We start from the raw sequence: 57,671 nt of genomic DNA on the forward strand, positions 1-57,671 counted from the left end.
TTGGGAGCCGCATGACCCTGGCCATCTACATCCCTGCCTACAATGCCGAGCGATTTGTCGGCGAGGTTTTACGGCGAATTCCCGCAGACATCCTGGCACGCACTTCCGAGATCGTGCTGGTGGACAATGCCAGTAGCGACCGTACTTCCGAGGTGGCGCTTGAGGTTGCCAAATCACTCGGGCTATCCAACTTCACCCTGATCCGCAATCCGGTCAATGTCGGCTATGGCGGCAGCCAGAAGGTGGCGTACGCTCATTGCATCGCACGTGGTCACAGCGTCGTCGTGATGCTGCACGCCGACGCGCAGTATGCCCCGGAACTGCTCGAACGCATCATTGCGCCCGTCGAACGCGACGAAGCCGACCTCTGTTTCGGATCGCGACTGGCCGGCGATGCGCTGGCCGGGAACATGCCGCTGCATCGCTTCCTGGGTAACAAATTTCTTACCGGCATCGCCAACCTGGTGCTCGGCTGGCGCCTCAGCGAGTTCCATTCGGGCTATCGCGCCTACCGTTGCGACGCGCTCGCGCGGCTTCCGCTGGAGCGCAACGCCGGCTATTACCATTTCGACGTCGAAATCCTCATCCAGTGCCGGGTGTTCGGCCTGCGCGTCGTCGAGGTACCGATTCCAACGCACTACGGCGATGAGGACAACCACCTCAACGTCTGGCGTACAGGCTTCTCCATCCTCGCGATCCTCGGCGAGTACCTGCTACACCGCCTCGGTCTGCGGCGCTGTGCGAAATACATGGAGCGCCCGGCATGAAATCACCCGCTTCCGTAGCCCAGACTGCAGAGCACGCCGGTCAGAGCGACAGCGCAGGCCGTAGCGTGGCACTGCTACTGCTGGTGCTGGCGATCGTTCTGGTTCATGCCATGGGGCTGCGCCCCGGCCATGAGTGGTCTGACGACTATGCCATGTACGTGTCACACGCGTTCAACCTGATTTCTGGGCGAAGCTATGGCGACACAGGTTACATTCCCAACCCGTGGGGGGTGCCGGGTCCGGCGACCTACCCCCCGGTGTACCCGCTGCTGATCGTGCCCCTGGTCGCCACCTGGGGCGCCGACCTGCAGATGCTGAAGCTGTTCGGACTACTCATGCTCGCTGCCGCGCTGGTCACCGGCTACGCCTTGATGCGGCCACGCATCGGCACCACTGCCGCGCTGGCGGGCGTCGCGCTGTTCGGTCTGAACCCGTTTTTCCTGGACTTTCGTGACGAGATCCGCCCGGACACCAGCTTTCTTTTTTTCTTCCTGCTGACGCTGTGGATCGGCGAACGTTGGAGCGGCCAGCCACAGACCGTTGACCGTACGCGCATCGCGCAGGGCTTGCTGCTCGGGATTGTCGCCTATCTTGCCTACGGAACGCGCAGTGTCGGCATCGTCCTGCTTCCCGCCCTTGCTGTGGTGGAGTTATGGCGACTTCGGCGGCTTGGCCCGGTCCTGGTCACGGCCGCGTTGGTGTGGCTGTCACTGGCTGCCGCGCAGGCGCTGACGCTGCATTCGGATGCGAGCTACGCCAGGCTGCTGACGCTGGACCTGCATACGCTCACCTACAATGCCACCCACTACACCAGCAGTCTGGCCATGTTGTTCCTAAACGGGCTGCCGGCGAAACCGGCTTTCGCACTGCGCGCGCTGTTGTTTGTCTTGGCCTCGCTGCTGGCGCTGGCCGGTTACATCGCCTGTCTGCGCCGCGGATTGACCGTGCTCGAAATAGTGCCTTGGCTGTATATGCTGCCGCTGATCGTCTACTGGGTAGGCACGATGATCCAGCAACGCTACATGCTCCCGCTTTTCCCGCTTTATCTCTACTACGCCTGGGTCGGGCTGGGGGTGCTCAGGGAGCGCATGGCTCCAGTCTGGGGCGCCACCATGACCTGGGCTCTGGCCCTGGCTCTGGCCGTCAGCTATGTCACGGCCTGGGTTAAACAAGCGAAAACCGAGATTCAGCCCGGCGTCACCACCACGGCGGCAACTCAGGCATTCGACTGGGTACGCGAACATACGCCGGCTGATGCCGTGGTGCTCGTCGGTCGAACACGCGCCTTTGCACTGTACGGGAAACGCCGCAGCGTATCCCCTTATGGCTACCGCAGCGACGCCGAACTGTCGGAAATGATCACCCGTCATGGCGTTACGCATATCGTCGTCGGTCGTGGTGCGCTGGCAAAGGAAATGGACTACGAACACCCGGATGACCTGGCGCGCTTTGTCTCCGCCCATCCGCAGCGCCTGCAGACAGTGCTTCACAACGCTGAACTGGACATCTACGAGGTCTTGCCGGCACGACCCGGCGCCGAAGGCGAAGTGAAATGAGCATGGCCAGCCTGCTGTCAATACGCTTGTGGCGCGCGCTGAGCATGCAGGCGAGGCATCCGGCGATGCTGGTTTTCGCTGCCAACATGACACGCTCGGGGCTTGCTTTCCTGCTTGGCCTGGTGGTGGCGCGCGGGCTCGGCCCAGCCGATTTCGGTTTGTTCACCACTTTCATCGTTGCCACCATCCTGGCGCATAACCTGATCGGCGAAGGCTTCGACCCCGGCGTCGTGCGCTTCTACGCCAAATGTCGTGACAGCGATCCGGCGCGCGCGCCGATGATTCTGGGATCAGCCATTGCCATGCGCGGTCTGCTGGTGATACCGATGCTGCTGATCGTCCTTGGTATTGCGCATTGGCTGGCGCCCGCACTACGTGAAGTATTGCAGTTGGCGGCGCTTACGGCCATGGCGGCGAGCTTTGCCACGCTCTCCCTGGCCGTGCTGCAGGCACGTGAACGCTTCGTCGCCTACGCCTTGCTGACACCGCTGGTTAACTTGCTGCGCCTGCTCAGTGTGCCCATGTTGTGGCTGGCCGGAGTCTTCACGTTGTGGTCACTGATGTGGACACATGCGCTGTTTTTCGCCCTGGCTGCTGTGATCGGGATGCGCTTGTTGCGCGAAGACCTGCAACAAGCTCGCTTTGAGTCCACGGCAGTACGTCAGTTGTTTCGCTTTGGCAAGTGGACGGCGCTTGCCAACTTGAGCTTCCTGCTGCAAGTCAACCTGGCGGTGCCGGTGTTGACGCAGGCCAAGGGCGCGGCGCAAGCCGGGCTTTACTCGGCGGCGGCGACGCTTCTGCTCTTTATCGACCAGTTTACCGTGGCTTTGCTTACGGTCAATCTGCCGTCCACCTCGCGTATCGAGACACTGGCCGAATTGCGTGCCTACGTCAAGCGACTGGCGCCGCGTCTGGTCACGGTCAGCCTGGCGTTGTGCCTGCTCGTACCGTTATCGGACCCTGTCGTCGCGCTGGTGTTCGGACCGGCTTATGCCGGGAGTGCCGAGGTGATGCGCGTGTTGCTGCCGGGCTTCATCGCCACGCTGTTGAGTCACCCGCTATATCTCGTGTTGTTTTCGTTTGACCGGCCGCACTGGTATACCGCCTCCGGCCTTATTGCTCTTGCCATGTGGTGCGCACTCGCCTGGTGGCTGGTGCCGGCGCATGGCCTTGTCGGCGCCGCCTGGGCGACTACCGGCTCTCGCGTTTTGCAAGCACTCATGATTTTCGTGATGGTGCGCTACACCATTGCCCATCGGCCCATCCCACACGCGCCCGACACGGACTCCGATTCCCCAACCGAAACTTTACTCAAGCCGGCATCGGCGCAAACTGAGCAAGCCCCTAGACCATGACCCAGCGCCCACTTCGTGTCCTCTATTTCCGCAACGCGCGTGGCATCAGCGACGTCACCGGCGCCGAAAGCTACGTCTTCGCGCTGCTGCAGGCACTTGACTCACGCGAGGTGCAAGGGAGCCTGATCGCTGCCGTGCGACCAGGCATGACCCACACACCCTGGATCGTCGAGGCGCGCCGTCGCGGGTTGTCGCTGGAGCTGATCGAGGTCGACTCCAAGTTCGGCTTGCAGGACTACACCCGACTGCGCGAACGTATCCGCAGCGTCGGTGCCGACATCGTGCATACGCTGGATCACCGTGCCGACATTGTCGGCATGCTGGCGGCGCGGCGCGAGAACTGTGCGTTGGTCAACGCCTTCTTCGGCTGGACAAATTTCAGTGGACGCTTCTCACGCGGTGCCCTGTATACGTGGCTGGACCGCAAGGCTCAGGCCCGCGCCGATGCGGTGATTACCGATTCGGGTTACATGGCAAGCTTTGCCGGGTCGGGAGCCTTGCGCTCGCCGGTGGTCGTGGTGCACAACGGGGTAGATATCGCGCGCTTTCAACCCGAAGCGCCGCTGCCCGACTTGCGTCAGCGTTTCTTTGGCCGATCCGACGTCTTCGTCTTCGGGGTGGTCGGCCGGGTGCATCCGAACAAAGGGCAGGTGGACTTCCTGAAGGCGGCGCGGGTTCTGGCCGACCGTCATCCACAGGCGCGTTTTCTGATCATTGGCGATGCGCCGCCGGGGTGGGAGGCCTACAGGGCTGAAGTCGCAAAGAGTATCGTCGACCTCGGCCTGTCCGAATGTGCGCTGCTGACCAATGTGGCCTCGGTAGAGATACCTGCCGTACTCTCGAGCATCGACGTGCTGGTCTCCCCCTCCTATGTCGAGAGCTTCAGCTACTCGCTGCTCGAGGCGATGAGCATGCGACGGGCGATCATTGCCACTGACGTCGGCGGCAACCGCGAAATGATGGTTCATGGCGAAAGCGGGGTGATCATTCCGCCTGGGGATATCAACGCTCTCGTGCGCGAAGCGGAATCATTGCTTGGCGACCCGGTCGCCTGTGAACGCCTTGGCCGTGCCGCACGGCTGCGCGTCGAAGAGCGTTTTACCTTGCAACGCATGGCCGAGCGTACCAGCGCCATTTACCGCGAATTGCTTCGCGCCCGCGAGCAGGGTGTCGGGCGTCCTGAAATCCGCCGGCGCGTGCAGCAGCACAGCGCCGTGACCCGCAAAGTCACATCATGAGCCGTCGACTGCCTCCTTGTTATTCACGATGCTGCGTCTGCAGACCTGACGTGAGCCATTTCCCGATTGATGTGCGCCACCCCGCCCGGCGCTGACTGAGCGGCCACCTCTGCATTGACTGACCTATATGAAAACACACCATTCAAAGACACCCTTGACCATACGGCTCATGCCCACTGCATTAACCTGGTTCGCATCGTTGCGGTGCGCCATCGCTTTAACAGCGGCCTTTGTCGCATTAGCCTGTACATCATCGTTTGCCGCCGCGCAGGTCACCGGCAGCGCTCCTCTTCCTGAACCCTCACCGGCAGCATCAAGCGCCTTTCGTCTTGGTCCCGGCGACGTGCTGAGTGTGACGGTCTGGAAACAGCCTGCGCTGAGCATGCAGTTGCCAGTTACACCCGATGGTACACTGCGTTATCCGCTGGCCGGACACCTTGAAGTGAAGGGACGGACTCTGGCCGAGGTCGAAGCGGCCTTGACCGAAAAGTTGCGCGAACAACTGCGCGAGGCGGTCGTCACCGTCAGTCTGGTGCAGGCGCACAGTTACCGCATCTATGTCGTTGGCGAAGTACTGCGGCCAGGTGAATTCGTGTTGCGCGCCCCGGTCAGCGTGGTCCAGGCAATCGCCATGGCCAACAGCTTTACACCCTTTGCCAAGCGCGACCGCCTGCTCATCATACGCCGCAAGGGGGGCAGTGAAACACGGCAGGTTTTCGACTATAACGCCTACGTCCGCGGAGACGTCGGTCAGGACATCATTCTTGAACCCGACGACACGGTCATCGTGCAATGAGTTTTCGCAGCACCATGACCATGCTCCTGGCGAGTGTGCTGCACCTGACGTCAGGGCCGGTTTGCGCTGGCAGCGAGGAAGCCAGAGCCGTGTTGCAGGTGCCCCCGTTCGGCAACCTGAGCACGTGGTTCACTCGCGTGCCCGACGAACGTATGCCGATTGAATACAGGGCGCTGCGCGAGCCCGGCAATCATGCGCTGATACCGCCTCGTTCAAACCGCGACGGGCTGGAGCCTCGCCTGGCCGCCACCCTGGAATATAACGACAATCTGCTGCTCACCCCGAGCAAGATGCAGCAAGGTACCGCCTTGATTGTCGCACCGGGAATGAACTGGCTCGAGCACGGTGCGCGCCACAGCATCGAAATCGATGCCTCGGTAGAGGCCATCCAGGGCAGCGGAAATTACGAAAACATCGGCTACAAGACGCTGAATGCCGCCACTCTGCAAGTTATCGCGTCGGCACAACCGCTGGCCAGAGCTAGTGTCGATTACGCGGGTAACATGCTGTACTCGCAGGAGGCGCCCGGCGAGACGCTGTTGGCTCCCAGCCTGTCAAACCAGCTCTTCGCCGTTTACTATCAGCGCCATCAGATCGCTACCGGCTGGCGCGCCGATGCAACGACGGAGATCGGCGCACGCTGGATCGGAAGCTGGGCCAGTTCAGATAACCCCGAATTTGTACGCACCCGCGCGCAAGACCTTGAACTGTCTGCGCGTACACGGCCGAGTGCCAACCAGCGCTTCGGGCTGACCTTCAGGCAGCGCAGCGCCACATTCGCCGGACAGCCCGCGGTCCGCTTCGATTCGCCCTGGCTGGAATGGGAACAGCAATGGAGCTCGACGCTGCTGACCCAGGCGGCAATCGCACCTACGCGCGGCACCGGCGGCGAGCAACTGTTGCTGTGGCGCGCCTCGTTGACGCAAACGTTCAGCGATGGTCAATGGAACGCTGCCGCAGGGTACGATGTCAATCCTGCCGGCGGCAACGGCCTCATGTACGGTGTGCACAATGCAAGTCTGGGCGCCAGTTGGCGGCTGCTGGAGAATGCGCGTCTGGACATTGCGCTGCAGGCCTCGCGTTATGTCCCGCTCAGCGGGGGCGACACAATCAATACCCTGAACCCGCTCATCTCGTTCAGCCTGCCGCTCGAGGCCAGGTGGTGGCTGAACATTCGTTACCAGGGCATAGCTCAGGAAGTTCCCGCACAGGACTTCAAGGTCTTTGGCAATCGCCTGATGGCTACGCTGGTACGCAGCTTTTGATTGACCTGAATCGGGAGTGAACATGAAGACAGTGTTGTTGGCAGGCGGACGCGGAACGCGCATCTCGGAGGAAACCGAAGCGCGTCCCAAGCCGATGATCGAAATCGGCGGCAAACCGATTCTGTGGCATATCATGAAGGGCTATGCACACCATGGTTGCACCGACTTTGTTGTTGCCTGCGGCTACAAGGGCGAGCTGATCAAACACTATTTTCTGAACTTCAACCTGTTCCACAATGATTACCGTGTCAACCTGAGCGATGGCCGGCGCGAGCTGCTCAATGCCAGTGACATTGGCTGGGAGGTGTCGGTAATCGATACCGGGCTGGACACCCTGACCGGGGGACGCCTGCTCAGACTCAAACAATGGCTGCAGAACGGCACTTTCATGCTCACCTATGGCGACGGTCTGTCCGACGTGGACATCGAGGCACTGCTGGCGTTTCATCGCGCGCACGGAAAGATAGCTACGGTGACGGCGGTGCGTCCGCCGGCACGTTTCGGTGCCCTCGAAATCCACGAGGGCCGGGTTGATCACTTCGCTGAAAAGCCGGTCACAGAAAGCGGCTGGATCAACGGCGGATTCTTCGTTTTCGAGCCGGGCATCTTCAACTACCTCGAAGGCGACCACAGCACGCTGGAGCGCGAACCGCTCGAGAAACTGGTTGGCGACGGCCAACTGATGGCTTTCACTCACGAAGGATTCTGGCAGCCGATGGACACCTTGCGTGACAAGCTGTCGATGGAGGCCCTGTGGGCGAGTGGTCACGCACCGTGGAAGAAATGGTCATGAGCGATGTACGCGACCCGCAGCGGCTGCCATCGTCATCGGTGTGGGCAGGTCGGCGCGTCTTCATTACCGGCCACACCGGCTTCAAGGGATCCTGGCTCGCGTTGTGGCTGATCTCGATGGGTGCTGAAGTCTCCGGTTACGCGCTGGCGCCGCCAAGCGAACCGAACCTGTTTACCCTGGCCAATGTAGCGCATGGCCTGGCGCATGGCATCGGTGACGTTTGCGATCTCGCGGCGTTGCAGGAGAGTATGGCCAAGGCAAAACCCGAGGTGGTGCTGCATCTGGCGGCGCAGTCGCTGGTGCGCCGTTCATACCGGGAACCGGTAGAGACCTACGCCACCAACGTGATGGGTACGGTACACCTGCTTGAGGCCGTGCGTCGCGTCGGAGGAGTGCGCGCCGTCGTCGTCGTGACCAGCGACAAGTGCTACGAGAACCGCGAGTGGATCTGGGGTTACCGTGAAGGCGACGCCATGGGTGGATACGATCCATACAGCAACAGCAAGGGCTGCGCCGAACTGGTGACCAGCGCACTGCGGCGCTCGTTCTTCACCGACAGCGGCACGGCCATCGCCTCGGCACGCGCCGGCAACGTGATCGGCGGTGGCGACTGGGCCGAAGACCGCTTGTTGCCCGACGCCATGCGCGCCTTCTCGGCCGCTCGCGCACTGGAGGTGCGCTCACCCGGCGCGATCCGCCCCTGGCAGCATGTGTTCGAGCCTTTGCGCGGCTATCTTCTGCTCGCCGAGGCCCTGATCGAAGATCCGGCCGCTTTCAGCGAGGGGTGGAACTTCGGCCCCGAGGATGCCGATTGCCGTTCGGTGCGTGAGGTCGTGGACCTGGCTGTGTCGTGCTGGCCGGGTGCTCAAGTCGACTACAAGCCGCCAGTCGGGGCACCGCATGAGGCGCACTTTCTCAAGCTGGACTGCACCAAAGCGCACCACCGACTCCCCTGGCAGCCGCGCTGGCGGCTCGCCGAAGCGGTAGCCCGCACGGCGCAGTGGTACCGTGCCTGCGCTGAACAGCGTGACATGCGCGCCTTCAGCCTCGAGCAACTGGCGGCTTACGGATCGCTGGCATGAACGTGCAGACGATGCATTCCGTCATGGACCCGATCCGCGTACTGCTTGTCAGCCCTGCGCCGCGAGCTGGCACCGTACAGTACGCGCACAATCTGGCCTCGCATCTGGGCCGTCGCGGTCATCGCGTGAGCCTGCTCACGGGTGTCGGCTACGAGCTCGCGGCGTATGCCAGGGATTACACGCCGATCGAGGCGATCGACCGCTTCCGCCCGCGTCCCGTAAGGATGTGGCAACTGTGGCGACACCTGCGCGAACTACGACCGCAGATCATCCACTACCAGGGCGGCCAGCACCCCGACATGTTCCTGTTGCTCGATATGCTGCTGCGCAAACGCCGGGAAACGCTGGCGGTCTACACGCCGCAGGATTTGCACTCAAACAGCCGGCGTGCACACCACGACGCCGCCGCCAGGAGCCTGCTGGGGCGAATGAGCTACCTTTTCTTCAATTCGGAAGACAACCGCGCTTTCGTTCGCGACCATTGGCGACTGGACGTCTCCCAATCAAGCGTCAAACCGGTTCCCGACCTGATGGATTTCATGCGCCAGGATGTGTGCCCCGAACCGCCTGCCGTGCCGAATGAAAGGCGCCTGCTGCTGTGCTTTGGACTGATCGAACCGCGCAAGGGTATCGGCTCCCTGCTCGAAGCCTTCGCCTTGTTACGAAAGCAATGCCCCGATGCGCACCTGGCCGTGGTCGGCAAGGCGCTGATGGACACCGCTCCACTGCACGAGGCGATCGAGCGCCACGGCATGGCATCGCATGTCGAACTGGTCGCGCAGTACGTGTCGTTCGAACGCATGGCCGGCTATTTCGAGCGTGCGGAGTGCGTTGTACTGCCCTATGAAGCGGGCTGGAACAGCGGCGTGATTCCGGTCGCTTACGGTTATCGCAAGCCGGTGGTGGCAACCACCGTGGCCGGGGCCGGTGAGGTGGTGCGCGACGGGCAGACCGGCTTGCTGGTACCGCCGGCCGACCCGGGTGCTCTGGCCGCCGCGTTGCAGCGCATACTCGACGAGCCGGCATTGCGCGATACGATGCAGCCGCACCTGGAACAGGCCGCGAACGATTGCGGTTGGCAGTCCCTGGTCGACGAGACCGAGTCGGTTTACCGTCGATTGCTGGGCGGCTGAGCGATGAATCTCCTCCTTGCGCCGCTGGGCCGCACCGATTTGCAGGTATCGCGGCTGGGCTTTGGTTGCTCGACGATTGCCTCGCTGGGTACCCGTTATAGTGCGGCCGAAGTGCAGGCTACGTTGCTGGCTGCGTTCGATCGCGGTGTGAACTTCTTCGACACGGCCGACGTGTATGGTCAGGGTGACAGCGAGCGCCTGCTCGGACGCCTGTTCGCCGGACGCCGCGACCGCGTCGTGATCGCCACCAAGGCCGGAATGCGGCTGGCCCACTCGCAGCAGGCGATACGTATTGCCAAGCCGCTGTTGCAACCGCTGCTGCGCCGCTGGGCTACAGGTCGCGAACGCAGCACCCGCATGCGCCAGGCCAGCGAGCGACAATGTTTCGATCCGGCCTACCTGCGCGCTCGCGTGGAGCAGAGTCTGAAACGGTTACGCACTGATCGGCTGGATCTGCTGCTGCTGCACAGCCCGCCAGTGGAGGTAGCACAACACGATGAGGTGCTGGCCTTGCTGCAGTGCTTGCGGCGCGAGGGTAAAGTGCGCGAATTTGGTGTCTCCGTAGCCGAGGTTGCGCACGCTCGTCAATGGGCCATGTGGCCGGGACTGAGCTGTCTGCAGTTACCGCTGACACCGCGCACCGCAGCCACTGGTGATCCCCTCGCGCTGCCTGCGGAAACGCTGGGCCTTCTGGAAGAGCTGAGCTTACGCGGTATTGGCGTGATCGCCCGCGAAGTCTTTGGCGGCGGTCTGTGGGCAAGCGAGCACGGTGATCGGACTAGCGCGCTGAGAGCGTTGTTTGATGCCGCAGGCGTCTCGGTGGTTCTGGCCGGCATGGGTAGCCGGGAGCACCTCAATGACAACCTGAACGCCTTTGCCGAGGCGTCCTTGCCGGCATTGTCACCATGATCGGCAGCAGCCGCGAAGTTCCTGACGGCAGCGCGCTGCCCTGCGATGTCTGCGTTATCGGTGCTGGTGCAGCCGGCATCGCGCTGGCGCTCGAACTCGAACGCTGCGGTCGCTCGGTGCTGCTGCTGGAGGCCGGCCGGCAACGCAGCGCTGGCCCGGCGCAGGCGCTCTATCGAGGCGAAATCAACGATCCGCAACGTCACCTGCCACTCGATCAGGCACGCTACCGCCAACTCGGTGGCACCACCTCGCTGTGGGGCGGTCGTTGCCTTCCCTACGACAGTATCGACTTCGAACCGCGACCCTGGGTGGCGCACAGTGGCTGGCCGCTGACCCGTACCGAACTCGACCCCTGGTACGCGCGCGCACACCACTATCTGGAATGCGGTGTTTTCGACTACCGCGTCGACAGCGCACTGGGTGCGGCGGCAGGCGACATGGTGCCTGGTTTCAGCGATGGAGCGATCGACACCGGATCGCTCGAACGCTGGAGCCCGCCGACGCACTTCGGCAAAGTGTATCGCAATGCCTTGAAGGCCTCGACGAGCGTGCGGGTCGTGCTCGAAGCGGTGGCGACCAAGCTTCATACCGAAGAAAGCGGTAAGCGCGTGACCGGCATTGAGGTCAAACACCCTGCCGGAGGGCAGATGTTTCACGTGCAGCCGCGCGAGGTGGTGCTGGCCGGCGGAGGTCTGGAAACAACTCGGCTGTTGATGAGTTCGCAGCAGGGTGCGCGAGACGGCATCGGCAATGACTCGGGCTGGCTCGGACGCGGCTACATGTCGCACATTCACGGCATCATCGCGCGCGCCAGGTTTACACCTGATGCGCCGGTGGTGTCGGCCTACGAACTGGACGCACAGGGGGTCTATGTGCGGCGCCGGCTGTGGATTTCCGAACGCACACAGCGCGAACTGGAATTGCTCAACATTTACATGTTGCTTGACCGTCCGCTACTCGACGATCCGGGCCACGGTAGTGCAGTACTGTCTGCCGCCTTCCTGGCGAAGAAGCTCTTCCAGCGTGGCCGTGACGACACCCTGGGCAGCGGCAAGTACGCGCTCTACTGGTCTCACTTGCGCAACGTGCTGGCCGGCTCGCCCGAGGTCGTCTCCTTTCTGCCGCCATTCGCGCGCAGCCGCTTTCTTCAGAAGCGTCGCCTGCCGTCGATGGTGATCGAGAACAAAACGAACGAATTTCACCTCTTCTACCAGAGCGAGCAGGTGCCGCACGCCGACGCCGGGCTGCACCTGTCGGAGCGCCGTGATGCGCTCGGCCAGCGCCAATTGCACCTGGAGTTCAAGGTGCAGCCGCAAGACATCGACTCGGTCTGGCGCGCCCACCAGTTGCTCGACCGCGAGTTGCGCGCCCAAGGCCGGGGCGAACTCGTATTCGAGCCCGATGCTCTGGAGAAACTCGCGCAATCCAAGGCGGTACTCGGCCACCACCTGGGTACCACGCGCATGGCCGCAGACGCAGCTCATGGTGTGGTCGATGCCGACTGCCGCGTACACGGGATGTACAACCTGCATCTCGCCAGTGCATCAGTGCTGCCCACCAGCAGCCACGCCAATCCGACCTTGACCGTGGTCGCGCTGGCTTTGCGCCTGGCACATTCATTAAAAGCTGGCAACATGCCGCTAGTGTAGTATTACATTCTGTTCACAACTGATTGAGACTGGCGTATTTCATGACATCAACTAAGGGTAGCCTGCGTCCGGCAAGCGGCGTTGATCGAAGGGCGCTTTTGAACGCTCTTGAGCTAGTTGCGTGCAGTCGTGTTATTGGGACAGTAGTTGGCCAGCGCATGGCGCTTGAGTCAGGCCCGCAGGTCCTCGACTGGGTTCATGTCGGGCGCGTACGGTGGCCGGAATACGATTTGAATGTGCCAAATCAAGCGGTCCGTAATCACTTCGATGTGGAGATGCCGATCCAGTTGCACGTCGGCGGCCTGTGCGCGCACGAAGTGCCGATCCCAACTCTATATGGCAACTAGTCGAAGTACATCAACATGTGGCACACGGGGCTCATGATCCTCGGCATCTCAACCGCGTACTTGCTGCACCGGGTGCGTCTACGGTGCGACGACAAGTTTGTTTCTCTGGTACCGGTAAGAGGCTGACATGCGGGCTAATTGGCGGAGTTGGCTGGCGAACGGCGCGCTTATGCTGATGTCGTGCGTGGTCGGGCTCGCGCTAGTGGAGTTCGGTTCGCGGCTCCTGCTATTGAAGAAGGGGGCTTACCAAAGCCAGTTCCGCGTGGTCGCCGCACCTTACGGCGTCTATGACCGCAAGGTCGGCGTGAGCTATCTGCCCGACACTGCGTTCAGCCCGGTCGTGGTTACCGATGGGGCAGTCACGGCGTGTATGGGCGAGGTGTCGCGTGCGAACCGCGATGGTCTGCGCGGTCGCACGACCCTTAATGAATACGCGCGCGCGGCGGTCCGGATTGCGGTCATTGGGGACAGCTTTTCCCACTGGCGCCGCGAGGGTCTGACTTGGCCCGACCTGTTCCAGGATCGACTGGCACAGAGCCTTGGTCGCAGTGTAGCCGTTCTGAACTACGGCGCCGGCGGCTACGGTGTGCTGCAAATGATCGACCTCGCCGTCGAGGTGGCCGAGCAGCAACGCCCTGACGCCATCGTGATCGCCTTCATCACCGACGACCTGACCCGGGCCCGCTGGTGGAATCGCATCGAGACCATCGACGGCGTCGTGCGACCGATGATCCTGCCCGAGGCTGAAGGCGTCGACCTGGCGCAGGCCCGCGACCAATACCTGGTACATCCCGCGGCCACCGATGCCTGGTGCCGCGCGCAACTGGGCCAACCGCCGACGCCCGAACTGACGGCCATCGTCGCGCAGTATCGGTTGGTGCACGACGCGCTCTGGCGGGCCCACGGTCGACGTCCGCCGTCGTTCTGGGATCTGCACGGGTCCGTGGTCTTCAATAAGATCACCACGGGGGTCGCGATCGACCCGCTGATGTATTCGCTACCGCGGATCCGGTTCTCATCGTTTATGGAAGACGCCCGCTTCGCCGCCGACGTGGCGCGGCTGAGGGTGTCCGGTGTGCACATCGTGCTCGTGCACTTGCCGAACGCGGCCGAACTGGCGGCGGGCAGGCTATCCCTGTCGCGTACCGAATCTGCGCTCTGGCGCAGCCTTGAAGAGGGCCTCGGTACGGCGGTGCGTGTGACATCAGGCGTCGTCGCGCCGGAAGCTGTGCCTGCCGGCCTCTCCCTGCTGCCGTTGGATCCGCATCCGAGCCCTGCGGGCCTGCGCTTTTATGGGGAACAGGTCGCGGAACGCTTTCTCGAACAGCCTCGCGGCCAGGCCAAGTGAACTGCACATCCGCCGCCCCGCACCGCTTCAGCCTCAAGCGCGAGCGCGAGAAAGTTAATCATTTCGTCGTCGGATTGCCCAAACGAGCGGCTCAATGAGAATGGTGCTCTCCCGTGGCTTTCCCTTACTCGGACTGGATGCCTTCAGTTGCCGCATTCAAGCGGTTACGCCGGGTAACTGGACTGGTTACCTTTTTCTGGTCGAACCTGTCCAGAAAACGATGAGCGTACTCAACTGTGAGCGCTTTTTTGCATCGCAGAATGATCAGTACAGTGAACAACACGATCTGGAAGTCCATGCTCAGTGAATAGTGACAGTTAACTATGTGGCAGTAACGCGCTTCTATTTCCAGCCGTGCGGCGTCAGAAAGGATATCGCGACCGATTATTTGCGCCAATCCCGTGAGCCCGGCGGGTGAGTCAAAACGCTCCTCAGTGTTCGGATAAATTTCCTTCAGCGAAGAGATCACGTCTTCAGGCAGCGGGCGGTTGCCGACGATCGAAAGTGTGCCGGTGATCACCTGCAGCATTTGCGGCAGTTCGGTGAACTGACATCGTTCAAAGATGCGACCGATCGGCGTGTACAGAGGCGAGTCGATCGGTGTGTTCAGGAAACGCTGTTTACTGACGGGCACGGCGACACGGTTGTAGATTTTGTCCGCATCACGCACCATGGCACGAAACTTCAGAACGCGCGCCTGCCGAGTGCCGTGAATGCGGCGCAGGGACGCGTAAAATACCGGTCGTCCCTCAAAAAGCAATTGGACGATTGCGCAGACGATGAGTGAAGTCAGCCAGACCGGTGCAGATGCGAAGCAAAAGACCAAGTCGAATATACGCTTTTTAATGGATGTTTTCATGCCCGTGCATCTCCATCACGTTGTGAAAGTGAGATCGCCCGCAGTCGGCCAGTGAGAACGATTGCCCCCAGGCGCAGACAGCGCAGGGCAAGCCAAAGTCGCGCGTCGATGCCAACGAGGCAGTTTTGAGCGCGCTCACCAGCGGAAACTTGAAGCAGTTTCCGCGCCAGGGTGCTATAGCGGGTCGAGGCAGAACTTATCGACAGACCCGACGACGGCACCAGGCGGCCGGCATAAAGAACTGACAGACGAGCGTCCGGTCGGCTGGCAATCATCCGGGCGAGCACGCTTTCCACCAGGTTCTTGAACCCACCGTAGTAGCAGCGGTCGCGACCGGGAGCCAGCGCCAGGACAGTCGAAACAAGTATCACGTGTATGCGACCAGAGCAGCAGCAGATTACTCTGGCAAGCGTCGCAAGGTCGCGTTCGAGCGCAGCAGCGTCAGACTCGAAACTGGGTCGCGTTGGATGCACAGGTCCGAGTGCGCAGATTGCCAAGCAGGTTTCGGGTGACGCTGGCAAGTTGGTCAGATCCTGAAAGTCACCGAGCACTGCCACACCCGGGAAACGTTGTGCAAAGGTGCTGGCATCCGCAGTCGAGCGAGCCAGCAACAAGACTGGATTGCCGGTGCGACGAATCTCGGACATCAGCGCGTCCCCAAGCCGGGTTTTGCCGCCGACGACGAGCATGAGCGGCTTGTGGGATAGCTGCAATGACGCAGCAGCGGACCTGCTAGGCATGAGCGCCTTCCGCCTTCTTGCCGCCGATAACGTAGTCTTCAATGTTTCCAAACAGACCGAGGAACGTTCCCCACCCGATTGACGTGGCCTGGACAATCAGGAAAATTGGCGCGAGCAATCTCAGCAAAAGCGAACCGTTCATTCGCAGCACAAAGGGAATCGTGCTGCAGAACAGAACCAGCCAGGCGATTATCGCAGCGACACCGGCCCATGAAGGACCGGCTATAGCCAGAAGCGTAAGCAAGGGGGCCAGGCCGGCGAGCAGGATCTGAAGCTTCAGCGTTTGCGGAGTGTAGCTGTCACGTACAAGTTTGGCGGGATAACGTTTGAAGATCAGTGTGCGCCAGTACCCGCGACCGATCTTTTTTTTGATGTATTCCCCCCAGGTCGCAGGATGCTGATGATAGACGAGTCCTTTTGGGGCGAAGACAATTCGATGTCCATGTTTTGCGAGTCGGTACGACAACTCGAGATCGTCGCCGTTGTTCGGGATTCGTTCGTCGAATCCCTGGGTGGCGAGAAATGCAGTTCGGCGCACGGCGCACGAATGCGTAAATGCGATATCAATAAATCGGTGTCTGACCACATAGCGGTAACGATCTTCGAATTCCGTCTGCGCCAGCCGGGCAACGGAACTCTTCTGCTTGGTCAGGTAGCCGCCAGCCACCGCCTGGACTTCAGGGTCTGCGAGAGGTTTCATCATCTCCTCGACCCAGGTTAGCGTCGGTTCGCAATCCGCATCGGTGAACAGGACAACCTCGCCCAGTGCTTCCTGGACTCCTCGGTTGCGAGCCGCCCCGGCACCGCCCCAGGTCTTTCGGATCAGGCGCAAGCTGGGTGACGAGCCATGCTGCGCCCATGCGCCTATTTCCGCTTCTACCAGGGACGGTGTGTGATCGGTGGATTCATCGTCGATGACAATCACTTCCAGCTTGTCGCTCGGATAGCTCTGCTGGCGCAATGCTGTCAGACAGTCTGGCAGCACGCTTACGCCATTTCGGACAGGGATGATGACAGTGACAGTTGGTTGGTTCATCCTGACTCCACTAGAGTTTATGGCAATCGATAAAGGTGGCGTACTCCCTTCCAGTTATCCGCACTTGATCTTGGCCGATTATCAAGTTATCGGCAATGATCCGAATGGACTAATCGGAAGGGAATTTCAGAGCCCATTAGTTCTTTTGGACTATATGGAAAGCTAAGTTTTCTGTCAGGTCTGAGCCTTCATTTTGAAGGCTGGTATGTTCAGATAAGCTCGTGCACTCAGATTCAACAGCTTTTCGACATTCCCAATTTGATGAAGTTGCAGTTGATTGATGCGATTTGGGGAATTGGCCAGTGCAATAAATCTCGCGGCTCGAGCCACTTGCAATTGACCCCAGCGTAAGCGGCTGAACGTTGCACTATCAGAATCAATGTACACCAGGCATTGTGCAGGACGCAGCCCCGATCAAGGTGCCGACGAGCGTTCACAACTTACGCTTAGGTGGCCGGTGAGCAGTCCGATTGCGAAATCCTGGAACATATCCCCGGTTGACCGCGTCTGACAGGCACACATATACTTCCGCCGGACCTGCTGGATATGCCAGCCCAACCCGATGCCCGCCGTAGTCTTGCGAGCGGCGCGCTTTTTCCAACCGAGAATCCCCTTGAGAAGGATTATTTCATGAAATTTCGAGGGCGCAAAGTCCTGGTCACAGGCGGCGCCGGGCAGATTGGCTCGCACCTGGTCGCAGCGCTGGTAACATCAGGTGCCGAGGTATCGGTTGCCGACAACCTGTGGCGCGGCAAGAAGTCGAACCTTGCTCCGGCCGGTATGCCACTGATTGATCTTGAGCGTTGCTTCCATGAGGTAGACCTCACCGATCCTCTGGCCTGCGCGAAGGTGACTGAGGGCTGCGATCTGGTCTACCACCTGGCCGACGTGGTGGCCGGCATCAACTACGTCTTCGGCAACCAGTTTTCGCTCTTCAACTCGAACCTTCGTATTGACGCCAACATGCTGCATGCGGCGATCGCCAACCGTGTCCCCAACTATGTGTACGTAGGTACCGCATGCAGTTATCCGGCGGCGAAATCGGTGGTCGGTGCTGACGGCAGCACGCCTAAGTTCAAGGAGGATGAGGTTTATCCGGCGCTACCCGAGTCGTCCTACGGCTGGTCCAAGCTGATGGGTGAGTACCATGCCGAGTTGGCAATGAACGAAGGTCTCCTGCATCTGGGCCTGCTCCGCTTTCATAATGTATACGGGCCGCATTGCGAGTTATCACCGGAAAAGTCACAAGTTATTCCTTCCCTTATACGCAAGGCCGAGCGCTATCCCGAAGAGCCTTTCGTCGTCTGGGGCTCGGGCAAACAGCGGCGAGCCTTCGTCTATGTTTCGGACATCGTCGACGCCCTGCTGCTCGTAGCCGAACGCGGGCTCGACAAGGGGGTGATCCAGATCGGGCCCGACTACAGCACCTCGATCCGCGAACTGGCCGAGACGATTGTGAAAATTAGCGGCAAGCCGATCCGGATCGATTATGACCCGACCCGCCGCGAGGGCGATGGTGATCGTGCCGCCGACTGGACCAAGGCCCGAGAAGTGCTCGGATGGCAGCCACGTGTGTCACTGGAAGAAGGCCTGGCGCGTACCTATGAATGGTGTCGGACGGCGCTCGCAGGTGGGACTGATTGCCCATGAGTCTGGTCCAACTCGCGATGATGCTGTTGTGCGTCCTATTGACCTCGGTGGCCCAAGTGGTACTGAAAATTGGCACCTCGAAAGCGCGCCTCGCCGCTACCGTGGTAGATCCTGACAACGTCGGCGGTACACTGGCGATGCTGGTTTCTCCTATGGTGATTCTGGGCCTCGTGCTTTATATCGCCGCGACCATCGTCTACCTGCGCGTACTCTCTGTGCTGGACCTGAGCCAGGTCTACCCTTTCGTGGCGCTCTCGTACGTGTTCACGATGGCTGCAGGTATACTCTGGCTGGGGGAGTCACTTCATGTTTCCCGCCTGGCTGGTGCGGCCCTGATCCTTGGTGGCGTGGCACTGATCTCTTACCGCTGACGGGCAAGGGCTTTGGGAGTCACACCACTCCTTGTCCTATTTGAAGATGCATCAACCTTTCCCATGAGGGAGCTGTGCCGAATTTCGTGCCTTTCAAGAATTACTCATTGCGCATGATCGATCAGATGATCGAGGCGCATGACCTCGCAGGGCCCTTTCTCGACGCCGGATGCGGTCGCGGTGACGTGGCCTTGCATCTTGCTCAGAACCACGGCTGGCAAGGACTGGCGGTAGACTTTTCCGATGCGGCGCTGGGCGCCGCCCGCCAGGCATTGAACGGGTACCCTGTCGAAGTACGCGCGGCCGACCTGTTGGCGCTGGAAGGCCACTTTCGCACCATCGTGATGTGCACAGTGATCGAACACATCAAGGACGACCGTGCGGTGTTGCGCCATCTGCGTGGCTGTATCGGTGGCGATGCGAACGACCGGGATGGGTGCCTGATTATCTCGATGCCCAGCAACCCGACTACCGAGTGGCGCTGGGACGACGATTTCTACGGCCACTACCGACGCTACACGCGCGATGACGTGGACCGGTTGCTACGCGACACCGGGTTTGAAATGATAGAGTTTTGGGATTACACCTATCCGGTTTTCTGGGCGATGCGAAGGGTCTACACCGCCTTGTTTCCGGCTAGAGAACCGATGGCCGAGGTGCCTGAGGTGAACTCGGCTTCCAGCGCAATGCAAAACGCCTGGGAGATGGGACTGGCGACACGAATGATCACGGCGCTACCTATCTGGCCGCTGGTGTTTCGCTGGCAGGAAAGGTACAAACTAGGTCCGGCGGGCTTCGAAGCAATCGCCTTGGCAAGAGCGGTCTAACATTCTCAAGCAGACGCTTGCGATTGGGCAAGGGCGAATGGCGGAAACTTTCCCCTTCCCAGCGTTGATATTTCCAACTCCATTTGACCGAACCTGCCATTTGCTTGGATTGAATGCCTCTCAGCGCCCATATATATCCTCGAAGCGAACAATGTCGTCCTCGCCCAGATACGAGCCCGATTGCACCTCGATCATCTCCAGCGGCAGGCGGCCCGGATTCTCCAGACGGTGTTTAATGCCGAGCGGAATGAAGGTCGATTCGTTCTCGGAAACCAGGTAGGTAGTGTCTTCCCGCGTCACCTTCGCCGTGCCGCGCACGACAATCCAGTGCTCGGCGCGGTGGTGGTGCATCTGCATTGAGAGAATGGCGCCGGGCTTGACGACAATGCGCTTGACCAGGAAGCGTTCGCCGGCATCGACCCCGTCGTAGGAACCCCAGGGGCGGAACACCTTGCGGTGCAGTTGCCCTTCGCTGCGGCCATCACGCTTGAGACGATCGACAATCTGTTTTACCTCCTGCGTCTTGTCCTTGTGTGAAACCAGAATGGCGTCGGGCGTTTCGACGACAACCAGGTCCTGCACGCCAATACAGGCCAGTAGTCGACCGGCCGACAGGGCCAAAGTATTGCGGCAGCCGTGCAGCAGGACATCACCCTGTGCCACGTTGCCCGCACTGTCTTTCGCTAGAACTTTCCACAAGGCATCCCAAGCACCTACGTCGGACCAGCCGGCCGAGAGCGGGATGACCACGCCGGCAGGCAGCGTCAGTTCGCCCGCCGCAATACGCTCCATCACCGCATAGTCGATCGAATCCGCCGGGCAGTGCGCGAAAGCGTCCTTGCCGACGCGCAAAAATTCCCCGTCAGCCGAGCCTTGCGCCCAAGCTGTGTGGCATGCCGAAAAAATATCCTCGCGGCAAACGCCGATCGCAGAGAGCCATACCGAAGCGCGCATCATGAACAGGCCGCTGTTCCACAGGTAGGATCCCGCATCCAGATAGCTTTGTGCGGTGACCAGATCCGGTTTCTCGACAAAGCGCGCAATCTTGCAGGCGCTGCCCTGACCAAGCGCTGGGCCGCTCTGGATATAGCCATAACCCGTCTCGGGTGAATCCGGGGTGATGCCAAAGGTCACCACCGCTCCCGCGTCGGCCAGCATCGCGCCCTGGCGCACCACGTCATGAAAAGCCGGGGTATCCAGAATGACATGGTCGGCCGGCATCACCAGCAGGATCGGATCGGCGCCGTCACGCATCGCAGCCAGTGCGGCCAGCGTCAGCGCCGGCGCCGTATTGCGCCCGATCGGTTCGAGCAGAATCGGGCCTTCCTTGCCCATCAGCCGCATCTGCTCGGCGATCACAAAGCGGTATTCCTCGTTGCATACAATCATCGGAACGGCAACCTGCAGCCCGGCGATTCCCTCAACGCGGCGCACTGTGGCCTGCAGCAGCGAATCCTCGCCGATCAGCGGCAGCAACTGCTTGGGGTATTTTTCCCGCGATAGAGGCCACAGGCGGGTGCCCGACCCACCGGAAAGAACTACGGGTTGAATCAGCATAGAAATCTCCCAGAAGTCATCATTAATGACAATTGTATTTAGTTGTCCAGCTCGGGTTAGCATAGCGTAACCCGACAGCGGAAATCGGGGCAGCACATTGTCGGCTTTGCATTTTCTCAGGTTGGCTCCACCGTCCTTCAGTCGGGTTACGCTACGCTAACCCGATCTGCAGAGCAATGGTTACTACGTAGCCTCAAGTCTTGCTTGCATGCGGCGCAGACCCTCCTGCACCAGAAATTCTGACCTCTCCTGACTGTCCGACTCGGCATAGCAGCGTAACTCCGGCGCATTGCCCGAGGGGCGGAAATGAACGATTTCACCGTTTTCAAGAAAGATTCGCAGTCCATCGGTCTGATCCAGCCTGGTGACTGGCCCGCACAAGCCAGCCAATAGCTCATCAATGGCGGTATTTGATGCGGCAAGAGCCGACAGTATCCTGCGACTCGTTGCAGTCGGAAAATCCTGCTGGCGATCACTCGCCGTAAAGCGTGCCGGCAATCGAAGGGGCAATTCTGAAACCCTGCAGCCATTCTCTCTGGCCAGCGAAAGCAGGCAGAGGATCGGCAACACCGCATCCCGGGTGAGCAAGGGCGATAGCACCCTGCCGTTCTTCTCAAGGGCTGAGCCGACCAGAAACCCCCCATTCGGCTCAAAACCGACGACATTGCGCTGGCCTGATTCGATCAATTGCTCGATGCCTTCAATGACGTAAGGCGAACCGATACGGGTGCGGATCACTTTCGTGAACGAAGAACACAGTTCAAGCGCCGTATTGCAACTGACCGTGGTGACCACCGCATGCGCTCCCAGATACTGGGCGCAGAGGATGCCGTTGACATCGCCTCTGAACCAGTTGCCAAGCTCATCGCCAAGCAGGGGCCGGTCGGCATCGCCATCCGTTGACAGAATGGCATCAAAAGCATATTGCTCAGCCCAGCGACGTGCCTGCTGAACATCGGCATCGCTCACCGCTTCGGTGTCGATGGGGACGAACTCGTCGGTTCGCCCCAAAGCGATGACCTGTGCGCCCAGCAACTCCAGAATCTCACGCAACAGATCACGCGCCACGCTGGAGTGCTGGTAAAAGCCAAGCCGCATGCCAGCCAGGCAATTGGGCGGGAAGAACTGAAGATGTCGCTCGATATAGTTCCGATAGGCGCTGTGATTGACTTCCGGCAGTACAAGCACATGGCCCGCTTCGGGCACGCTGACTACAGCACGGCTGATACTGGCCTCGTCGGCCTTGGTGATCTCGCCCGTTGCTGCGTAGAATTTGATGCCATTGCGGTCAAACGGAATGTGGCTACCGGTGACCATCAGGCCCGGAAATCCTTGCGACTGGGTGTAACAGGCGAGTGCCGGTGTAGGAATTGCGCCGCAAAAGTCCACGTTTAGACCGGCATGCTCGATGGCGGCTGCACACGCTGCCGCAATCGATGGGCTGCTCGGACGCAGATCCATGGCCAGCGCAACCCTCCCGGATGTTGCCGAAACCGCTTTCAGGAAGGCCGCTGTATAGGCGAAACAGACCTCGCTCGTCATGTCGGCCACCAGGCCACGCGCGCCGCTAGTGCCGAAACGCACGCCGCTGGCGTCCATCAGTTCCTGGATGACCAGCTTGTGTTCGGGCAGTTTCATGGAAAGTGTCTCCAGCCTAAAACGAATTTGCGCATGCCTGACTTCAATCAAGAAGGCGGGATTATCCGGGATTTGCCCTTCCAAAGCGAGCAGACGGGATTACCGCATGGAGTATGGTGGGTCGCATGAGCAATGTCGAATGGCTGTCATGAATGAATCTTGTCGACCTGACGGCATTTAGGAACCGTTATGGACGCGTGAAATCACACCGGCAGGCGTTCTATTACGATGACAGCCAGGGGCCAATGAATTCGTCATGCCTAAGGCTCTTGGCTTGAGTATTCCCCACCCGTGAGCCCTACAGCCCAATCCCTCTTTCTGAGTGAGCATACTGGCCTCGGGCAAGAAAAAGGCAGGGGGCAACAGTGTTTGCCCGTACCTCAACAGTTGCCAATTCCACTACGAAAACCCCCTCAATCCCCCTTGTCAGGGGGAAAGCAACGAAGGTTTTCCCGAGCGCTTTTCCACTACCGCCCAATCCCGAAATAGACAATCCCCAGACTTCTCATCTGCGCGGGCTCAAAGAGATTTCGCCCATCGAAGATGAGCGGCGATTTCAGCTTCTGCCTGATCGAATCAAAGTCCGGACTGCGGAATTCCTTCCATTCGGTGACGATCACCAGCGCATCGGCATTATCCAGCGCACCGATCTGGTTCCCGGCGTAGCTCAGGCGCGGCTCATCGGGGAAGCAGTGCCTGGCCTCGTCCATCGCCACCGGGTCATACGCCGTGACCGTTGCTCCGGCGGCCAGCAGGTCCTTGATCACCTCACAACTCGTCGCTTCGCGCATGTCGTCGGTGTTGGCCTTGAAGGCCAGGCCCCACAGGGCAAAGTGGCGGCCTGTAAGGTCGGCGCCAAAGCGCGCCTTGATCTTGGTGCCGAGCACATGCTTCTGCGCGTCGTTGGCCGTTTCGACGGCCTTGAGTACTCTCAGGTCGATGCCGGCATCGTCGACCGCCGTTTTGATCAGTGCCTTCACGTCCTTGGGGAAGCACGAGCCACCATAGCCCGCGCCGGCATAGAGGAAGTCGTAACCGATGCGCGGGTCGCTACCAATGCCCTTGCGCACTTGCTCGATGTCGGCACCCAGCTTCTCGGCCAGGTTGGCCAGTTCGTTCATGAAGCTGATACGCGTCGCCAGCATGGCGTTGGCGGCGTATTTGGTCAGCTCGGCGCTGCGGATGTCCATCAGGATCAGGCGCTCGTGATTGCGCTGGAAGGGGGCGTACAGTGCGCGCATGTTGAGCGCGGCCTGCTCGTCGTCGCAGCCGACGACAATGCGATTCGGCTTCATGAAGTCGTCAATCGCCGCGCCTTCCTTGAGAAACTCGGGGTTCGAGACGACGCTGAACGGTGTATTGGCGTAGTCGTCGCCGCGCCTTGCCAGTTCTTCGGCCACTGCCGCCTTCACCGCATCGGCGGTACCCACCGGAACCGTACTCTTGTCGACGATCACCTTATAGTCGTTCATGTACTTGCCGATGTTGCGTGCCGCCGCCGTCACGTATTGCATGTCGGCCGAGCCGTCTTCGCCGGGTGGCGTGCCGACGGCAATGAACTGGATGGTGCCAAAGTGCGCGGCCTTCTCGACGTCGGTGGTGAAGTGCAGGCGCCCGGCGGCCACGTTGCGGCGCATCATCTCCTGCAGGCCGGGTTCGTAGATCGGAATGCCGCCCGCTTCAAGAATCGCAATCTTGGCCGGGTCGACATCCAGGCACAGCACGTCGTTACCGACTTCGGCGAGGCAGGCGCCGCTGACCAGGCCAACGTAACCTGTACCGATAACCGTAATTTTCATAAGGACACCTTCAAATCAGTAGTTCGGGCCTTAGCCCGACAAATCGCTCCAGGTCGGCATGAAGGCCGGCCAGCCAATAAATCGCGCTGCTCATTCAAAAACCTCCGCCTGCAAAAATGCTACCCCTTTGGCATCCTTGCCCGAGAGCAGCGGGGCGCCATTTATCGCCGGCCACTCGATCGCCAGCGTCGGGTCATTCCAGGCTATGCAGCGCTCGTGTTCGGGCGCCCAGTAATCGCTCGTCTTGTAGAGAAACTCCGCGCTTTCTGAGAGCACCACAAAACCGTGCGCCATGCCGGGCGGTATCCAGAGCTGGTGCTTGTTGTCAGCGGATAGTCTCTTGCCCACCCAGCGGCCGAAGGTCGGCGAACGGCGGCGGAGATCCACAGCCACGTCAAAAACCTCGCCGGCCACCACGCGCACCAGCTTGCCCTGCGGCTGATTTATCTGGTAATGCAGGCCACGCAGCACATTGCGTGCAGACTTCGAATGATTGTCCTGAACGAAATCAACGTCCAGCCCGGAAACATCACGGAAGGTGCGCTGGTTAAAGCTCTCGAAAAAGAAACCGCGATCATCGCCGAACACCCTTGGTTCGATCAGCAGCACATCGGCAATGGCACAACGCGTCACCTTCATCGCGGTACCTTTTCGAGCAACAGGCCGCGCAGATACTTGCCATAACCCGACTTGCCGAGCGGCTGTGCCAAGCGTTCAAGCTGCGCATCGTCAACCCAGCCGTTGCGCCAGACGATTTCCTCGGGGCAGGCGACTTTCAATCCCTGACGGTTTTCGATGGTGTGAATAAACTGGCTGGCTTCGAGCATCGATTCGTGGGTTCCGGTATCGAGCCAGGCATAGCCGCGGCCCATGGTCTCGACGTTAAGCGTTCCTTGCTCCAGATACAGCCGGTTGAGGTCGGTGATTTCCAGTTCGCCGCGTGCAGAGGGCTTGATTGACCTGGCCAGATCCACCACCTGCTTGTCGTAGAAGTAGAGCCCGGTCACTGCATAGCGCGATTTGGGTGCCTGAGGCTTTTCTTCCAGGCTGATGGCACGTCCCTGACGATCAAACTCGACCACGCCGTAGCGTTCGGGGTCAGTCACCGAGTAGGCAAAAACCGAAGCACCCGTCGTGCGCTGGTTGGCGTTATTCAACAGCCCGGCAAAATCGTTGCCGTAGAAGATGTTGTCGCCGAGCACCAGCGCCGAGAGATCGTTACCGAGGAAGGCTTCACCAATCAGAAAAGCCTGCGCCAGGCCATCGGGAGAGGGCTGTACAGCATAGGTGATGCTGATCCCCCACTGGCGACCATCACCAAGCAACTGCTCGAAACGCGGCGTATCCTGAGGTGTCGAGATCACCAGAATGTCGCGGATACCCGCCAGCAGCAGTGTACTGAGCGGGTAGTAGATCATCGGCTTGTCGAAGATTGGCAGCAGTTGCTTGGAAACGACCTGCGTTGCCGGAAAAAGCCGGGTGCCTGAGCCCCCGGCCAGGATGATGCCTTTGCGTTGGGTCATTATGGATTTTCTTTCAAACATTTCTTCATTTGCCGCAAATGACAAAGGCTCACATCGCTGCAAGCCTTGTTGATTCTGGTGGAGACGGGCGGGATCGAACCGCCGACCTATTGATTGCGAACCAATCGCTCTCCCAACTGAGCTACGCCCCCGAAAGAAAAGAAAATTTTACGCGGCGTGTCATGGCGCGTCAATTTTGCTGATGACTTTCACCCTGTAAGGCCAGAATGAATTGCTTACTTCTTTGCTTTTGCCGGTGCGGCCACGACCGAGATCGCGACAGCTTCGGCATAAACACCTTCAACCTGGTCACCCTTCTTTATCAGCTTGAGTTGTTCAGGATCCTTGACCTTCAACTGAAGCGTTTTTTTGGCTCCGCGCAGGGTAACGATCTGCTTTTTGAGGTCAACCTTTTGTACGTCAGCGACAAAGGCAATCTTCTTTGCCTCGTAGGCAGAAGGTTTCTCGCCCGGTTTTGCCGAACCCTGGTCGGTGCTCTCGATGCGCTCACGAACGCCGGCGCCGCCTTTCTTGAGTTCCAGTACCAGTGCCTGGGTGTGGCGCGAAACGACCTTGTCACCAACCTTGATCTGATCAAAATTCCTTACTTCGTCGCCGGCAACTATCTTGAGCATTTCGCCGTTGGCGCGTTGTAGAACGACACTTCGCGTTGCCTTGTCGATCGACTCGACGGTCAAGGTCGCAGTTTCTTCGAAGACGCCAGCAAATTTACCGGGGCCAACGAGGGTGACGCCCTCGGCGGGTATTTGCTGCGCTGAGGCTATCAGTGGGAGAAGAACGAGAGTTACGCTTGCAAGCAGGCTGCGAATCCGCATTGTGTTGCTCCTTGGGGGGATCAGACGATCTGGCCTGAGGCCATTCTTTTGAATGGACAAAGCCCAAAAAAAAAGCTTGCCATGGTGCAAGCTCTTTTCGCCAGATGCGGATTATTTCTTCTTCTTGCCCTTGGCTGTGGCAACACTTGCCTTGAAGGTTGCACCGGCGGAGAACTTAGGCACGGTGGTCGCTGCAATCTTGATCTTTTCACCGGTCTTCGGGTTCTTGCCTTCGCGGGCGGCACGGGCGGCCGCCTTGAAGGAGCCGAAACCGACGAGGCTTACACCATCACCCTTGGCAACAGCATCTACGATTGTTTCAATAACGGCATCCAGCGCCTTGCTGGCAGCAACCTTGGATAAATCGGTACGAGTAGCAATGGCATCGATCAATTCAGACTTGTTCATATTATCTCCTCCTGTTGATTGTTAAAAGCGGGACTTGTATTCCGCCTAGATTCTTGCACTTCCAGCGCCCACTGGGAAGGGGATTGAGTACGGAATTTGTAAAGATTTTATAAATCTTGTTGTTTTTGAGTGTTTGCAAGCGATGCCGACGGCGCAAAGCGCTTATTTGTTACGCGACAGGAGTGGTTTAAGGAACCGGCCGGTGTGGCTGCCTGCCGCTTTGCTTATGGTTTTAGGCGGACCTGCGGCGAGAAGTCGTCCGCCGCCATCACCGCCCTCCGGTCCGAGATCGATGATCCAGTCGGCGGTTCTTATGACATCCAGATTGTGTTCGATGACCACCACCGTGTTGCCGTGATCGGCCAGGCGATGCAGTACCCTGAGCAGCATTTCGATGTCCTGGAAGTGCAGGCCGGTGGTCGGTTCGTCGAGTATATAGAGCGTTCTTCCGGTGTCGCGTTTCGAAAGTTCGAGCGCTAGCTTGACGCGCTGCGCCTCGCCGCCGGACAGTGTGGTTGCCGCCTGGCCGAGCGTGATGTAGCAGAGGCCGACATCGACCAGCGTCTGCAGCTTGCGTGCGACAACCGGAATGGCATCGAAGAACTCGCGCGCCAGCTCGACGGTCATCTGCAGGATGTCATGGATGGTCTTGCCCTTGTAATGCACCTCGAGCGTTTCGCGGTTGTAGCGCTTGCCATGGCAGACATCGCAGGAGACGTAGATGTCAGGTAAAAAGTGCATCTCGACTTTGATCACGCCGTCACCCTGGCAGGCTTCGCAACGACCGCCCTTGACGTTGAACGAGAAGCGACCGGGGCCGTAGCCGCGCGAACGCGATTCCGGCACCCCGGCGAACAGTTCGCGGATCGGCGTCAGCAGCCCGGTGTAGGTGGCCGGGTTGGAGCGCGGCGTGCGGCCGATCGGCGACTGATCGACGTTGATTACCTTGTCGAAGTGGTCGAGGCCAATGATTTCGTCATGCTCGGCGGGCTCGCCTGTCGAGCCGTAGAGATGCCGCGCGGCAGCGGCGTAGAGCGTGTCGTTGATCAGCGTTGATTTGCCGGATCCGGATACGCCGGTAATGCAGGTGAACAAACCGACCGGCAGTTCCAGCGTAACATTCTTCAGATTGTTGCCGCGTGCGCCGCTTAGCGTCAAGCGGCGTGCCGGGTCGGGCTGGCGCGGTTTGCCGGGCGCTTCGATGCGGCGCCGGCCGGAAAGATAATCGCCGGTCATCGACTGGGGATTGCCGGCGATCTGTTCCGGCGTCCCTTCGGCGACGATGAAGCCGCCGTGCACTCCGGCGCCGGGGCCGATGTCAACGACGTAATCGGCGCTGCGGATGGCATCTTCGTCGTGCTCGACGACGATCACCGTGTTGCCGATGTCGCGCAATTGCCTGAGCGTTTCCAGAAGACGCTTGTTATCGCGCTGGTGCAGACCGATGGAGGGCTCGTCGAGTACGTACATGACGCCGGTCAAGCCCGAGCCGATCTGCGAGGCCAGGCGAATACGCTGTGCTTCGCCGCCCGAGAGCGTTTCCGCCGAGCGGTCGAGCGAGAGATAATCAAGCCCGACATTGATCAGGAACTGCAGGCGGCTGGTAATTTCCTTGAGGATTTTTTCGGCGACCTGCGCCTTGTTGCCAAGCAGGTGCAGCGCCAGAAAATGGTCGCGCGCCTGACCCAGCGGCAGGCGGCTGATTTCATGCAGGGTGAGTGCATCGGCAGAGGTTCCGATACGCACGTTGCGTGCTTCTTCACGCAGCCGGGCACCCGTGCAACCCGGGCAGATTTTGTTGCTGATCAGTTTGGCGAGTTCTTCACGAACGGCTACCGAGTCGGTTTCCTTGTAACGGCGTTCAAAGTTGCCGACGATACCCTCGAAGCTGTGCTCGCGAATTGTGCTTTTGCCGCGCTCGTTGAGGTAGTTGAAGGGGACTGTTTCGCGTCCTGAGCCATGGAGCAGGACTTTCCGGGTGCTTTCCGGCAGATCGGCGAACGGGGTTTCGACGTCAAAAGCGTAGTGTGCTGCCAGCGAGGAAAGCATCTGGAAGTAGAACGGATTGCGCCGGTCCCAGCCGCGAATGGCACCGGCGGCTAGCGACAGGTCGGGGCGGACGACGATGCGTTTGGGGTCGAAGAACTGGATCACGCCGAGGCCGTCGCAGCTCGGGCAGGCGCCCATTGGGTTGTTGAACGAAAAGATTCTCGGTTCGAGTTCCTGCAGTGAATACGAGCATGCCGGGCAGGCGAATTTGGCCGAGAAGAGATGCTCCTTCCCGCTATCCATCTCAAAGGCGATGGCGCGGCCATCGGCGTGACGCAACGCCGTTTCAAACGATTCGGCAAGGCGCTGGCGCATGTCGTCGCGTACCTTGAGACGGTCGACGACCACATCTACGGTGTGTTTGTGCGTCTTCGCAAGTTTCGGCAGGGCGTCGATTTCGTAGGGTTTTCCGTCAACACGCAAGCGGGCAAAGCCCTGGGCGCGTAATTCGGCAAAGAGTTCGAGCTGTTCGCCCTTGCGGTTGGCCACCACCGGCGCCAGGATCATCAGCCGGGTTTCGGCGGGCAGGGCGAGTACGTGATCGACCATCTGCGAGACGGTTTGCGAATCCAGTGGCTGCTGGTGCTCCGGGCAATAGGGGGTGCCGGCACGGGCAAAAAGCAGGCGCAGGTAATCGTGGATTTCGGTCACCGTGCCGACCGTCGAACGCGGGTTGTGGCTGGTCGCCTTCTGTTCGATGGAAATGGCCGGTGACAGCCCCTCGATCAGGTCGACGTCCGGCTTGTCGATGCGCTGCAGGAACTGGCGGGCATACGCCGACAATGACTCGACGTAGCGCCGCTGACCTTCGGCATAAAGCGTGTCAAAGGCGAGCGAGGATTTTCCTGAACCGGAGAGGCCGGTAATCACGATCAGGCGGTTGCGTGGCAGATCAAGATTGATGTTTTTCAGGTTGTGCGTGCGTGCGCCGCGAATCCTGATTTCTCGTAGTTCATCCATTTGGAAAGGCAATCACATTTAACTTTATAAATTTACCGCAGAGCTGATGAGTTAACGCAGAGATGAAAAGAATGTTCGGGTTCTTTTGCTTTTCTCCGCGCTGTCTCGGGGTCTGCGTTTCGCTGTTCAAGGTGTCGGGGTTTCAATCGCTTGGACCCTAGCATGCGGGGAAGGTGCAAAAGCAAACCTGTTAATATACGCAGTTCCGAGCGATCAAACCAATCCTTGTTCAGCTATTTCCCTGTTTCCCGGTGTTGACCTGATGTTATCCCCAACCAATGATCCGATGACTTCAGCTGAGCGCCGCGCCGGAATCGGGCTGGCCTCCATTTTTGCCTTGCGCATGCTCGGGCTGTTCCTGATCCTGCCGGTCTTTTCGATCTACGCCAAGGACCTGCCTGGCGGAGGCGACATGGGCCTGGTTGGTTTCGCACTTGGCGCCTACGGACTAACTCAGGCCTGTCTGCAAATCGTTTATGGCACCGCATCGGATCGGTTCGGGCGCAAGCCGGTCATCGTTTTCGGCCTCGTGCTGTTCGTTATCGGCAGCTTTGTTGCGGCGCTGGCCGGCGATATTTACGGCGTCATCGCCGGTCGCGTGCTGCAGGGCGCGGGCGCCATTTCTGCCGCAGTCACCGCGCTGGCGGCGGATCTGACCCGCGAGCAGCATCTGACCAAGGTGATGGCGATGATCGGTTCGAGCATCGGCCTGGTCTTTGCGCTATCGATGGTTGGCGCGCCCTTGCTCTATGCGACGATAGGCATGCCGGGCATCTTCGCGCTGACCGGTATTCTGGCTATTCTGGCGATCCTGGTCGTGCTCAGGGTGGTGCCGGCGGCTCCGGCGATTCCTCGGCAGCCGGGCTGGCCGAGCTTCGTCGAGGTGCTGAGCAACCCACAACTGCTGCGCATGAACTTTGGTGTTTTCGCCCTGCACCTGATGCAGACGGCGATGTGGGTGCTGCTGCCTTCGGCACTGGTCCGTACCGGCGGGCTGCCCGTCGCCGAACACTGGAAAATTTACCTGCCGGCGGTGCTGCTGTCGTTTGTCGTGATGGTTCCGGCGATCATTGCCGCAGAAAAATACGGCAGGATGAAGCTCATATTCAACGCCGCGATCGCACTTCTGCTCGTCGTTCAGTTGGGGTTCGGTTTCTTCGGGCAAAGCGTCTATGCGCTGGCCTTGTGGCTGACGCTTTTCTTCGTCGCCTTCAACATTCTCGAAGCAACGCAGCCCTCGCTGATTTCGCGCATCGCGCCGCCGCACGCCAAAGGCGCCGCGCTCGGCGTTTACAACACCACCCAGTCGCTCGGGCTGTTTCTCGGCGGGGTCCTCGGTGGTGCGCTGGCCATGCATTCGGGTACGCAGGCCGTATGGATCGCCTGCGCTGCGCTGGCTCTCGTCTGGCTTGGCTTCGGGTTGACGATGACCATGCCGGCGGCACGCATTCGCCAGCAGCCGGCATAAATCTTTATAATCAACATTTCGACCACCCTTTATGGAGGCAACATGGCTTCGGTCAATAAAGTAATTCTCGTCGGCAACCTCGGTAAGGACCCCGAAGTACGCTACATGACCAATGGGGATGCCGTCGCAAACGTAACCATCGCCACGTCCGACTCATGGAAAGACAAGGCCACTGGCGAGAAAAAGGAAAGCACCGAGTGGCATCGTGTTGTCTTCTATCGCAAACTGGCCGAGATCGTTTCGCAGTACCTGAAAAAGGGCTCGCAGGTCTATATCGAGGGACGCATCCGCACGCGCAAATGGCAGGACAAGGAGGGCCAGGAGCGCTACACGACTGAAATCGAGGCCGAGGAAATGAAGATGCTCGGCAGTCGTCAGAATGCCGCTTCATCGTCAGGCGGCGAAGCAGAATACGGCGGCAGCATGCCGTCGTCGGGCGCTGCGGGAGCGCCCAGAGGTGCGGCCCCAGGCAAAAAGGCACCAAGTTTTGAAGATATGGATGACGATATTCCGTTCTGAAATTTGTCTGGAATCAAAAAACGGCGCCGGACTCTGTGGTCCGGCGCCGTTTTTGTTAACTTGCAGCCCAGCGCAGCTACACCAGGCTGTGCTCCTTGATCAGACCTTCGCGGTAGGCGTGCAGCAGGGCTTGCAGTTCGTCGATGTGTTCCTGGATCTCGCGCCCGCGGTCAGTGTCACGAACCCGCATCCGGTCGGGGTGTCCGTGGATGATTTCAGTTTCGGTGTCCATATCAAGTTCTTCGGAAACGGCTTTTTGCGTGGATTCGAAGGGTTGGTGCGCGGCGAGCAACAGGCCGCGTGAATTGGAAATCAGGGTGTATCCGGCAATCCCGGTTTCCCTCTGGTAGGCTTTCGAAAAACCGCCGTCGATGACAATCAGCCGGCCATTGGCCTTGATCGGGCGTTCGCCCTTGGTCACCTTGACCGGTACGTGGCCGTTGATGATGTGGCCGCTCTGCGGATTCAGTCCGAACTCCTGCAGTATCTTGCGCGCACTCTCTTCGTTATTGCGCAGCGTGTAATAGGCGTTGCGCTTCTCGGTATGGGTGGCTTTGTCGGCAAGGAAGTAGCGCTCCAGTGTGGCCATCTTCTCCTTGCCGAACAGCGGCGATTGGGGGGCGCACCACAGGAACCACATGGCGTCCATGCCGTACTGCTTGCGCACCAGATGGTCGGTGTCGAAATATCCCTGGCGTGCGAGCCGATCGACCCGGTCGAGAAATTCCTTGCCGGTAAAGGATTTACCATCGACGTTGAAGGACATGAACTCGCCGTCGTCATTCATGGCGATGCACCCGTGATAGAGCAGGTTGCCGTCATGGATGAGGTACAGGCTGCCCGTCGAAAAGAGGAAGCGGACATGCACCTGGAGCTTGTTGCTGTTGATAAAGGACAGCCGTAGTTTTTCTATGACAATCTGCTCTTCGGCGGTCAGTACATCCGGGTTCTTTTCGTCGATGGTCGGGAAGAAGCTGTCAAGCAGTGGGTATTCGCTTCCGTTCAGGTTGATGACGCCGCGCTGATAATCGATCTTTTCGAGCAGCAGGCGATCCTTCATCTGGTAATGCGGACGTCTCTTGATGAGCTGGCTTTCCAGCTTGAACTGCATGACGGCCATGGCCTTCTGCATCTGCGCCATGAGCCGGATTTCCTGGGTGCTGAACGAGCTGTCCGCCGAAACCTTGGGGATGAAGCGATCGCAGGGGTCATCCTTGTAGGTTTCGAGGGCAAAGGAGGCGAGCGGCAACAGGCTGATGCCATAGCCGTTTTCCAGCGATTCCATGTTTCCGTAACGCAGGCATATTCTGATGACATTGGCAATGCAGGCTTCGCTGCCGGCGGCGGCGCCCATCCACAGAATATCGTGATTGCCCCACTGGATGTCGACCTGGTGATGATCCATCAGGGTGTCAAGGATCAGGTGAGCGCCGGGGCCACGATCATAGATGTCGCCAATGACGTGCAGCCTTTCAACCGCCAGCCGCTGAATCAGCTCGGCCAGACTGGTGATGAATGCATGCGTGCTACCGGTCGAGACGATGGTGTCGATCTGGCTCTGGTAGTACGCCGCCTTGTGCTCGACACCTTCCTGGTCGTAGAGCAGTTCCTCAATGGTTTCGGCCACATGCTTCGGTAGAAGATTCCTGACTGTTTCGCGCCGATACTTGGCGCTAAGCCGCCGGCTGAATTTGACCAGACGTACCAGGGTGAGACGACTCCATTCTTCCTTGTCCGGGACAGTCTGGAGCATCAAGGGTGTTTTCAGCTCGGGGTAGTAAATCAGAGTGGCCAAATTCCGCCGCTCGGACTTCGACATCGTATTGCTGAACATTTCGTCGATCTTGCGACAGATTGAGCCTGCACCATTGCGCAGGACGTGCTGGAACGCTTCGTACTCGCCGTGGATGTCGGAAAGAAAGTGTTCAGTACCCTTGGGAAGTTGCAACTGAGCAGTGAAGTTGATGATCGCCGTCGAAGCGGCCTGAATTGAAGGGTATTTTTCTGAGAGGAGTTTCAGGTATTTCAATGAGGGGGTTGGCATGATCTTCTCGTATTTACTAATGCGTAATGAACATTCAGGGTCTGTAATTTTGTGTCTAGGGTGAATTTTCAAGTATCTTCCTTCGTCTGGTCAGCAGTCAAATAATTGTGTTTCTGAGGGTGAAGTTGACTGCCGTTTGGCATATTTATTAAGAGTTTACGAAGACTCGATTAAATTTCCCTTTTTATTTGTAGCGTCTTCGCTAAGATTTGGTAAGTTGCGTTTTTTTACCCAAGTGGAGCGGGCCATCATGAAAATCGGCGTGCCAAAGGAAATAAAGAACCACGAATATCGTGTTGGCCTGACTCCGGCCAGCGTTCGCGAACTGACTTCGCGCGGTCACAGCGTGCTCGTACAGGCAGGTGCTGGAACTTCCATCGGCCTTAGCAATGAGCAGTATCTGGCGGCGGGTGCCGAACTGGCTCCCGAAGCGGCAACAGTTTTTGCCAAGTCTGAAATGATCGTCAAGGTCAAGGAGCCGCAGGCACTGGAATGTGCGATGTTACGTCCGGGTCAGATTCTTTACACCTTTCTGCACCTCGCCCCCGATCCCGGGCAGACTGCGGCGCTGATCGAGTCCGGCGCCATCTGCATTGCCTATGAAACGATTACCGGGCCTGGCGGAGGACTGCCTTTGCTGGCACCGATGAGTGAGGTTGCTGGTCGCATGGCCGTTCAGGCGGGGGCTACGCACCTTGAAAAATCCAGGGGCGGCATGGGCATCCTGCTCGGTGGCGTGCCGGGTGTTCCCGCCAGTCACGTCGTTATCCTCGGAGCCGGCATGGTCGGTACCAACGCGCTGCAAATGGCCGTGGGCTTGGGCGCACGGGTTACTGTCATTGACCAGAGCGTCGATCGTTTGCGCCAGCTTGACCTCGTTTTCGGCAATCGCATCAACACGCTTTATTCCAGCGCGCAAAACATTGAAGAAGCCGTGCTTGATGCCGAACTGGTTGTCGGTGGTGTGCTGATTCCGGGTGCGGCAGCGCCCAAGCTGGTTACCGCCGAGATGGTTGCGCGCATGAAGAAGGGATCGGTGATCGTCGATGTGGCGATTGACCAGGGCGGATGTTTCGAGACTTCGCATGCGACGACACACGCCGAACCGACTTACTTGGTCGATGGCGTCGTACACTACTGCGTGGCCAACATGCCGGGAGCCGTTGCCCGTACCTCTACCTTTGCGCTCAACAACGCTACCATCGGGCACGCCATCGCGCTGGCCGACAAGGGCTGGAAAGAAGCGCTCAAGAACAGCGTGCACCTCAGGAACGGGCTTAATGTTGCCCAGGGCAAGGTGACTTACGAAGCCGTTGCGCACGATCTGGGCTACGGCTACGTGAGTTCCGGCACGCTGCTCGGTTGAAGCCGGCGACGGGGGCAATGCATTCGTGTTACACGTATGAAATTAATTGGCCGGACCGGTAACTTATTAAATCGGCGCGGGTTTATAAAAGATAGGCCCTAAAATTTTTTATAGGGAGGAATTCCTCAGTGTCATCGAAAACGGCTAGAATCTGAGTCTTTAAACGGCAGTGGGTTCGAAACACTGGGCTTAACCAGCTTGATGCACCCTCGGATTTCTAGATCAAGTTCTGGGTTTAAGGGTACATTGCTGTCTAAATCTTACTATCGTCAGGTACATTTAATGGATACGAACAAGCAGCTGGATCATCTTCATCAACTTCGGGCGGAAGCACGGCTGGGCGGAGGCCAGGACAGAATCGACAAACAGCATGCGATGGGGCGTTTGACGGCCCGGGAGCGCATAGACCTGCTGCTCGATGCCGACTCGTTCGAAGAGTTCGATATGTTCAAAATCCACCGTTGCAAGGATTTTGGCATGGAAAATACGGTGATTCCGGGCGACGGTGTCGTCACCGGTCACGGTACGATCCACGGTCGGATTGTTTATGTTTTTGCCCAGGATTTCACCGTACTCGGAGGTTCTCTGTCGGAAACCCTTGCCGAGAAGATATGCAAAATCATGGATCTGGCAATGAAGAACGGTGCTCCGGTGATCGGCCTGAATGACTCGGGCGGGGCACGTATTCAGGAAGGCATTGAAAGCCTGGCCGGCTATACGGAAATTTTCCTGCGCAATGTAATGGCGTCAGGTGTCATTCCACAGATTTCCGCCATTTTTGGGCCATGCGCGGGAGGGGCCGTGTACTCACCGGCGCTGACTGATTTCGTGATCATGGAGCGGCTCAGTTCGTACATGTTTCTGACCGGCCCCAAGGTGGTCAAGTCGGTGACCCACGAAGACGTGACCGTTGAAGAACTGGGCGGTGCCGACATGCACTCCTCGCAGAGCGGGATTTCCGACTATGCCGCTTCATCGACGGTCGATGCCATTGATTACATCAAGCGACTCCTGTCTTTCCTGCCGCAGAATAATTTTGAAACAGCGCCGCTTGTGCCGTGTTCCGATCCTGTTGACCGACCGTCCGAAATTCTGCAATCGATCATTCCGGAAAATCCGAATGCGGCGTATGACATCAAGGATGTCATTACTGAAACGGTCGATAACGGCGATTTCTTTGAGATCAAGGAGCAGTTTGCGCCTAACCTGGTCGTCGGTTTTGCACGGTATAACGGCGTCAGTGTCGGCATCGTCGCCAACCAGCCGGCATATCTTTCCGGGGTGCTCGACATCGACTCGTCGATCAAGGGGGCACGTTTTGTGCGCTTCTGTGACTGTTTCAACATTCCCGTAGTGACTTTTGTCGATGTCCCCGGTTTCCTTCCGGGAACGGCACAGGAATACGGTGGCGTAATCCGCAATGGAGCCAAGATTCTCTACGCCTATGCCGAGGCAACCGTGCCGAAAGTTACAGTAATCACCAGAAAGGCCTACGGCGGTGCCTACTGTGTGATGTCCTCCAAGCATTTGCGCGGCGACATGAACTACGCCTGGCCGAGTGCTCAAATCGCCGTCATGGGATCAAAAGGCGCGGCCGAGGTGCTTTATGGTCGTCAGGCCAGGGAGTCAGGTGACGCTGCCGCCTTCCTGGCGGAAAAGGAAGAGGAATACAACGAAACAGTGGCCAACCCCTATATTGCTGCACAACGGGGGTACATCGATGACATCATTATTCCTTCCACCACGCGGGCACGGATCATCAAGGCGCTGGGTATTTTGCAGAACAAGCGTGACACCAATCCCATGAAGAAGCATGGAAACATTCCGATGTGACTGGGTGTTCAGGATAGCAAAGGGTAGAGCGATGCTTAAGACGGGAAAAAAGGTAGCGGCGGCACTGGCGGCAGTACAACTCTACTTGCAGCAGGAGCAGGAGGCTGCCAGCTTTAGTGAGGTAGAAACAGTATCTCCGGTGAAAATTATGCCGAACGAGCCAGGTCAGTGGGCGCAATCGGGTCGTGTTGAAATGATGGGTGGGCGCAGGCTGGTTCAACTGCGGGCATTCTCCAACGCACGATAGGTTTCATTATTCAATTTGCAAGTTTCTGTGGAGCAGACCAATGAGCGACAACGTAGTGATGACCGCAATGAATTACGACAGTGACCGTCCGCCGGCAAGCAACCCGGTGAAGATCATGGACCTCTCCCTGCGCGACGGGCATCAGTGTCTGTTTGCTACGCGCGGGCGTACCGAGGACATGATACCTGTCGCGGAGATGCTCGATGAAATCGGCTTCTGGGCCCTGGAGACCTGGGGTGGAGCAACCTTCGACACCATGCACCGTTTCCTCAACGAAGATCCGTGGGAGCGGCTGCGTACGCTCAAGCGCTACGCCAAAAAAACGCCGTTCTGCATGCTTCTGCGCGCCCAGAACCTGGTCGGCTATCGCAACTATGCGGATGACGTGGCGACGGCCTTTGTCGACCGCGCTGCAGAAAACGGCATGGACATCTTCCGAACGTTTGATGCACTCAACGACTACCGGAACTTCGAGACAGTGGTCAGGCAGATCAAGAAGAGTGGCAAGCATTTTCAGGGAGTCGTGAGCTACACCCTGACCGAACCGCGCCTCGGTGGCGATATTTACACTCTCGACTATTACGTCAGCAAGGCAAAAGAACTGGTCGGTATGGGTGCCGATTCGGTCTGCATCAAGGATATGGCCGGCATGAGTGCGCCGTATGACATTTATGCGCTGGTCAAGGCCTTGAAGGCTGTGATCACGGTGCCCATTCACCTGCACAGCCATTTCACCTCCGGCATGGCGCCGATGACCCAGCTCAAGGCCATTGAGGCCGGGATAGACATCGTCGATACCTGCATGACGCCTTACGCCTATCGTTCCTCGCATCCGGCTGTCGAACCGCTGGTAATGACCCTGCTTGGAACCAATCGTGATACCGGCTTTGATATCCGCAAGCTGGCGGAGATCAACGAAGTCCTCGAGAAGCAGGTGATGCCGAAGTACAAGCACCTGCTGGACGATTCCAAGGTGTCGATCATCGACATCAACGTGCTGTTGCATCAGACACCGGGGGGAATGCTCTCGAATCTGGTCAACCAGTTGCGCGAGATGGATGCGTTGGACAGGATCGACGAGGTATACAAGGAACTGCCACGGGTCCGCAAGGATCTCGGACAGATCCCGCTGGTGACGCCGACCAGCCAGATTGTCGGCGTGCAGACGGTCAACAACGTTTTGAATGACACCCCGGACGAGCGCTACAAGATGATCACCGGGCAGGTGAAGGATCTGTGCTACGGTCTGTACGGAAAAACGGCGATACCGATTGATCCTGAAGTGCAGAAGAAGGCATTGAAGGGGTATCCGCGTGGCGAAACACCCATTACCTGTCGTCCGGCCGAGGTTCTTGAACCCGAACTGGAAAAGGCCAAGGCAGAAATTGGTGATCTGGCGGTCGACATGGACGATCTGCTGATCTATGTCCAGTTCCCGGTGACCGGCAAGAAATTCCTTGAGTGGAAGTACGGCAGAGCTGAAGTTCCCGCCAGCGTCAAGCCGATTACCATGGAATCGGTCAAGAAGCAGGATGCACTGGTCAAAAAGGCTTTGGCCGGTGAACTGGTGGAACGCAGCAAGGCCGAAGCCCCGGCCAAGTCGGAAAGGGTTCGTACTTTCAATGTTTTCCTCGACAACGAATTCTTTAGTGTCGAAGTCGATCCCACGGGTGATGCTCCAGTGCTGACCACGCCAAGGGTGGCGGCGGCACCGGCGCCAGCTCCGGTAGCCGCACCGGTGGTTGCCGCCGCACCAAAAGCGGCTGCTGTTGCGGCGCCGGCCGCCAGCCCCGCCGCTGAAGCGCACGGAACGCGCTTGCTGGCACCGATGCCGGGAATGATCATCAGCTTCCAGAAGAAGGATGGTGATACGGTGACCAAGGGCGAGCCCGTGGTGGTTCTCGAAGCCATGAAAATGGAGAACGCACTGGTTGCACCGTGTGACGGGACTGTCAAAGGGATCAAGTTCAAGAGCGGGGATACCGTGGCCAAGGGCGCAGTGCTTTGCGTCATAGAGTAATCATGGCTCGCTTCAGCCTCAGTGCCAATTGAGGATTGATGCGTGAGTGGGGAGTCGGGGGAGAATTGATCTCCCGGCTCCCCACTTGCCATTGCAACTTCTGCTTCACCCCTCGTATTCTTGCAGAAGTTGAATCAAAGGGGGTGATGCCCAGGCGGGCCAAGCGGCTTACACCTGGCCACAACCGCATTGAACCCATTCGGGTTTACCCTGCCCTGCTGAAACGTTCCGCCAGTTACCGACTGCTGACCCAGCGGGAAATTTTAAAGAGAAGCTTTTGATGCATCAGGCTGCAATACAGAGCAAGTCGCAGCAGGCCACTCTTGCACTGGCGGCACTCGGCGTGGTTTATGGTGACATCGGCACCAGTCCCCTGTACTCGATGAAAGAGGTCTTCGCCGGAAACCATTCGATTCCATTGACGCCCGAGAACGTGCTCGGCATCCTTTCGCTGATAGTCTGGTCGTTGATCATCATCGTCTCGGTCAAGTATGTCTTATTCATCATGCGCGCCGACAACCGGGGCGAGGGCGGCATCATGGCACTCATTGCACTGGCCCAGCATGGCGCCAAAGACAATCCAGTGCTCCAGAGGTCCATAATGCTGGTCGGGTTGCTCGGCGCCGGGATGTTCTATGGCGATGGCATGGTCACTCCGGCCATTTCAGTGCTCTCGGCACTCGAAGGTCTCAAAGTGGTTACCCCCGCCTTCCAGCCTGTCATCATACCGGCGACACTGGTGGTGCTCTTTGCCCTGTTTTATTTTCAGCGCCGGGGGACGGCCTCGCTCGGCACCCTGTTCGGCCCGGTGATGCTGCTCTGGTTTGCCACGTTGGCTATTCTTGGGTTTATCAGCATTCTGGCGAATCCAGGGGTGCTGCAGGCGCTGAGTCCCACGTTCGGTCTTGGTTTCCTGATTGAAAATCGCTCCATTGCCATCGTGGCCATGGGTGCTGTCGTGCTTTCGGTAACCGGAGCGGAGGCGCTCTATGCCGATATGGGGCACTTCGGAAGCAAGCCGATTCGTCAGGCCTGGTTTGGCTTTGTGTTGCCGTCGCTGATCCTCAACTATTTCGGGCAGGGTGCCCTGCTGCTTGTCAATCCGGGGGCGGCGGACAATCCCTTCTACCGGCTTGCGCCGGAATGGCTGCTTTACCCGCTGGTGGCGCTGGCTACACTGGCCACGGTGATTGCTTCACAAGCCGTGATCTCGGGCGCTTTTTCAGTGTCCCGGCAGGCCATGCAGCTTGGTTTCCTGCCGCGTATCGAGGTTCAATTTACGTCCGAGAAGGCACAGGGTCAGGTTTATCTGCCCGGCGTCAATTGGGGTCTTTTTGTCGCGGTGGTCATTCTTGTGCTCGGTTTCCAGACAACTGACAACCTCGCTGCCGCCTACGGTATAGCGGTGACCGGCGACATGGTCATTACATCAGTTCTGGCAACCTTTGTTGCGGCGAAAAGCTGGGGATGGGGATGGGGGCGCTCGATTGCACTTTTTGCCGTTTTCCTTTCGGTTGAACTGACTTTCCTGTTTGCCAATATACTCAAGATTCCTCATGGCGGCTGGTTCCCGCTGGTCGCCGGTGCCATGATCTTTCTGGTGATGACTACCTGGAAGCGTGGCGGGCAGTTGCTGACCGAGCGCACCAGCGGCGAGGCGATAGAACTGGTAAGCTTCATCGATGCCTTGCTGGTGTCCATGCCGGTGCGCGTACTCGGTACCTCGGTATTCATGACCTCGAGAAACGACCGTGTGCCGAGTTCGATGCTGCACAATCTGATGCACAACAAGGTGCTGCACGAAAGGGTGCTGATTGTCTCCGTAGAAGTGTTTGATGTGCCCTATGTTCCTGAAATTGACCGTATCGAGATCAGCAAGCTGAAAGGTAATTTCTTCAGGGTGACCGTGCAATACGGCTTCAAGGACGAGCCCGATATCCCGCAAGCGCTGACTTTGTGCAAAACGCAGGGCCTGACTATCGATATGATGGAAACCTCTTTCTTCCTCGGCCGCGCGACGCTGATTCCAAAGGTGGGGTCAGGGATGGCGCTGTGGCGCGAGAAACTTTTCGTGTTCCTGTTCCGCAACGCCGGGAGTGCAACGAGCTTTTACAAGATCCCGAGCAATCGGGTAGTCGAACTCGGGACGCAGGTGGTGCTTTAGCAACAGCGACGAAGTGTTCATCACCAGGTTGCAGCGCAGGAAATCCCCTGGAGACACCAAGTTTATCCAGGAACACCTAGGAAAGCGATATTCTGCTTTCCTGGTGAATCTTCATGGGTGGCTTGGTAGTGCAACTTTTTCCAGGTTTCTCAAAATGACAGGCTGCTAGTCCATCGCCTCGTACAGCGGCAGCGTCAGGAATTCCGGATACTCCGGTGTCAGGCTCATTTTGTCGAAGATCACGGCGGCCTGGTCATAGGTGGCGGTGTCTTCACCCTGGGCGACGACGGTTGTTTTGACCTTTGGCAGTTCTTCGTCAATCATTTGCCTAACCATTTCAGCCGTGACCTTGCGCCCGTCGTCGAGTACTCCCTTTGGCGAAACCACCCACTGCCAGACCTGCGAGCGGGCAATTTCAGCCGTTGCCGCATCTTCCATCAGGTTGTGGATCGGCACGCAGCCATTACCGGCCAGCCAGCTTCCCAGGTAGTGAATGCCGACATTGATGTTGTTGCGCACACCGGCTTCAGTGATCGGCTGTTCGGGCTGGAAGTTGAGGAAGTCCTTGGCGGTGAAGACTTCAGTTCGTTGTTTTTCCCACTGGTTCGGACGCTCGCCAAGTACCTTCTGAAACTCTTCGGCGGCAATGGACACCAGTCCCGGATGCGCGACCCAGCCGCCGTCGAAGCCATCGTTGGCATCACGCGTCTTGTCGTGGCGAATGCCGGCCAGCGCTTTTTCATTGGCCTCCGGATCGTTCTTGATCGGGATCAGGGCGCTCATGCCGCCCATCGCCGGGGCACCGCGCTTGTGGCAGATCTTGACGAGGTGCAGCGCGTAGGAGCGCATGAACGGTACTTCCATGGTGATCGCGCCACGGTTGGCCAGGCAGAAGTTCCTGTTCTTCTTGAATTTCTTGATGCAACTGAAAATGTAGTCCCAGCGGCCGGCGTTTAGCCCGGATGAATGCTCGCGCAGCTCATAAAGGATTTCTTCCATCTCGAAGGTGGCGAGAATTGTTTCAACCAGCACGGTGGCCTTGATGGTCCCCTGTGGCAGGCCGATATGATCCTGTGCCATGACGAATATGTCATTCCACAGGCGCGCTTCGAGGTGCGATTCCATCTTCGGCAGGTAGAAGAAGGGACCGGCGCCGCGGGCAATCTGCTCCTTGGCGTTATGGAAGAAGACGAGGGCGAAGTCGAAGATACCACCGGAAACGCGTTGACCATCGACGGTCACGTGTTTTTCGTCAAGATGCCAGCCGCGTGGACGGATCTGCAGGGTGGCGATCTTTTCGTTGAGCTTGTATTCCTTGCCGGCTTCGTTAAGGAATGAAAGTTCGCGGCGAATGGCCTTGTAGATGTTGACCTGGCCCTGGATCTGGTTGTCCCACTTCGGGCTGTTTGAATCCTCGAAGTCAGTCATGTACGAATCAGCGCCGGAGTTGTAGGCGTTGATGATCATCTTCGCTTCGACCGGGCCGGTGATTTCGGTGCGGCGCCGTTCCAGAGCCTTGGGCAAAGGTGCGATTTTCCATTCACCGTTGCGGATGTGAGCAGTCTCTGGCAGGAAGCCGGGCATTTCACCCGCATCGATGCGTTCCTGACGAACAGCACGAGCCTCAAGCAATTCCTGCCGACGGCTATTGAAGGCGCGGTGCAATTTGGCGACCAGCGCCAGCGCGTCGGCAGTGAGGATGGTTTCATAACCGGGTTTGATGGGCGCGTTGACTTGAACGCCGGAAGGCAGATTGAGGCTCATGGCAGATCCTTGTGGTTAGGGTTAACAAAAGGGGTTACGAATTCATTGAGTGTCAGGCTGTCGCCAACCAAGACCAGTATCAGCAGCCAGCGCTGGAGGTAGTGAGGGCGAGACTGGCAATTTTTCGGTTTCTCTATGAGAGTTTAGTCCAGGTCTTATAGAAGACAGCAGTGTATTCCTGCATGGATCGTAATGGAAGACGTACAGAGTTGAAATTATCTTTTACTTAAAGTATAAAATGGTGCCATGGCAGTTTTCAAACAGATTGAATCCTTTGTCTCCGCCGCGATGCGCGGCAGCCTGTCGGCGGCTGCCCGGCTGGAAGGGGTCACTCCGGCGATCATTGGTCGTCGGCTCGACGCGCTGGAAGAACGCCTGGGTGTCCGGCTTCTGACAAGAACGACGCGCCAGTTGTCGCTGACATTTGAAGGGCAAGCCTTTCTCGAAGACTGTCAGCGCATCCTCAACGAACTGGCCAATGCTGAAGCCTCGGTCAGCCTGGGCGGGGTCAAGGCCAGCGGCCATCTACGCCTGTCGGCACCAGCCGGCTTCGGGCGCCGGCACGTCGCGCCGCTGGTCAGCGTCTTCATGGCGGCCAACCGCGAAGTCAGCGTCGACCTTGATCTCTCCGACCGGCTCGTCGATCTGCTCAACGAGGGCATTGATTTTGCCGTTCGCATAGGTGAACTCAGCGATTCAAGCCTGGTCAGCGTCAGGCTAGGTGAAATGCGGCGCATGGTGGTTGCGGCACCGGCTTATCTGGTTGCGCATGGTGCACCTCGCGTTCCGGCCGATCTGGTTCAGCACAACTGTCTCTCGCTCGGTCAACAACGGGGCTGGGTTTTTCGCGATCCGCAAACCGATGCGCTTGAGACCTTGAAGGTGAGCGGCGATTTTTCCTGCAATGACGGTGCGGTACTGCACGAATGGGCGATTGACGGTCGGGGTTTGGCTTGGCGTTCGCTGTGGGAGGTTGGGCGGGATCTTCAGGAGGGGAGGCTGGTCTCGGTACTCGATGCCTGGCAGGCTCCGGCGATGGGAATCTACGCCGTATTTCCGCAACGTCGCCACCTGCCGTTACGCGTTCGGCTACTCATTGATTTGCTCAAGGAAGAATACAGTCGACCGAGTTATTGGGAGATCAAATGAGCGGGAGATGAAGCGAAGTGGCTAAAGTAAAAAGGCCGCATCCTTGCGGAGGCGGCCCTGGCTTGCACCTTGCGGCGGTTGGCAAATGCTCAGTGGAACTGTTCTTCTTCGGTTGATCCGGTCAGTGCGGTTACGGAAGAGATTCCCCCCTGGATTACGGTGGTAACTTCGTCGAAGTAACCTGTCCCGACTTCCTGCTGGTGCGATACGAAGGAATAACCACGGTCACGCGCTGCAAATTCAGGCTCCTGAACCTTTTCTACGTAGGCGGTCATGCCGCGCGCCACATAGTCCTGCGCCAGATCGAACATGTGGTACCACATGTTGTGAATGCCGGCGAGGGTGATGAACTGGTACTTGTAGCCCATGGCGCCGAGTTCTTTCTGGAACTTGGCGATGGTCGCATCGTCGAGGTTCTTTTTCCAGTTGAATGAAGGCGAGCAGTTGTAAGCAAGCATCTTACCCGGGTATTTTGCATGTACGCCTTCGGCGAACTTGCGGGCGAACTCGAGATCCGGCTTGCCGGTTTCGCACCAGACGAGGTCGGCATAGGCCGCGTAGGCCACTGCACGCGAGATCGATTGCGCCAGACCCGGTTTCGTCTTGTAGAAGCCTTCGGCTGTGCGCTCACCTGTGATGAAGGGCTGGTCATTGTCATCATGGTTCGAAGTCAGCAGGTCGGCGGCTTCGGCATCGGTACGGGCGATCACCAGCGTCGGTACGCCGCAGACGTCGGCAGCAAAACGCGCCGCGATCAGTTTCTGAACCGCTTCCTGCGTTGGTACCAATACCTTGCCGCCCATGTGGCCACACTTCTTTACTGAGGCCAACTGGTCTTCCCAGTGCACGCCGGCGGCACCGGAGCGGATCATCGCCTTCATCAATTCGAAGGCGTTAAGCACACCGCCGAAACCGGCCTCGGCGTCGGCGACGATCGGGGCAAAATAGTCGATGTAGTCCTTGTCGCCCGCTTCAATGTTCTTCGAGCACTGGATTTCGTCAGCACGGCGGAAGGTATTGTTGATGCGCTCGACAACCTTCGGTACCGAGTCGACAGGGTAGAGCGACTGGTCCGGATACATCGCGGCATAACTGTTGTTGTCAGCGGCAACTTGCCAGCCGGAAAGATAGATGGCCTTGACCCCGGCCTTGACCTGCTGCATGGCCTGGCCGCCGGTCAGAGCACCAAGGCAGTTGACGTAGGGTTCGGTGTTGACCAGGTTCCACAGCTTTTCTGCACCGCGACGGGCCAGGGTGTATTCAATCGGGAAGGAGCCACGCAAACGAACAACTTCAGCGGCGGAATAGCCACGCTTGATACCTTTCCAGCGAGGATTTTCAGCCCAGTCTTTTTCAAGTTCGGCGATTTGTTGTTCACGTGTACTCATGATTGACCTCCATAAAAATTTTAAAATGACCGGAATTTGAGAAAATCTGACTGCCCGCAGTTTAAATCCGCTTATTTTTCTGGCAGTCGATCTTTTTAATTATAGTGATGTTTTTGTTTTCTAACAATAGTCTTATATAAGATATAAGAATTATTTTGTAACTCCGTGATTAAATTTATCGGATGATACAAGCGCATCAGATTCAATCAGCTTGTGCCGAGAGTTCGCGCAAGTCGGCGAGCAGCGCATCAACGCTTTCCGGCCTTGTATCCCAGGCGCACATGAAGCGGGCACCTCCTGCACCGATAAAAGTGTAGAAGCGCCAGCCGCGCACACGTAACCCGTCCTGTACCGACCGCGGCAACACGACGAAAACGCCGTTGGCCTCTACCGGAAACAGCAGGTTAGCGCCGGGAACTGAAGCCAGACCAATGGCCAGTCGCTGCGCCATGGCGTTGGCGTGGCCGGCATGTCGCCGCCAGATTTCTCCCTCAAGGATTCCGAGCCAGGGAGCCGCAAGGAAGCGCATCTTGGAGGCCAGTTGTCCGGCCTGTTTGCAGCGCCAGGCAAAATCTTCTGACAGCGCGCGGTCAAAAAAAATGACCGCCTCGCCCATCGGCAAGCCCATTTTGGTACCGCCGAAGCACAGCACATCGACGCCGGCACGCCAGGTGAGATCGGCCGGTGTTACGTCGAGCGAGGCCACGGCATTGGCAAAGCGAGCGCCATCCATGTGCACGCGCAGTCCGAAGTGATGCGCCAACTCGGCGATGGCAGCGATCTCCGTCGGGCGATAGAGCGTACCAACCTCGGTGGCCTGGGTCAGCGTAACAACGTGAGGCTTGGGATAGTGAATGTCGTTCCGACGCGATATGACCTCACGCACGGTCTCGGGCGTGAGTTTGCCGTCCTCGCCTTTGGCCAGGAGCAGCTTGGAGCCATTGGAAAAGAACTCAGGACCGCCGCATTCGTCGGTTTCCACGTGTGCCAGCTCGTGGCAAATGACACTGTGGTAACTCTGGCAGAGCGAAGCCAGTGCCAGCGAATTGGCGGCAGTGCCGTTGAATACAAAATAGACATCGCAATCGGTAGCAAACAGGTCACGCAGGCGGTCCGAAGCCTGCCGTGTCCATTCGTCATCGCCATAGGACGGGGCGTGACCGGCATTGGCTGCAAGCAGCGCCTGCAGGGCTTCGGGGCAGATTCCTGCGTAGTTGTCACTGGCAAAGTGCTGCATGACGGCTCCAGAAAACGAAGAAGGCGCTTATTCTCGCACTCTAGGTCTCTGAAACCGAAATTTGCCCTGGGATTGCTAAGTCAACGCCTGACTTGAGACCAGGATGCCGTCCTCGTCGGCATAGAGGAAGTCGCCAGGGTTGAAGCTGACACCGCCGAAAGTCACCGTAAGGTCGCGCTCGCCTGTTCCCCTTTTGATGCTGCGCTGCGGGTGGGTGTCGAGTGCGCGCACACCAATGTCAATGCTGTTTATTTCGACAGAATCACGGATACATCCGTAAACGATCACCCCTTCCCAACCGTTTTTCTGTGCCAGAACGGCCAGCAGGTCGCCAACCAGCGCGCAGCGCATCGATCCGCCGCCGTCGATGACAAGCACTTTGCCCTGTCCGTCTTCGCCGAAGGTGGTGCGCACGAGTGCGTTGTCTTCGAATAGCTTCAGGGTGACGATACGGCCGCTGAATGTAGCGCGTGCACCATAACATTTGAACATCGGGGCGACAACGCGGACCGTTTTGCCGAGTTCGCCTTCAAAAGCATCGCAGAGGTCGGGGGTCTTGAAGCTCATGAGTTTCTCCATGGCGCTGAGTTCGTCGCATATCATACGAAAAAACGGCCATGCGCCAAGGCATGGCCGTCTCCCAGGTGTTTTCAGACGACTTCGGCGGTTTCTTCTTTGAACGACAGCTTTATCTTGCCATCCTCGCCAATGTCGACGGTGACGTGGCCGCCACTGGCCAGCTTGCCGAACAACAGTTCGTCGGCCAGCGCCGAGCGGATGGTGTCCTGAATCAGCCGTGCCATCGGACGTGCTCCCATTAATGGGTCAAAACCGTTACTTGCCAGATGACTCTTGAGCGCATCGGTGAAGGTGGCTTCCACTTTCTTCTCGTGCAACTGTTCCTCCAGTTGCATCAGGAATTTGTCGACGACGCGCAGGATAACGTCGTGGTCAAGTGCCTTGAAGGAGATGGTGGCGTCGAGCCGGTTACGGAACTCGGGAGTGAACAGGCGCTTGATCTCGACCATTTCGTCACCGGCCTGCTTGGCGTTGGTAAACCCCATGCTTGTTTTCTGAATGGATTCCTGTCCGGCATTGGTGGTCATGATGATCACCGCGTTGCGGAAATCGGCCTTGCGCCCGTTATTGTCAGTCAAGGTGCCGTGATCCATGACTTGAAGCAGGATGTTGTAGATGTCAGGATGCGCTTTTTCAATTTCGTCGAGCAGCAGCACGCAATAGGGCTTCTTGGTGACTGCTTCGGTCAACTGGCCACCCTGATCAAAGCCGACATAACCCGGAGGGGCACCAATCAGCCGTGAGACGGCGTGCCGCTCCATGTATTCGGACATGTCGAAACGAATCAATTCGTTGCCGAGACAGTAAGCGAGTTGTCTGGCAACTTCGGTTTTGCCGACGCCGGTCGGGCCGGAAAAAAGAAAGCTGCCGATCGGCTTGGCCGGATTGCCAAGTCCGGAGCGCGACATCTTGATGGCCTTGGCCAGTGCATCAATCGCGGCTTCCTGCCCGAAGACGACAGCTTTCAGATCGCGGTCGATGTTTTTCAAGGCATGACGGTCATCCGACGAGACATGTGTTGACGGGATGCGGGCGATCTTGGCAACGATTTCTTCGATGTCCTGCTTGCCGATCATTTTTTTCTGTCTGGACTTTGGCAGGATACGCTGCGCAGCACCTGCTTCATCAATGACGTCGATGGCCTTGTCCGGCAAGTGGCGGTCGGAGATGAAGCGCACCGAGAGCTCTACGGCAGAAGTCAGCGCAGCGGCCGAGTACTTGATGCCGTGGTGTGACTCGAAGCGAGTTTTCAGACCCTTCAGGATTTCAACGGTTTCGGCGATCGAAGGCTCATTAACGTCGATCTTCTGGAAGCGTCGCGACAGCGCGTGATCTTTCTCGAAAATGCCCCGGTACTCGGTGTATGTTGTCGCACCGATACACTTGAGCTGGCCGTTGGAGAGTGCCGGCTTGAGCAGGTTTGATGCATCCAGCGTACCGCCGGACGCCGACCCGGCACCGATCAGCGTGTGGATCTCGTCGATAAACAGGATCGCATGCGGGTTTTCGCTCAACTGCTTGAGAACGCCCTTCAGGCGTTGCTCGAAGTCGCCGCGATACTTGGTACCCGCCAGCAGAGCACCCATGTCCAGGGCGTAGACGCTTGCCTTCTCGAGAATCTCCGGTACGTTATGTTCAACGATCCGGCGGGCAAGACCTTCGGCAATGGCGGTTTTGCCAACTCCCGCTTCGCCAGCCAGCAAGGGGTTGTTCTTGCGACGGCGGCAGAGGGTCTGAATCACACGCTCGAGTTCCTTTTCCCGTCCGATCAAGGGATCGATCTTGCCTTGCAGGGCAAGATCGTTGAGATTGACGGTGTAGCTCTCCAGGGGGCCGGCTGTGGTTTGCGTCTCGTTTTCGGTTTCAACGCCATGTTCGCTACGTGCCGTGCTCTGCGGTACCTTGCTGATGCCGTGGGAAATGAAATTGACCACGTCCAGCCGGTTTATGCCCTGCTTCTGCAGATAGTAAACCGCGTGTGAATCCTTTTCACCAAAAATGGCGACCAGTACATTGGCGCCATTAACCTCTTTTTTCCCGGACGACTGGACATGCAGGATAGCGCGCTGGATAACGCGCTGGAAACCAAGCGTCGGTTGCGTATCGATATCCTCTTCGCCATCAACCGTCGGTGTGTGCTCAACAATGAATTTGGTCAGATCCCTGCGCAACTGCTCGATATTTCCGCCACAGGCGCGCAGTGTTTCTGCCGCGGACGGGTTATCGAGCAGTGCAAGCAGAAGGTGCTCGACCGTGATGAACTCGTGACGTTTTTGCCGTGCCTCGACAAAGGCCATGTGCAAGCTGACTTCTAGTTCCTGCGCGATCATTCAGTTTTCCTCCATGACGCACGCCAGCGGATGCTGGTTATCACGTGCGAAGGTCGCGACCTGCTCGACCTTGGTGGCGGCGACGTCGCGCGGAAAAACTCCACAGACGCCTCGACCTTCCGTATGTACTTTGAGCATGATTTGTGTCGCTTGTTCGCGGTTCATGGAAAAAAACTTCTGCAATACAAGAACAACGAAGTCCATTGGTGTGAAGTCATCATTGAGCAACAATACCTTGTAAAGTGGTGGAGGGGCGAGCTTGCTGCGTTTGGCTTCGAGTACGGAGCCTTCCTGATGCTGTTTTGCCATATCACAATTCTACTCAGTCTTTTCGAATTCCAAAACCGCTTTGTTAGCAGAATTTTACCCATAAACCACACTATGCCAGCATTTGCATTCAAAAATGCTTGACGCATCCGCTATAACTAGCGTACAAAGTCTCCATGTTTCGGTTCAAGTTGTATTTGAATTTCAAACATGCACGTCGGGCGATGCCCGGATCTAGTCTCTTTTCAAGGATGTAGCAATATGGCAACAGGTACAGTTAAGTGGTTCAATGACGCCAAGGGTTTCGGTTTCATTACTCCGGATGATGGCAGTGAAGATCTTTTCGCCCATTTCTCCGCGATCACCATGGGCGGATTCAAGACCCTCAAAGAGGGCGAGAAGGTTTCTTTTGATGTAACGCAGGGCCCCAAAGGTAAGCAAGCATCGAATATTGGGCGTGCCTGATTCTCGGTTGCGCCAAGGGAACCCGCCTCTGGCGGGTTTTTTTTCGCCTGATACTGGCAATATTCACGTTACAACTTGAAACATAAGGCTGCGGTGGAGTCCGCTATCATATTCTCATTTTTTTCAGCATGTCATCCTGCAACTGTGATCACTCGCCTTTTAAGTTCGCTCTGCCGCTTGTCCCGTGCTGTCCTGCCACTGACGATGGCTGCTTTAATGGCCGGGACTTCGTTTGCATTGGCCGATGATCTTCCGGATCTCGGGGAGTCGGCGCGTGCCGAGTTTTCGCCGCAACTCGAACGCAAGATAGGCGAGAGCATCATGAACGAAATTCGTCTGCGTGAGCCCAGTTACGTCGACGATCCGGAAATCAACGACTATCTTGCCAGCCTTGGCAGTCGTCTTGTTGAAGCCAGTGCGAATCCGACCGGCGATTTCCATTTTTTTGCCATACGCGACAACACTGTTAATGCATTTGCCATGTTCGGCGGTTTTATAGGAGTGAACACCGGCACCCTTCTTACGGCACAGTCCGAGTCCGAACTGGCAGGTGTTATCGCTCACGAAATTGCGCACGTGACCCAGAATCATCTGGCGCGCCAGATCGCCAAAGAGAAACAGAATACGATACCAAGCATGATTGCCATGGCGCTCGGTATACTCGCCGCCCGCTCCAATTCGAATATTGCTTCGGCTGCCATCGTTTCGACTCAGGCCGGTCTCGTTCAGGCTCAACTGGCCTATAGCCGCGACTTCGAGCGAGAGGCGGACCGTATGGGATATCAATCACTCGACAAGGCTGGCTTCGATGTGCGGAGCATGGGTGATTTCTTCGAGCGTCTGCAAAAGGGAGGCCGACTTTACGAGAACAATGCGCCAGTCTATTTACGTTCGCACCCGCTGACGATCGAGCGGATTTCCGATATGCAGAACCGGGCACAAAGTTCGCCCTATCGGCAGGTTGTCAGCAGCCTTGATTTCCAACTCGTGCGTGCCAAGCTGCGCGCGCTGATGGGTACGCCACGCGAAGCGGTCAGTGAATTCGAAACCCAGTTGCGCGAAAAGAAATATGCGTCGCAAGCCGCCGCTCGTTATGGCCTGGTTTTTGCGCTGATGAGAGCCAAGGATACGTCGGCGGCGCAACGTGAGTTTGAAGCGCTCAGCGCACTCAAGCTTGCGTCGCCAATGATTGCCGGTCTGGCGGCCGAGATCAAGACAAGCGCCGGCGACCTGCCTGCGGCGCAGGCCATTTACCGCGATGCACTACAGCGCTTTCCCCAGGCGAGGTCTCTGGCTTATGGTTATGCCGAGTCTCTCTTCGCGGGTCGGCAATACGATCGGGCCCTGGTATTTCTTGATACGCAGTTGCAACTCAACCTTGCCGATTACAAGCTCTACGGCTTGCAGGCAAAAAACTATGCCGCCTTGGGCAAACGTTTGCCGCAGCACCGGGCACAGGCCGAGTTTTACCTGCTGCAGGGGCAACTCGGGCAGGCGGTCGAGCAGTTGCAGTTTGCCCAGCAGGATAGCGATGGCAATTTCCAGGAGCAGTCTGCCGTTGATGCGCGTCTTCGCGAATTGCGCATTCTGCAGGCTGAAGAAGCAAAGCTGAAAAAGAATGGCGCCTGGAATGGCGGTTAGAATGCGTCTTTTTATTCGTTCCGGAACTGATCATGCAGTTTGATCGAGAACTTGATGTCAAGGGGCTGAGCTGTCCGCTGCCGATCTTGCGTACCAAGAAAGCACTTGCCGAAATGTCCTCCGGCCAGGTATTGCGCGTTCTGGCCACCGACCCTGGCGCGGTCAAGGATTTTCAGGCCTTCGCGAAGCAGACCGGCAACCACTTGCTGGCCAACGCCGAAGCCGACCAGGTCTTCGAATTCTATTTCAAGCGCAAGTAAGCCACATTACTGTGGCGGCGTTTCTCCTCCGGGATTTTGAACCGTGACATTGGCCGGCGAGCGTTTCGCCCTGTTCGATGGTGACGGCGGTAGTGCCATTCTTTTGTCGGAGTATCGTCGAACGCTCTGTTTCGATGGTGATGGTGAAGATTGTGCTGATCGAAGCGGCGATCTGGCTTCGGTGTTTGAGGCCATTGAGGCGGCTTCAGCCAATGGCGAGTGGGTTGCCCTGGCCGCAGACTATGCGCTTGGAGCCTTTTTCGAGCCGGCCGCCGTAAGGTCCAGGCCTCGCCGGGCAAGCTTGCGTGGCTGGGTGTTTGGTCAAGCCCGGCAACTTGATGTGCGGGCCCTTGAGGCTTTCCTTGACCAATGTCTGGCCCGTGTGCCCGAATACCTGCGGGTTGCCGGTGTGGCTGAGTTCTCGCCGCGGCTGGAGGCCATGAGCCATGCGGCAAAGGTCGAGCAGATCCGGCGTTGGATTACCGAGGGCGACTGTTACCAGATCAACCTGACGTTCCCGCTCGATTTCAGGATTTACGGCCATCCGCTGGCCCTTTATGCGCGTCTGCGCGAGCGCCAACCGGTACGTTATGGAGCTTACGTCGTCACCCCGGAGGAAACACTGCTTTCCTTCTCGCCCGAGTTGTTCTTTGAGCGCAGCGGTGAGCGCGTGCTGACGCGACCGATGAAGGGCACCGCGCAACGCGGTGCGACGCCGGAAGACGATGAGGTGCAGCGCATGGCGTTGCTGGCGTCCGAGAAAGAGAGAGCAGAGAACATCATGATCGTAGACTTGTTGCGCAACGATCTGGGCCGGCTGGCTGCACCCGGCAAGGTTCGGGTTGAATCTCTGTGTGAAGCCGAAGCCTATCCGAGTCTGTGGCAGGTGGTCTCCAGCGTTTCCGCCGATTTGCCCGATGTGCGTCTGTATGATCTGTTTCGTGCGCTGTTTCCCTGCGGTTCGATTACCGGCGCGCCAAAAATTCGTGCCATGCAGCGCATTGCCGATCTGGAGAGCACTCCACGCGGCCTGTATAGCGGAGCACTGGGCTGGGTGGCACCGGGCGGCGATTGTCGTTTCAACGTCGCCATTCGTACGCTGGAGGTGGCACCGGACGGGCGGGCGAGCCTTGGTGTCGGCAGCGGCATCGTCATTGATTCCGACCCCGGGCGCGAATACGCTGAATGTCTCCTGAAATCGCGTTTTCTCACCGGTTTCGATCCCGGTTTCGAGCTTATTGAAACGATGCGCCTGGAATTCGGGAAATTCCCGCTGTTGACTTTGCATCTGGAGCGGCTTGCGGCTTCGGCGCGAGCGCTTGGTTTTGCGTGTGATGTGCCAGCGCTTGCGGTGGCTCTGACGGAGCTCTCAACTGACTGTGCAGACGGAATTCATCGTGTGCGATTGACCCTTGCGCATGATGGCCAGTACCGCATCGACCTGACGAAGATGTCTGACGATGGACAATCCTGGCAGGTGGTTCTGGCTGATGAAAGACTGGACGCGGACGACTACCTGCTGCGCCACAAGACGAGCGCTCGCAGCCTGTACGATCGGGCTTTGGTACGACTGGCCGATCACCCGAAAGTATTTGATGCGCTCTTTCTCAACACACGCGGCGAGGTCTGCGAGGGCGCGCGCAGCAATGTGTTTATCGAGCGCGGCCGCGTCCTGCTGACGCCACCACTGTCCTGCGGATTGCTGCCCGGAGTCATGCGTCGACATTTGCTTGAGTCGGGTCGTGCGCGTGAATGTGTTCTGACCCTGGATGATTTGCTGGATGCCCCGGGCATCCATATGGCGAACGCCCTGCGCGGGCTGATACCCGTCAGCATGCGAGCTTGAATGGTCGGTGACTTACCTGTCTGTAGAGATCATCAGCCGAAAACGGTAACGACAATTTGTCGTTGATGAGCATGCGTTCGGTGTTCCCACAGATAGATTCCTTGCCAGGTTCCAAGCCGCAGGCCGCCATGGCTGACCGGCACGGTGATCGAACTGCCCGCCAGAATGTTTCTGCCATGGGCGGCCATGTCATCATCACCTTCGTCGCTGTGCTGGTAGGCGGGGTCGCCGTCGGCTGCCCAGCGAAGCGCCAGCGTCTCAAGATCGCGACGTACCGAAGGATCGGCGTTTTCGGTAAGGATGACCGAGCAACTGGTATGCAGAATAAATACGTTGGCGAGACCGGTTTCGATCCGTGAGTCTTGGACGATCTTCGAAACCATTGCCGTAATCTCCGTCGTTCCACGGCCACGGGTCGATAACTTGATTGTCTGCTGGTGCGTCAAAACCGTCCCCTTCTATGCATGATTCATGGTAGCCGGTAAGGTCAGGACCAGGATCAGGTTTTCCCCGTGCTGCCAAATCCGCCGTCGCCGCGCGTGCTGGCGTCAAACTCGTCAACGACATTGAAGGCGACCTGCATGACCGGGACGACGACGAGTTGTGCCAGGCGATCGAGCGGGTTGAGCGTGAAGCTCTCCTTGCCGCGATTCCAGGTCGACACCATGATTTCACCTTGATAGTCGGAGTCGATCAAGCCCACCAGATTGCCGAGCACAATGCCATGTTTGTGACCCAGCCCGGAGCGCGGCAGGATCATCGCCGCGAGACCGGGGTCGGCCAGATGAATGGCGATGCCGGTCGGGATCAGCAGGGTTTCACCGGGGTGAATTTTCACCGGCGTCTCAATGCAGGCACGCAAATCAAGGCCGGCCGCGCCGGGGGTGGCGTAGTGCGGCGGGCTGTCCTTGAGCCGGGGGTCGAGCAGGCGAATGTCAATGCAGTGCATGGGGTTTCCGGTCAGAAAAGAATGAAGAGGGCAGCGCCCAGCATGGCAACGACAAGCACCAGGAGGGCTATTTGTTTGGCAAGCCGTGCATTTTCCTGTTCGTCCTCGCGCCAGGCCTGAACCATTCGGCTGGCGCGCCTAAGTGCTTCACGCCCGACGATGCGACGGGTTTTCTCCTGTACATAGTCGTCGTTCATGGTGTGCATCAGCGCCTGGCAAGCAGTCCGGCAATATGCCCGATGAGCGCTCTGGCCAACTCGAGCTTGGGGCCGGGCGGCAACGGAGTTTCGCCGTCATCGTCGAACAGGGTCAGCACGGTGTCGTCGCCGCCAAAGCCGTGTTGAACCAGGTTGCCGACGATCAGCGGGATTTTCTTCGCGGTGCGCTTTTTCTGGGCATAGTCGTCCAGGTTCCGGCTTTCGGCGGCAAAACCTACGCATAACGGGGGGACCGGCAGGGCAGCAACGTCAGCCAGGATGTCGGGATTCTGGACCAGCTCAATCGGTGTCGCGCTAGCTCCATCCTTCTTGATCTTGTGTTCGCTGGAAAGTTTCGGGCGATAGTCGGCAACTGCTGCAACACCGATGAACACGTCCTGTGCGGCGGCGCACTGCATGACGGCGGCGTGCATTTCGCGGGCGCTGGTCACGTTAATGCGCTTGACTCCGCTCGGTGTGGTCTGGCTGACCGGGCCACTGACGAGCGTGACTTCAGCGCCGGCTTCGTGCGCGGCACGAGCCAGGGCAAAGCCCATCTTGCCGCTCGACAGATTGGTGATTCCGCGCACCGGGTCGATGGCCTCGAAGGTCGGTCCGGCGGTCAACAGCACCTTTTTTCCAGCAAGCAATCTGGGCTGGAAGTGAGCGATCAGTTCGGTGAGGATTTCTACCGGTTCGAGCATGCGTCCGAGGCCGTTTTCGCCACAGGCCTGCTCACCGCAGGCGGGGCCGAGAATGGCGATGCCATCATTGCGCAGGGTGGCGATATTGCGTTGCGTAGCCGCGTTTTCCCACATCTGGCGGTTCATCGCCGGAGCCACCAGCAAGGGACAGTCGCGTGCCAGGATGAGCGTGCTCAGCAGATCGTCGGCCAGACCGTGGGCGACCTTGGCCAGGAAATCAGCCGAGGCCGGGGCGATCAGCAGCACGTCGGCGGCACGCGAAAGGTCGATATGCGCCATGTTATTGGCGACACGCGGATCCCATTGGTTGGTAAACACCGGGTTGCCGGACAGCGCCTGGAAGGTGACCGGGGTGATGAAGTGGGTCGCCGCCTCGGTCATTGCAACCTGCACGGTGGCACCCTGCTTGATCAGCAGGCGGACCAGTTCGGCGGCCTTGTAGGCGGCAATGCCGCCGCTGACGCCGAGCACAATGTGTTTTCCCGTCAATTCCATGCGAATGACCCGATAAGCTTGGTTAGAATGTCAGATGGAACATTCTAACCGAGATTGCAGCATGGCAATTACCGACTGGCCTGAGGATGAGCGTCCGCGCGAACGCTTGCTGGCGCAAGGTGCCGCTGCGCTGTCCGACGCAGAACTGCTGGCAATCTTTCTGCGCGTTGGCGTCAGGGGAAAAAGCGCAGTCGACCTGGCTCGCGAGTTGATCCGGCATTTTGGCAGCCTAAATCACCTGTTTGCCG

50 protein-coding genes and 1 tRNA gene (1 of these 51 running past the window's edge) are annotated in these 57,671 nt (G+C 58.5%); 28 read left to right on the top strand and 23 right to left on the bottom strand.

The window, feature by feature from the left end:
- The 12 genes from JNM42_RS10810 to JNM42_RS10865 all read left to right on the top strand — a co-directional run.
- The coding region (locus tag JNM42_RS10810) for a glycosyltransferase family 2 protein (RefSeq protein ID WP_294269339.1) at positions 1–767 on the top strand (767 nt) is incomplete at its 5' end.
- Positions 764–2,323 carry a glycosyltransferase family 39 protein gene (locus JNM42_RS10815; RefSeq protein WP_294269344.1) on the top strand — a complete coding sequence of 520 codons (1,560 nt, stop codon included), beginning with the start codon at positions 764–766 and terminating at the stop codon, positions 2,321–2,323. The genes JNM42_RS10810 and JNM42_RS10815, both read left to right, overlap by 4 nt.
- Positions 2,320–3,678, top strand: coding sequence for an oligosaccharide flippase family protein (locus JNM42_RS10820; protein ID WP_294269346.1), 1,359 nt, complete (start codon positions 2,320–2,322; stop codon positions 3,676–3,678). Before JNM42_RS10815 ends, JNM42_RS10820 begins: the two co-directional genes overlap by 4 nt.
- Positions 3,675–4,916, top strand: a complete 1,242-nt coding sequence (locus tag JNM42_RS10825) for a glycosyltransferase family 4 protein (protein ID WP_294269348.1) — start codon at positions 3,675–3,677, stop codon at positions 4,914–4,916. The genes JNM42_RS10820 and JNM42_RS10825 overlap by 4 nt, the downstream gene beginning before the upstream one ends.
- A 169-nt stretch (positions 4,917–5,085) precedes the next feature.
- On the top strand, positions 5,086–5,712 hold the full coding sequence (locus JNM42_RS10830; RefSeq protein WP_294269352.1) for a polysaccharide biosynthesis/export family protein: 627 nt from the start codon (positions 5,086–5,088) through the stop codon (positions 5,710–5,712).
- A complete protein-coding gene (locus tag JNM42_RS10835) occupies positions 5,709–6,977 on the top strand; it encodes a hypothetical protein (protein ID WP_294269354.1) in 1,269 nt (422 codons plus the stop codon). The genes JNM42_RS10830 and JNM42_RS10835 overlap by 4 nt, the downstream gene beginning before the upstream one ends.
- A gap of 22 nt (positions 6,978–6,999) precedes the next feature.
- Positions 7,000–7,770 carry a glucose-1-phosphate cytidylyltransferase gene (gene rfbF / locus JNM42_RS10840; RefSeq protein WP_294269357.1) on the top strand — a complete coding sequence of 257 codons (771 nt, stop codon included), beginning with the start codon at positions 7,000–7,002 and terminating at the stop codon, positions 7,768–7,770.
- Positions 7,767–8,852: a CDP-glucose 4,6-dehydratase gene (rfbG, locus tag JNM42_RS10845; RefSeq protein ID WP_294269360.1), complete on the top strand. Its 1,086-nt coding sequence runs from the start codon at positions 7,767–7,769 to the stop codon at positions 8,850–8,852. The genes rfbF and rfbG overlap by 4 nt, the downstream gene beginning before the upstream one ends.
- On the top strand, positions 8,849–9,985 hold the full coding sequence (locus JNM42_RS10850; protein ID WP_294269365.1) for a glycosyltransferase family 4 protein: 1,137 nt from the start codon (positions 8,849–8,851) through the stop codon (positions 9,983–9,985). Before rfbG ends, JNM42_RS10850 begins: the two co-directional genes overlap by 4 nt.
- 3 nt (positions 9,986–9,988) lie before the next feature.
- Complete coding sequence (locus tag JNM42_RS10855; RefSeq protein ID WP_294269368.1) at positions 9,989–10,894, top strand: aldo/keto reductase; 906 nt, start codon at positions 9,989–9,991, stop codon at positions 10,892–10,894.
- Positions 10,891–12,543 (top strand): GMC family oxidoreductase, encoded by a 1,653-nt coding sequence (locus JNM42_RS10860; protein WP_294269372.1) that lies wholly within the window; start codon positions 10,891–10,893, stop codon positions 12,541–12,543. The genes JNM42_RS10855 and JNM42_RS10860 overlap by 4 nt, the downstream gene beginning before the upstream one ends.
- 516 nt (positions 12,544–13,059) lie before the next feature.
- Positions 13,060–14,238 carry an SGNH/GDSL hydrolase family protein gene (locus JNM42_RS10865; RefSeq protein WP_294269375.1) on the top strand — a complete coding sequence of 393 codons (1,179 nt, stop codon included), beginning with the start codon at positions 13,060–13,062 and terminating at the stop codon, positions 14,236–14,238.
- Positions 14,239–14,362: 124 nt separating this feature from the next.
- Here JNM42_RS10865 and JNM42_RS10870 read toward each other — a convergent pair whose 3' ends face one another.
- From JNM42_RS10870 to JNM42_RS10880, 3 genes are read right to left on the bottom strand one after another with little or no spacing between them, the layout of a single operon-like run.
- Entirely contained in the window at positions 14,363–15,097 is a 735-nt protein-coding gene (locus JNM42_RS10870) for a sugar transferase (protein WP_294269378.1), read from the bottom strand.
- Positions 15,094–15,837, bottom strand: a complete 744-nt coding sequence (locus JNM42_RS10875; RefSeq protein ID WP_294269381.1) for a hypothetical protein — start codon at positions 15,835–15,837, stop codon at positions 15,094–15,096. The genes JNM42_RS10870 and JNM42_RS10875 overlap by 4 nt, the downstream gene beginning before the upstream one ends.
- Positions 15,830–16,873, bottom strand: coding sequence for a glycosyltransferase (locus JNM42_RS10880; RefSeq protein WP_294269384.1), 1,044 nt, complete (start codon positions 16,871–16,873; stop codon positions 15,830–15,832). Before JNM42_RS10880 ends, JNM42_RS10875 begins: the two co-directional genes overlap by 8 nt.
- A 630-nt stretch (positions 16,874–17,503) precedes the next feature.
- On the opposite strand from JNM42_RS10880, the gene JNM42_RS10885 reads away from it, so the two are divergent.
- The 3 genes from JNM42_RS10885 to JNM42_RS10895 all read left to right on the top strand — a co-directional run bounded on the left by JNM42_RS10885 (position 17,504) and on the right by JNM42_RS10895 (position 19,721).
- The gene (locus JNM42_RS10885) at positions 17,504–18,523 is read left to right on the top strand and encodes an NAD-dependent epimerase/dehydratase family protein (protein WP_294269387.1); all 1,020 of its coding nucleotides are present in this window, start codon (positions 17,504–17,506) and stop codon (positions 18,521–18,523) included.
- Positions 18,520–18,894: an EamA family transporter gene (locus JNM42_RS10890; protein ID WP_294269390.1), complete on the top strand. Its 375-nt coding sequence runs from the start codon at positions 18,520–18,522 to the stop codon at positions 18,892–18,894. The genes JNM42_RS10885 and JNM42_RS10890 overlap by 4 nt, the downstream gene beginning before the upstream one ends.
- A 113-nt stretch (positions 18,895–19,007) precedes the next feature.
- Complete coding sequence (locus JNM42_RS10895; RefSeq protein WP_294269392.1) at positions 19,008–19,721, top strand: class I SAM-dependent methyltransferase; 714 nt, start codon at positions 19,008–19,010, stop codon at positions 19,719–19,721.
- 120 nt (positions 19,722–19,841) lie between these two features.
- On the opposite strand, the gene JNM42_RS10900 is transcribed toward JNM42_RS10895, so the two are convergent.
- From JNM42_RS10900 to uvrA, 9 genes are all read right to left on the bottom strand, one after another.
- The gene (locus JNM42_RS10900) at positions 19,842–21,278 is read right to left on the bottom strand and encodes a mannose-1-phosphate guanylyltransferase/mannose-6-phosphate isomerase (RefSeq protein WP_294269394.1); all 1,437 of its coding nucleotides are present in this window, start codon (positions 21,276–21,278) and stop codon (positions 19,842–19,844) included.
- Positions 21,279–21,461: 183 nt separating this feature from the next.
- Complete coding sequence (locus tag JNM42_RS10905; protein WP_294269397.1) at positions 21,462–22,916, bottom strand: phosphomannomutase; 1,455 nt, start codon at positions 22,914–22,916, stop codon at positions 21,462–21,464.
- Positions 22,917–23,383: 467 nt separating this feature from the next.
- A complete protein-coding gene (locus JNM42_RS10910; protein WP_294269401.1) occupies positions 23,384–24,715 on the bottom strand; it encodes a UDP-glucose/GDP-mannose dehydrogenase family protein in 1,332 nt (443 codons plus the stop codon).
- Positions 24,716–24,805: 90 nt separating this feature from the next.
- The gene (rfbC, locus tag JNM42_RS10915; RefSeq protein ID WP_294269404.1) at positions 24,806–25,354 is read right to left on the bottom strand and encodes a dTDP-4-dehydrorhamnose 3,5-epimerase; all 549 of its coding nucleotides are present in this window, start codon (positions 25,352–25,354) and stop codon (positions 24,806–24,808) included.
- Positions 25,351–26,238, bottom strand: coding sequence for a glucose-1-phosphate thymidylyltransferase RfbA (gene rfbA / locus JNM42_RS10920; RefSeq protein ID WP_294269407.1), 888 nt, complete (start codon positions 26,236–26,238; stop codon positions 25,351–25,353). The genes rfbC and rfbA overlap by 4 nt, the downstream gene beginning before the upstream one ends.
- Positions 26,239–26,314: 76 nt before the next feature.
- Positions 26,315–26,390: transfer RNA gene (locus JNM42_RS10925), tRNA-Ala, on the bottom strand.
- A gap of 84 nt (positions 26,391–26,474) precedes the next feature.
- Positions 26,475–27,074: a hypothetical protein gene (locus tag JNM42_RS10930; protein WP_294269410.1), complete on the bottom strand. Its 600-nt coding sequence runs from the start codon at positions 27,072–27,074 to the stop codon at positions 26,475–26,477.
- A gap of 111 nt (positions 27,075–27,185) precedes the next feature.
- A complete protein-coding gene (locus JNM42_RS10935) occupies positions 27,186–27,482 on the bottom strand; it encodes an HU family DNA-binding protein (RefSeq protein WP_294269413.1) in 297 nt (98 codons plus the stop codon).
- Between the two features lie 162 nt (positions 27,483–27,644).
- Entirely contained in the window at positions 27,645–30,491 is a 2,847-nt protein-coding gene (gene uvrA, locus JNM42_RS10940) for an excinuclease ABC subunit UvrA (RefSeq protein ID WP_294269416.1), read from the bottom strand.
- 286 nt (positions 30,492–30,777) lie between these two features.
- Here uvrA and JNM42_RS10945 point away from each other — a divergent pair, with 286 nt between their 5' ends.
- Both JNM42_RS10945 and ssb read left to right on the top strand, forming a co-directional pair.
- Positions 30,778–31,959, top strand: a complete 1,182-nt coding sequence (locus tag JNM42_RS10945; RefSeq protein ID WP_294269418.1) for an MFS transporter — start codon at positions 30,778–30,780, stop codon at positions 31,957–31,959.
- Positions 31,960–32,001: 42 nt separating this feature from the next.
- Entirely contained in the window at positions 32,002–32,478 is a 477-nt protein-coding gene (ssb, locus tag JNM42_RS10950) for a single-stranded DNA-binding protein (RefSeq protein ID WP_294269421.1), read from the top strand.
- Positions 32,479–32,554: 76 nt separating this feature from the next.
- Here ssb and JNM42_RS10955 read toward each other — a convergent pair whose 3' ends face one another.
- The gene (locus tag JNM42_RS10955) at positions 32,555–34,522 is read right to left on the bottom strand and encodes a fructose-1,6-bisphosphatase (protein WP_294269423.1); all 1,968 of its coding nucleotides are present in this window, start codon (positions 34,520–34,522) and stop codon (positions 32,555–32,557) included.
- A 250-nt stretch (positions 34,523–34,772) separates the two neighbouring features.
- Here JNM42_RS10955 and ald point away from each other — a divergent pair, with 250 nt between their 5' ends.
- From ald to JNM42_RS10980, 5 genes are all read left to right on the top strand, one after another.
- A complete protein-coding gene (gene ald / locus JNM42_RS10960) occupies positions 34,773–35,888 on the top strand; it encodes an alanine dehydrogenase (protein ID WP_294269425.1) in 1,116 nt (371 codons plus the stop codon).
- A gap of 282 nt (positions 35,889–36,170) precedes the next feature.
- The gene (locus JNM42_RS10965; protein ID WP_294269429.1) at positions 36,171–37,721 is read left to right on the top strand and encodes an acyl-CoA carboxylase subunit beta; all 1,551 of its coding nucleotides are present in this window, start codon (positions 36,171–36,173) and stop codon (positions 37,719–37,721) included.
- 31 nt (positions 37,722–37,752) lie between these two features.
- On the top strand, positions 37,753–37,968 hold the full coding sequence (locus tag JNM42_RS10970; RefSeq protein ID WP_294269434.1) for a hypothetical protein: 216 nt from the start codon (positions 37,753–37,755) through the stop codon (positions 37,966–37,968).
- A 40-nt stretch (positions 37,969–38,008) separates the two neighbouring features.
- Complete coding sequence (locus JNM42_RS10975; protein WP_294269437.1) at positions 38,009–39,988, top strand: pyruvate carboxylase subunit B; 1,980 nt, start codon at positions 38,009–38,011, stop codon at positions 39,986–39,988.
- A 280-nt stretch (positions 39,989–40,268) separates the two neighbouring features.
- Positions 40,269–42,152 (top strand): potassium transporter Kup, encoded by a 1,884-nt coding sequence (locus JNM42_RS10980; protein ID WP_294269440.1) that lies wholly within the window; start codon positions 40,269–40,271, stop codon positions 42,150–42,152.
- Positions 42,153–42,317: 165 nt separating this feature from the next.
- Here JNM42_RS10980 and aceB read toward each other — a convergent pair whose 3' ends face one another.
- Positions 42,318–43,916, bottom strand: coding sequence for a malate synthase A (gene aceB, locus JNM42_RS10985; RefSeq protein WP_294269442.1), 1,599 nt, complete (start codon positions 43,914–43,916; stop codon positions 42,318–42,320).
- Positions 43,917–44,162: 246 nt separating this feature from the next.
- Between aceB and JNM42_RS10990 the strand changes: the two genes are divergently transcribed.
- On the top strand, positions 44,163–45,065 hold the full coding sequence (locus tag JNM42_RS10990) for a LysR family transcriptional regulator (protein WP_294269445.1): 903 nt from the start codon (positions 44,163–44,165) through the stop codon (positions 45,063–45,065).
- Positions 45,066–45,154: 89 nt separating this feature from the next.
- Here JNM42_RS10990 and aceA read toward each other — a convergent pair whose 3' ends face one another.
- From aceA to clpS, 5 genes are all read right to left on the bottom strand, one after another.
- Positions 45,155–46,456: an isocitrate lyase gene (gene aceA / locus JNM42_RS10995; protein ID WP_366504436.1), complete on the bottom strand. Its 1,302-nt coding sequence runs from the start codon at positions 46,454–46,456 to the stop codon at positions 45,155–45,157.
- A 199-nt stretch (positions 46,457–46,655) separates the two neighbouring features.
- Positions 46,656–47,690, bottom strand: coding sequence for a low specificity L-threonine aldolase (locus JNM42_RS11000; protein WP_294269449.1), 1,035 nt, complete (start codon positions 47,688–47,690; stop codon positions 46,656–46,658).
- A 75-nt stretch (positions 47,691–47,765) separates the two neighbouring features.
- Positions 47,766–48,257, bottom strand: coding sequence for a ribonuclease E activity regulator RraA (gene rraA, locus JNM42_RS11005; protein ID WP_294269453.1), 492 nt, complete (start codon positions 48,255–48,257; stop codon positions 47,766–47,768).
- An 83-nt stretch (positions 48,258–48,340) separates the two neighbouring features.
- Positions 48,341–50,599 (bottom strand): ATP-dependent Clp protease ATP-binding subunit ClpA, encoded by a 2,259-nt coding sequence (clpA, locus tag JNM42_RS11010; protein WP_294269456.1) that lies wholly within the window; start codon positions 50,597–50,599, stop codon positions 48,341–48,343.
- Positions 50,600–50,908, bottom strand: coding sequence for an ATP-dependent Clp protease adapter ClpS (gene clpS / locus JNM42_RS11015; protein ID WP_294269459.1), 309 nt, complete (start codon positions 50,906–50,908; stop codon positions 50,600–50,602). It abuts the gene before it with no gap.
- Between the two features lie 219 nt (positions 50,909–51,127).
- Here clpS and JNM42_RS11020 point away from each other — a divergent pair, with 219 nt between their 5' ends.
- The 4 genes from JNM42_RS11020 to pabB all read left to right on the top strand — a co-directional run bounded on the left by JNM42_RS11020 (position 51,128) and on the right by pabB (position 55,078).
- Positions 51,128–51,331 carry a cold-shock protein gene (locus tag JNM42_RS11020; protein ID WP_186409536.1) on the top strand — a complete coding sequence of 68 codons (204 nt, stop codon included), beginning with the start codon at positions 51,128–51,130 and terminating at the stop codon, positions 51,329–51,331.
- 216 nt (positions 51,332–51,547) lie between these two features.
- On the top strand, positions 51,548–52,972 hold the full coding sequence (locus JNM42_RS11025) for a M48 family metalloprotease (RefSeq protein WP_294269466.1): 1,425 nt from the start codon (positions 51,548–51,550) through the stop codon (positions 52,970–52,972).
- Positions 52,973–53,004: 32 nt separating this feature from the next.
- Positions 53,005–53,232, top strand: coding sequence for a sulfurtransferase TusA family protein (locus JNM42_RS11030; RefSeq protein WP_294269469.1), 228 nt, complete (start codon positions 53,005–53,007; stop codon positions 53,230–53,232).
- Between the two features lie 43 nt (positions 53,233–53,275).
- Positions 53,276–55,078 carry an aminodeoxychorismate synthase component I gene (gene pabB, locus JNM42_RS11035; RefSeq protein ID WP_294269473.1) on the top strand — a complete coding sequence of 601 codons (1,803 nt, stop codon included), beginning with the start codon at positions 53,276–53,278 and terminating at the stop codon, positions 55,076–55,078.
- Positions 55,079–55,110: 32 nt separating this feature from the next.
- Here pabB and JNM42_RS11040 read toward each other — a convergent pair whose 3' ends face one another.
- The 4 genes from JNM42_RS11040 to coaBC are packed head-to-tail and all read right to left on the bottom strand — an operon-like array spanning position 55,111 to position 57,423.
- Entirely contained in the window at positions 55,111–55,524 is a 414-nt protein-coding gene (locus tag JNM42_RS11040; RefSeq protein WP_294269475.1) for a secondary thiamine-phosphate synthase enzyme YjbQ, read from the bottom strand.
- A gap of 53 nt (positions 55,525–55,577) precedes the next feature.
- Positions 55,578–56,027: a dUTP diphosphatase gene (gene dut / locus JNM42_RS11045; protein ID WP_294269478.1), complete on the bottom strand. Its 450-nt coding sequence runs from the start codon at positions 56,025–56,027 to the stop codon at positions 55,578–55,580.
- A gap of 11 nt (positions 56,028–56,038) precedes the next feature.
- The gene (locus JNM42_RS11050) at positions 56,039–56,224 is read right to left on the bottom strand and encodes a hypothetical protein (RefSeq protein ID WP_294269481.1); all 186 of its coding nucleotides are present in this window, start codon (positions 56,222–56,224) and stop codon (positions 56,039–56,041) included.
- Between the two features lie 8 nt (positions 56,225–56,232).
- Positions 56,233–57,423: a bifunctional phosphopantothenoylcysteine decarboxylase/phosphopantothenate--cysteine ligase CoaBC gene (coaBC, locus tag JNM42_RS11055; RefSeq protein ID WP_294269482.1), complete on the bottom strand. Its 1,191-nt coding sequence runs from the start codon at positions 57,421–57,423 to the stop codon at positions 56,233–56,235.
- A 61-nt stretch (positions 57,424–57,484) separates the two neighbouring features.
- On the opposite strand from coaBC, the gene radC reads away from it, so the two are divergent.
- Positions 57,485–57,671: part of a DNA repair protein RadC coding region (gene radC / locus JNM42_RS11060; protein ID WP_294269486.1), annotated on the top strand (this coding region is incomplete at its 3' end). Its footprint extends 476 nt past the window's final position; the window shows 187 of its 663 annotated nt.

It is taken from the genome of Propionivibrio sp. (assembly GCF_016790145.1).
In the GTDB taxonomy this organism is placed as follows: Bacteria; Pseudomonadota; Gammaproteobacteria; order Burkholderiales; family Rhodocyclaceae; genus Propionivibrio.

What these genes read in the sequence shown, in the direction of transcription:
- JNM42_RS10815 (WP_294269344.1), top strand. Translation starts at nt 764, where the DNA reads ATGAAATCACCCGCTTCCGTAGCCCAGACTGCAGAGCACGCCGGTCAG.
- JNM42_RS10820 (WP_294269346.1), top strand. Translation starts at nt 2,320, where the DNA reads ATGAGCATGGCCAGCCTGCTGTCAATACGCTTGTGGCGCGCGCTGAGC.
- JNM42_RS10825 (WP_294269348.1), top strand. Translation starts at nt 3,675, where the DNA reads ATGACCCAGCGCCCACTTCGTGTCCTCTATTTCCGCAACGCGCGTGGC.
- JNM42_RS10830 (WP_294269352.1), top strand. Translation starts at nt 5,086, where the DNA reads ATGCCCACTGCATTAACCTGGTTCGCATCGTTGCGGTGCGCCATCGCT.
- JNM42_RS10835 (WP_294269354.1), top strand. Translation starts at nt 5,709, where the DNA reads ATGAGTTTTCGCAGCACCATGACCATGCTCCTGGCGAGTGTGCTGCAC.
- rfbF (WP_294269357.1), top strand. Translation starts at nt 7,000, where the DNA reads ATGAAGACAGTGTTGTTGGCAGGCGGACGCGGAACGCGCATCTCGGAG.
- rfbG (WP_294269360.1), top strand. Translation starts at nt 7,767, where the DNA reads ATGAGCGATGTACGCGACCCGCAGCGGCTGCCATCGTCATCGGTGTGG.
- JNM42_RS10850 (WP_294269365.1), top strand. Translation starts at nt 8,849, where the DNA reads ATGAACGTGCAGACGATGCATTCCGTCATGGACCCGATCCGCGTACTG.
- JNM42_RS10855 (WP_294269368.1), top strand. Translation starts at nt 9,989, where the DNA reads ATGAATCTCCTCCTTGCGCCGCTGGGCCGCACCGATTTGCAGGTATCG.
- JNM42_RS10860 (WP_294269372.1), top strand. Translation starts at nt 10,891, where the DNA reads ATGATCGGCAGCAGCCGCGAAGTTCCTGACGGCAGCGCGCTGCCCTGC.
- JNM42_RS10865 (WP_294269375.1), top strand. Translation starts at nt 13,060, where the DNA reads ATGCTGATGTCGTGCGTGGTCGGGCTCGCGCTAGTGGAGTTCGGTTCG.
- JNM42_RS10870 (WP_294269378.1), bottom strand. Translation starts at nt 15,097, where the DNA reads ATGAAAACATCCATTAAAAAGCGTATATTCGACTTGGTCTTTTGCTTC.
- JNM42_RS10875 (WP_294269381.1), bottom strand. Translation starts at nt 15,837, where the DNA reads ATGCCTAGCAGGTCCGCTGCTGCGTCATTGCAGCTATCCCACAAGCCG.
- JNM42_RS10880 (WP_294269384.1), bottom strand. Translation starts at nt 16,873, where the DNA reads ATGAACCAACCAACTGTCACTGTCATCATCCCTGTCCGAAATGGCGTA.
- JNM42_RS10885 (WP_294269387.1), top strand. Translation starts at nt 17,504, where the DNA reads ATGAAATTTCGAGGGCGCAAAGTCCTGGTCACAGGCGGCGCCGGGCAG.
- JNM42_RS10890 (WP_294269390.1), top strand. Translation starts at nt 18,520, where the DNA reads ATGAGTCTGGTCCAACTCGCGATGATGCTGTTGTGCGTCCTATTGACC.
- JNM42_RS10895 (WP_294269392.1), top strand. Translation starts at nt 19,008, where the DNA reads ATGATCGATCAGATGATCGAGGCGCATGACCTCGCAGGGCCCTTTCTC.
- JNM42_RS10900 (WP_294269394.1), bottom strand. Translation starts at nt 21,278, where the DNA reads ATGCTGATTCAACCCGTAGTTCTTTCCGGTGGGTCGGGCACCCGCCTG.
- JNM42_RS10905 (WP_294269397.1), bottom strand. Translation starts at nt 22,916, where the DNA reads ATGAAACTGCCCGAACACAAGCTGGTCATCCAGGAACTGATGGACGCC.
- JNM42_RS10910 (WP_294269401.1), bottom strand. Translation starts at nt 24,715, where the DNA reads ATGAAAATTACGGTTATCGGTACAGGTTACGTTGGCCTGGTCAGCGGC.
- rfbC (WP_294269404.1), bottom strand. Translation starts at nt 25,354, where the DNA reads ATGAAGGTGACGCGTTGTGCCATTGCCGATGTGCTGCTGATCGAACCA.
- rfbA (WP_294269407.1), bottom strand. Translation starts at nt 26,238, where the DNA reads ATGACCCAACGCAAAGGCATCATCCTGGCCGGGGGCTCAGGCACCCGG.
- JNM42_RS10930 (WP_294269410.1), bottom strand. Translation starts at nt 27,074, where the DNA reads ATGCGGATTCGCAGCCTGCTTGCAAGCGTAACTCTCGTTCTTCTCCCA.
- JNM42_RS10935 (WP_294269413.1), bottom strand. Translation starts at nt 27,482, where the DNA reads ATGAACAAGTCTGAATTGATCGATGCCATTGCTACTCGTACCGATTTA.
- uvrA (WP_294269416.1), bottom strand. Translation starts at nt 30,491, where the DNA reads ATGGATGAACTACGAGAAATCAGGATTCGCGGCGCACGCACGCACAAC.
- JNM42_RS10945 (WP_294269418.1), top strand. Translation starts at nt 30,778, where the DNA reads ATGACTTCAGCTGAGCGCCGCGCCGGAATCGGGCTGGCCTCCATTTTT.
- ssb (WP_294269421.1), top strand. Translation starts at nt 32,002, where the DNA reads ATGGCTTCGGTCAATAAAGTAATTCTCGTCGGCAACCTCGGTAAGGAC.
- JNM42_RS10955 (WP_294269423.1), bottom strand. Translation starts at nt 34,522, where the DNA reads ATGCCAACCCCCTCATTGAAATACCTGAAACTCCTCTCAGAAAAATAC.
- ald (WP_294269425.1), top strand. Translation starts at nt 34,773, where the DNA reads ATGAAAATCGGCGTGCCAAAGGAAATAAAGAACCACGAATATCGTGTT.
- JNM42_RS10965 (WP_294269429.1), top strand. Translation starts at nt 36,171, where the DNA reads ATGGATACGAACAAGCAGCTGGATCATCTTCATCAACTTCGGGCGGAA.
- JNM42_RS10970 (WP_294269434.1), top strand. Translation starts at nt 37,753, where the DNA reads ATGCTTAAGACGGGAAAAAAGGTAGCGGCGGCACTGGCGGCAGTACAA.
- JNM42_RS10975 (WP_294269437.1), top strand. Translation starts at nt 38,009, where the DNA reads ATGAGCGACAACGTAGTGATGACCGCAATGAATTACGACAGTGACCGT.
- JNM42_RS10980 (WP_294269440.1), top strand. Translation starts at nt 40,269, where the DNA reads ATGCATCAGGCTGCAATACAGAGCAAGTCGCAGCAGGCCACTCTTGCA.
- aceB (WP_294269442.1), bottom strand. Translation starts at nt 43,916, where the DNA reads ATGAGCCTCAATCTGCCTTCCGGCGTTCAAGTCAACGCGCCCATCAAA.
- JNM42_RS10990 (WP_294269445.1), top strand. Translation starts at nt 44,163, where the DNA reads ATGGCAGTTTTCAAACAGATTGAATCCTTTGTCTCCGCCGCGATGCGC.
- JNM42_RS11000 (WP_294269449.1), bottom strand. Translation starts at nt 47,690, where the DNA reads ATGCAGCACTTTGCCAGTGACAACTACGCAGGAATCTGCCCCGAAGCC.
- rraA (WP_294269453.1), bottom strand. Translation starts at nt 48,257, where the DNA reads ATGAGCTTCAAGACCCCCGACCTCTGCGATGCTTTTGAAGGCGAACTC.
- clpA (WP_294269456.1), bottom strand. Translation starts at nt 50,599, where the DNA reads ATGATCGCGCAGGAACTAGAAGTCAGCTTGCACATGGCCTTTGTCGAG.
- clpS (WP_294269459.1), bottom strand. Translation starts at nt 50,908, where the DNA reads ATGGCAAAACAGCATCAGGAAGGCTCCGTACTCGAAGCCAAACGCAGC.
- JNM42_RS11020 (WP_186409536.1), top strand. Translation starts at nt 51,128, where the DNA reads ATGGCAACAGGTACAGTTAAGTGGTTCAATGACGCCAAGGGTTTCGGT.
- JNM42_RS11025 (WP_294269466.1), top strand. Translation starts at nt 51,548, where the DNA reads ATGGCCGGGACTTCGTTTGCATTGGCCGATGATCTTCCGGATCTCGGG.
- JNM42_RS11030 (WP_294269469.1), top strand. Translation starts at nt 53,005, where the DNA reads ATGCAGTTTGATCGAGAACTTGATGTCAAGGGGCTGAGCTGTCCGCTG.
- dut (WP_294269478.1), bottom strand. Translation starts at nt 56,027, where the DNA reads ATGCACTGCATTGACATTCGCCTGCTCGACCCCCGGCTCAAGGACAGC.
- JNM42_RS11050 (WP_294269481.1), bottom strand. Translation starts at nt 56,224, where the DNA reads ATGAACGACGACTATGTACAGGAGAAAACCCGTCGCATCGTCGGGCGT.
- coaBC (WP_294269482.1), bottom strand. Translation starts at nt 57,423, where the DNA reads ATGGAATTGACGGGAAAACACATTGTGCTCGGCGTCAGCGGCGGCATT.